62 protein-coding genes, 1 tRNA gene, 1 pseudogene and 1 riboswitch (1 of these 65 cut by a window edge) are annotated in these 56,761 nt (G+C 38.7%); of the genes and pseudogenes, 46 read left to right on the top strand and 18 right to left on the bottom strand.

The genetic code is table 11. The annotated features are described in order from the left end of the window. The 11 genes and pseudogenes from CFT42_RS04935 to CFT42_RS04885 form a co-directional block, all read left to right on the top strand. Positions 1 to 182: the end of a hydroxymethylglutaryl-CoA reductase, degradative gene (locus CFT42_RS04935; protein ID WP_088815546.1), read on the top strand. Its footprint begins 1,087 nt before the window's first position; only the last 182 of its 1,269 coding nucleotides appear in the window; its start codon lies off the left edge, out of view; its stop codon occupies positions 180 to 182. A gap of 363 nt (positions 183 to 545) precedes the next feature. After that, the gene (locus CFT42_RS04930) at positions 546 to 2,192 is read left to right on the top strand and encodes a retron Ec67 family RNA-directed DNA polymerase/endonuclease (RefSeq protein ID WP_088815545.1); all 1,647 of its coding nucleotides are present in this window, start codon (positions 546 to 548) and stop codon (positions 2,190 to 2,192) included. Between the two features lie 126 nt (positions 2,193 to 2,318). After that, positions 2,319 to 3,881 carry an LA2681 family HEPN domain-containing protein gene (locus CFT42_RS04925; protein WP_088815544.1) on the top strand — a complete coding sequence of 521 codons (1,563 nt, stop codon included), beginning with the start codon at positions 2,319 to 2,321 and terminating at the stop codon, positions 3,879 to 3,881. A 479-nt stretch (positions 3,882 to 4,360) separates the two neighbouring features. After that, positions 4,361 to 4,986: pseudogene (locus tag CFT42_RS04920) on the top strand (recombinase family protein). Positions 4,987 to 5,150: 164 nt separating this feature from the next. Further along, a complete protein-coding gene (locus CFT42_RS04915) occupies positions 5,151 to 5,447 on the top strand; it encodes a WXG100 family type VII secretion target (protein ID WP_088815543.1) in 297 nt (98 codons plus the stop codon). Positions 5,448 to 5,520: 73 nt separating this feature from the next. Beyond that, complete coding sequence (locus CFT42_RS04910) at positions 5,521 to 5,943, top strand: hypothetical protein (protein WP_088815542.1); 423 nt, start codon at positions 5,521 to 5,523, stop codon at positions 5,941 to 5,943. 17 nt (positions 5,944 to 5,960) lie between these two features. Beyond that, positions 5,961 to 6,257 (top strand): hypothetical protein, encoded by a 297-nt coding sequence (locus tag CFT42_RS04905; RefSeq protein WP_088815541.1) that lies wholly within the window; start codon positions 5,961 to 5,963, stop codon positions 6,255 to 6,257. A gap of 13 nt (positions 6,258 to 6,270) precedes the next feature. Further along, the gene (locus CFT42_RS04900; protein WP_088815540.1) at positions 6,271 to 6,555 is read left to right on the top strand and encodes a hypothetical protein; all 285 of its coding nucleotides are present in this window, start codon (positions 6,271 to 6,273) and stop codon (positions 6,553 to 6,555) included. Positions 6,556 to 6,557: 2 nt separating this feature from the next. Further along, a complete protein-coding gene (locus CFT42_RS04895; RefSeq protein WP_088815539.1) occupies positions 6,558 to 7,838 on the top strand; it encodes a hypothetical protein in 1,281 nt (426 codons plus the stop codon). 2 nt (positions 7,839 to 7,840) lie between these two features. Next, a complete protein-coding gene (locus tag CFT42_RS04890; protein WP_088815538.1) occupies positions 7,841 to 8,188 on the top strand; it encodes a DUF7674 family protein in 348 nt (115 codons plus the stop codon). Between the two features lie 20 nt (positions 8,189 to 8,208). Then, positions 8,209 to 8,526: a DUF4176 domain-containing protein gene (locus CFT42_RS04885; protein ID WP_244169931.1), complete on the top strand. Its 318-nt coding sequence runs from the start codon at positions 8,209 to 8,211 to the stop codon at positions 8,524 to 8,526. 182 nt (positions 8,527 to 8,708) lie between these two features. Here CFT42_RS04885 and CFT42_RS15105 read toward each other — a convergent pair whose 3' ends face one another. Together CFT42_RS15105 and CFT42_RS04875 are read right to left on the bottom strand one after the other, a co-directional pair. Then, entirely contained in the window at positions 8,709 to 8,987 is a 279-nt protein-coding gene (locus tag CFT42_RS15105; RefSeq protein ID WP_369821471.1) for an IS3 family transposase, read from the bottom strand. Positions 8,988 to 9,244: 257 nt separating this feature from the next. Beyond that, positions 9,245 to 9,436: a hypothetical protein gene (locus CFT42_RS04875; protein WP_088815537.1), complete on the bottom strand. Its 192-nt coding sequence runs from the start codon at positions 9,434 to 9,436 to the stop codon at positions 9,245 to 9,247. A gap of 87 nt (positions 9,437 to 9,523) precedes the next feature. Here CFT42_RS04875 and CFT42_RS04870 point away from each other — a divergent pair, with 87 nt between their 5' ends. Continuing rightward, positions 9,524 to 9,922: an HTH domain-containing protein gene (locus tag CFT42_RS04870; RefSeq protein WP_088815725.1), complete on the top strand. Its 399-nt coding sequence runs from the start codon at positions 9,524 to 9,526 to the stop codon at positions 9,920 to 9,922. Positions 9,923 to 10,218: 296 nt separating this feature from the next. On the opposite strand, the gene CFT42_RS04865 is transcribed toward CFT42_RS04870, so the two are convergent. Continuing rightward, positions 10,219 to 10,953: an endonuclease/exonuclease/phosphatase family protein gene (locus CFT42_RS04865; RefSeq protein ID WP_088815536.1), complete on the bottom strand. Its 735-nt coding sequence runs from the start codon at positions 10,951 to 10,953 to the stop codon at positions 10,219 to 10,221. Positions 10,954 to 11,776: 823 nt separating this feature from the next. Here CFT42_RS04865 and CFT42_RS04860 point away from each other — a divergent pair. Together CFT42_RS04860 and CFT42_RS04855 are read left to right on the top strand one after the other, a co-directional pair. Beyond that, positions 11,777 to 11,962: a hypothetical protein gene (locus tag CFT42_RS04860; RefSeq protein WP_088815535.1), complete on the top strand. Its 186-nt coding sequence runs from the start codon at positions 11,777 to 11,779 to the stop codon at positions 11,960 to 11,962. Positions 11,963 to 11,965: 3 nt separating this feature from the next. Beyond that, positions 11,966 to 12,577 carry a GNAT family acetyltransferase gene (locus CFT42_RS04855; RefSeq protein WP_088815534.1) on the top strand — a complete coding sequence of 204 codons (612 nt, stop codon included), beginning with the start codon at positions 11,966 to 11,968 and terminating at the stop codon, positions 12,575 to 12,577. 880 nt (positions 12,578 to 13,457) lie between these two features. Here CFT42_RS04855 and CFT42_RS04850 read toward each other — a convergent pair. Next, a tRNA-Leu gene (locus CFT42_RS04850) sits at positions 13,458 to 13,541 on the bottom strand. Between the two features lie 110 nt (positions 13,542 to 13,651). Beyond that, positions 13,652 to 13,712, top strand: a riboswitch (Fluoride riboswitch). A gap of 54 nt (positions 13,713 to 13,766) precedes the next feature. Between CFT42_RS04850 and CFT42_RS04845 the strand changes: the two genes are divergently transcribed. From CFT42_RS04845 to tsaD, 8 genes are all read left to right on the top strand, one after another. After that, positions 13,767 to 14,144, top strand: a complete 378-nt coding sequence (locus CFT42_RS04845) for a CrcB family protein (RefSeq protein WP_088810537.1) — start codon at positions 13,767 to 13,769, stop codon at positions 14,142 to 14,144. Beyond that, positions 14,137 to 14,493, top strand: coding sequence for a fluoride efflux transporter CrcB (gene crcB / locus CFT42_RS04840; RefSeq protein ID WP_088815533.1), 357 nt, complete (start codon positions 14,137 to 14,139; stop codon positions 14,491 to 14,493). Before CFT42_RS04845 ends, crcB begins: the two co-directional genes overlap by 8 nt. 86 nt (positions 14,494 to 14,579) lie before the next feature. Further along, positions 14,580 to 14,948: a hypothetical protein gene (locus CFT42_RS04835; protein WP_088810535.1), complete on the top strand. Its 369-nt coding sequence runs from the start codon at positions 14,580 to 14,582 to the stop codon at positions 14,946 to 14,948. 143 nt (positions 14,949 to 15,091) lie between these two features. Continuing rightward, complete coding sequence (locus CFT42_RS04830; RefSeq protein ID WP_088810534.1) at positions 15,092 to 16,195, top strand: Lmo2079 family surface lipoprotein; 1,104 nt, start codon at positions 15,092 to 15,094, stop codon at positions 16,193 to 16,195. 84 nt (positions 16,196 to 16,279) lie between these two features. Further along, positions 16,280 to 16,738, top strand: coding sequence for a tRNA (adenosine(37)-N6)-threonylcarbamoyltransferase complex ATPase subunit type 1 TsaE (gene tsaE, locus CFT42_RS04825; RefSeq protein ID WP_088810619.1), 459 nt, complete (start codon positions 16,280 to 16,282; stop codon positions 16,736 to 16,738). Continuing rightward, positions 16,735 to 17,424, top strand: coding sequence for a tRNA (adenosine(37)-N6)-threonylcarbamoyltransferase complex dimerization subunit type 1 TsaB (gene tsaB / locus CFT42_RS04820; RefSeq protein WP_088815532.1), 690 nt, complete (start codon positions 16,735 to 16,737; stop codon positions 17,422 to 17,424). The genes tsaE and tsaB overlap by 4 nt, the downstream gene beginning before the upstream one ends. Then, entirely contained in the window at positions 17,421 to 17,864 is a 444-nt protein-coding gene (gene rimI, locus CFT42_RS04815) for a ribosomal protein S18-alanine N-acetyltransferase (protein WP_088810532.1), read from the top strand. The genes tsaB and rimI overlap by 4 nt, the downstream gene beginning before the upstream one ends. Continuing rightward, positions 17,861 to 18,886: a tRNA (adenosine(37)-N6)-threonylcarbamoyltransferase complex transferase subunit TsaD gene (tsaD, locus tag CFT42_RS04810; protein ID WP_088810531.1), complete on the top strand. Its 1,026-nt coding sequence runs from the start codon at positions 17,861 to 17,863 to the stop codon at positions 18,884 to 18,886. Before rimI ends, tsaD begins: the two co-directional genes overlap by 4 nt. A gap of 34 nt (positions 18,887 to 18,920) precedes the next feature. Here the strand turns inward: tsaD and CFT42_RS04805 are convergent, their stop codons facing one another. Continuing rightward, on the bottom strand, positions 18,921 to 20,882 hold the full coding sequence (locus CFT42_RS04805; RefSeq protein ID WP_088810530.1) for an ABC-F family ATP-binding cassette domain-containing protein: 1,962 nt from the start codon (positions 20,880 to 20,882) through the stop codon (positions 18,921 to 18,923). A gap of 283 nt (positions 20,883 to 21,165) precedes the next feature. On the opposite strand from CFT42_RS04805, the gene CFT42_RS04800 reads away from it, so the two are divergent. After that, a complete protein-coding gene (locus CFT42_RS04800; protein ID WP_088815531.1) occupies positions 21,166 to 21,810 on the top strand; it encodes a redox-sensing transcriptional repressor Rex in 645 nt (214 codons plus the stop codon). A 103-nt stretch (positions 21,811 to 21,913) separates the two neighbouring features. After that, positions 21,914 to 22,639, top strand: coding sequence for a DUF2238 domain-containing protein (locus tag CFT42_RS04795; RefSeq protein ID WP_088810618.1), 726 nt, complete (start codon positions 21,914 to 21,916; stop codon positions 22,637 to 22,639). A 26-nt stretch (positions 22,640 to 22,665) separates the two neighbouring features. Here CFT42_RS04795 and CFT42_RS04790 read toward each other — a convergent pair whose 3' ends face one another. After that, the gene (locus CFT42_RS04790) at positions 22,666 to 24,489 is read right to left on the bottom strand and encodes an LTA synthase family protein (protein ID WP_088815530.1); all 1,824 of its coding nucleotides are present in this window, start codon (positions 24,487 to 24,489) and stop codon (positions 22,666 to 22,668) included. 185 nt (positions 24,490 to 24,674) lie between these two features. Between CFT42_RS04790 and bcaP the strand changes: the two genes are divergently transcribed. From bcaP to CFT42_RS04765, 5 genes are all read left to right on the top strand, one after another. Next, positions 24,675 to 26,078 carry a branched-chain amino acid transporter BcaP gene (gene bcaP / locus CFT42_RS04785; protein ID WP_088815529.1) on the top strand — a complete coding sequence of 468 codons (1,404 nt, stop codon included), beginning with the start codon at positions 24,675 to 24,677 and terminating at the stop codon, positions 26,076 to 26,078. A gap of 71 nt (positions 26,079 to 26,149) precedes the next feature. Next, complete coding sequence (locus CFT42_RS04780) at positions 26,150 to 26,992, top strand: VOC family protein (protein WP_088810526.1); 843 nt, start codon at positions 26,150 to 26,152, stop codon at positions 26,990 to 26,992. Positions 26,993 to 27,058: 66 nt separating this feature from the next. Then, positions 27,059 to 28,012, top strand: coding sequence for a magnesium transporter CorA family protein (locus CFT42_RS04775; protein ID WP_088815528.1), 954 nt, complete (start codon positions 27,059 to 27,061; stop codon positions 28,010 to 28,012). Positions 28,013 to 28,033: 21 nt separating this feature from the next. Then, on the top strand, positions 28,034 to 28,675 hold the full coding sequence (locus CFT42_RS04770; protein ID WP_088815527.1) for a GntR family transcriptional regulator: 642 nt from the start codon (positions 28,034 to 28,036) through the stop codon (positions 28,673 to 28,675). Positions 28,676 to 29,074: 399 nt separating this feature from the next. Beyond that, positions 29,075 to 29,728: a GntR family transcriptional regulator gene (locus CFT42_RS04765; RefSeq protein ID WP_088810523.1), complete on the top strand. Its 654-nt coding sequence runs from the start codon at positions 29,075 to 29,077 to the stop codon at positions 29,726 to 29,728. Between the two features lie 27 nt (positions 29,729 to 29,755). Here CFT42_RS04765 and CFT42_RS04760 read toward each other — a convergent pair whose 3' ends face one another. The 3 genes from CFT42_RS04760 to CFT42_RS04755 are packed head-to-tail and all read right to left on the bottom strand — an operon-like array spanning position 29,756 to position 31,110. Continuing rightward, positions 29,756 to 30,286 (bottom strand): GNAT family N-acetyltransferase, encoded by a 531-nt coding sequence (locus tag CFT42_RS04760; protein ID WP_088815526.1) that lies wholly within the window; start codon positions 30,284 to 30,286, stop codon positions 29,756 to 29,758. Then, the gene (locus CFT42_RS14945) at positions 30,273 to 30,431 is read right to left on the bottom strand and encodes a hypothetical protein (protein WP_244169930.1); all 159 of its coding nucleotides are present in this window, start codon (positions 30,429 to 30,431) and stop codon (positions 30,273 to 30,275) included. Before CFT42_RS14945 ends, CFT42_RS04760 begins: the two co-directional genes overlap by 14 nt. Next, a complete protein-coding gene (locus CFT42_RS04755; protein WP_244169929.1) occupies positions 30,400 to 31,110 on the bottom strand; it encodes a DUF975 family protein in 711 nt (236 codons plus the stop codon). Before CFT42_RS04755 ends, CFT42_RS14945 begins: the two co-directional genes overlap by 32 nt. Before the next feature lie 177 nt (positions 31,111 to 31,287). Between CFT42_RS04755 and CFT42_RS04750 the strand changes: the two genes are divergently transcribed. The 3 genes from CFT42_RS04750 (at position 31,288) to CFT42_RS04740 (ending at position 33,266) form a co-directional block, all read left to right on the top strand. Next, the gene (locus tag CFT42_RS04750; RefSeq protein WP_088810520.1) at positions 31,288 to 31,491 is read left to right on the top strand and encodes an Lmo0654 family protein; all 204 of its coding nucleotides are present in this window, start codon (positions 31,288 to 31,290) and stop codon (positions 31,489 to 31,491) included. Positions 31,492 to 31,556: 65 nt separating this feature from the next. Further along, positions 31,557 to 32,285 carry a metallophosphoesterase gene (locus CFT42_RS04745; protein ID WP_088810519.1) on the top strand — a complete coding sequence of 243 codons (729 nt, stop codon included), beginning with the start codon at positions 31,557 to 31,559 and terminating at the stop codon, positions 32,283 to 32,285. Between the two features lie 78 nt (positions 32,286 to 32,363). Further along, positions 32,364 to 33,266, top strand: coding sequence for an alpha/beta hydrolase (locus CFT42_RS04740; RefSeq protein WP_088810518.1), 903 nt, complete (start codon positions 32,364 to 32,366; stop codon positions 33,264 to 33,266). Between the two features lie 32 nt (positions 33,267 to 33,298). On the opposite strand, the gene CFT42_RS04735 is transcribed toward CFT42_RS04740, so the two are convergent. The 3 genes from CFT42_RS04735 to CFT42_RS04725 form a co-directional block, all read right to left on the bottom strand. Further along, the gene (locus CFT42_RS04735; RefSeq protein WP_088810517.1) at positions 33,299 to 33,862 is read right to left on the bottom strand and encodes a DUF420 domain-containing protein; all 564 of its coding nucleotides are present in this window, start codon (positions 33,860 to 33,862) and stop codon (positions 33,299 to 33,301) included. Positions 33,863 to 34,021: 159 nt separating this feature from the next. Next, positions 34,022 to 34,837, bottom strand: coding sequence for a pyridoxine/pyridoxal/pyridoxamine kinase (gene pdxK / locus CFT42_RS04730; RefSeq protein WP_088810516.1), 816 nt, complete (start codon positions 34,835 to 34,837; stop codon positions 34,022 to 34,024). A 17-nt stretch (positions 34,838 to 34,854) separates the two neighbouring features. Beyond that, the gene (locus CFT42_RS04725) at positions 34,855 to 35,721 is read right to left on the bottom strand and encodes a Cof-type HAD-IIB family hydrolase (RefSeq protein ID WP_088815525.1); all 867 of its coding nucleotides are present in this window, start codon (positions 35,719 to 35,721) and stop codon (positions 34,855 to 34,857) included. Positions 35,722 to 35,874: 153 nt separating this feature from the next. Between CFT42_RS04725 and CFT42_RS04720 the strand changes: the two genes are divergently transcribed. The 9 genes from CFT42_RS04720 to CFT42_RS04680 all read left to right on the top strand — a co-directional run bounded on the left by CFT42_RS04720 (position 35,875) and on the right by CFT42_RS04680 (position 44,229). After that, the gene (locus CFT42_RS04720; protein ID WP_088815524.1) at positions 35,875 to 36,432 is read left to right on the top strand and encodes a maltose acetyltransferase domain-containing protein; all 558 of its coding nucleotides are present in this window, start codon (positions 35,875 to 35,877) and stop codon (positions 36,430 to 36,432) included. After that, positions 36,433 to 36,708, top strand: a complete 276-nt coding sequence (locus CFT42_RS04715; protein ID WP_240310301.1) for a YwdI family protein — start codon at positions 36,433 to 36,435, stop codon at positions 36,706 to 36,708. Between the two features lie 12 nt (positions 36,709 to 36,720). After that, a complete protein-coding gene (locus CFT42_RS04710) occupies positions 36,721 to 37,104 on the top strand; it encodes a DUF423 domain-containing protein (protein ID WP_088815523.1) in 384 nt (127 codons plus the stop codon). Between the two features lie 667 nt (positions 37,105 to 37,771). Then, on the top strand, positions 37,772 to 38,173 hold the full coding sequence (locus CFT42_RS04705) for a DUF1310 family protein (RefSeq protein WP_088815522.1): 402 nt from the start codon (positions 37,772 to 37,774) through the stop codon (positions 38,171 to 38,173). Between the two features lies 1 nt (position 38,174). Beyond that, positions 38,175 to 39,440, top strand: a complete 1,266-nt coding sequence (locus CFT42_RS04700) for a hypothetical protein (RefSeq protein WP_088810511.1) — start codon at positions 38,175 to 38,177, stop codon at positions 39,438 to 39,440. A gap of 4 nt (positions 39,441 to 39,444) precedes the next feature. Then, entirely contained in the window at positions 39,445 to 39,813 is a 369-nt protein-coding gene (locus CFT42_RS04695) for a hypothetical protein (protein WP_088815521.1), read from the top strand. A gap of 310 nt (positions 39,814 to 40,123) precedes the next feature. After that, positions 40,124 to 40,516, top strand: a complete 393-nt coding sequence (locus CFT42_RS04690) for a MerR family transcriptional regulator (protein ID WP_088815520.1) — start codon at positions 40,124 to 40,126, stop codon at positions 40,514 to 40,516. A gap of 83 nt (positions 40,517 to 40,599) precedes the next feature. Further along, positions 40,600 to 41,595: an aldo/keto reductase gene (locus CFT42_RS04685; protein WP_088810507.1), complete on the top strand. Its 996-nt coding sequence runs from the start codon at positions 40,600 to 40,602 to the stop codon at positions 41,593 to 41,595. A 216-nt stretch (positions 41,596 to 41,811) separates the two neighbouring features. Next, complete coding sequence (locus CFT42_RS04680; RefSeq protein ID WP_159458146.1) at positions 41,812 to 44,229, top strand: lectin like domain-containing protein; 2,418 nt, start codon at positions 41,812 to 41,814, stop codon at positions 44,227 to 44,229. 84 nt (positions 44,230 to 44,313) lie between these two features. Here the strand turns inward: CFT42_RS04680 and hemQ are convergent, their stop codons facing one another. The 3 genes from hemQ to CFT42_RS04665 all read right to left on the bottom strand — a co-directional run bounded on the left by hemQ (position 44,314) and on the right by CFT42_RS04665 (position 46,926). After that, entirely contained in the window at positions 44,314 to 45,069 is a 756-nt protein-coding gene (hemQ, locus tag CFT42_RS04675; RefSeq protein WP_088815518.1) for a hydrogen peroxide-dependent heme synthase, read from the bottom strand. Positions 45,070 to 45,183: 114 nt separating this feature from the next. After that, positions 45,184 to 46,131 (bottom strand): mannose-6-phosphate isomerase, class I, encoded by a 948-nt coding sequence (gene manA, locus CFT42_RS04670; RefSeq protein ID WP_088815517.1) that lies wholly within the window; start codon positions 46,129 to 46,131, stop codon positions 45,184 to 45,186. A gap of 63 nt (positions 46,132 to 46,194) precedes the next feature. After that, on the bottom strand, positions 46,195 to 46,926 hold the full coding sequence (locus CFT42_RS04665) for an NADPH-dependent oxidoreductase (RefSeq protein WP_088810503.1): 732 nt from the start codon (positions 46,924 to 46,926) through the stop codon (positions 46,195 to 46,197). A 125-nt stretch (positions 46,927 to 47,051) separates the two neighbouring features. On the opposite strand from CFT42_RS04665, the gene CFT42_RS04660 reads away from it, so the two are divergent. The 3 genes from CFT42_RS04660 to CFT42_RS04650 are packed head-to-tail and all read left to right on the top strand — an operon-like array spanning position 47,052 to position 48,819. Further along, positions 47,052 to 47,288, top strand: a complete 237-nt coding sequence (locus CFT42_RS04660; protein ID WP_088810616.1) for a helix-turn-helix domain-containing protein — start codon at positions 47,052 to 47,054, stop codon at positions 47,286 to 47,288. A gap of 16 nt (positions 47,289 to 47,304) precedes the next feature. After that, positions 47,305 to 47,718 (top strand): VOC family protein, encoded by a 414-nt coding sequence (locus tag CFT42_RS04655; RefSeq protein ID WP_088810502.1) that lies wholly within the window; start codon positions 47,305 to 47,307, stop codon positions 47,716 to 47,718. Positions 47,719 to 47,745: 27 nt separating this feature from the next. After that, positions 47,746 to 48,819 carry a threonine aldolase family protein gene (locus CFT42_RS04650; RefSeq protein WP_088815516.1) on the top strand — a complete coding sequence of 358 codons (1,074 nt, stop codon included), beginning with the start codon at positions 47,746 to 47,748 and terminating at the stop codon, positions 48,817 to 48,819. 92 nt (positions 48,820 to 48,911) lie between these two features. Here the strand turns inward: CFT42_RS04650 and CFT42_RS14940 are convergent, their stop codons facing one another. The 3 genes from CFT42_RS14940 to CFT42_RS04635 are packed head-to-tail and all read right to left on the bottom strand — an operon-like array spanning position 48,912 to position 51,304. Beyond that, positions 48,912 to 49,073 (bottom strand): FeoB-associated Cys-rich membrane protein, encoded by a 162-nt coding sequence (locus tag CFT42_RS14940; RefSeq protein ID WP_088815722.1) that lies wholly within the window; start codon positions 49,071 to 49,073, stop codon positions 48,912 to 48,914. A 19-nt stretch (positions 49,074 to 49,092) separates the two neighbouring features. After that, a complete protein-coding gene (gene feoB / locus CFT42_RS04640; RefSeq protein ID WP_088815515.1) occupies positions 49,093 to 51,081 on the bottom strand; it encodes a ferrous iron transport protein B in 1,989 nt (662 codons plus the stop codon). Beyond that, a complete protein-coding gene (locus CFT42_RS04635) occupies positions 51,074 to 51,304 on the bottom strand; it encodes a FeoA family protein (protein WP_088810499.1) in 231 nt (76 codons plus the stop codon). Before CFT42_RS04635 ends, feoB begins: the two co-directional genes overlap by 8 nt. Before the next feature lie 285 nt (positions 51,305 to 51,589). Between CFT42_RS04635 and pta the strand changes: the two genes are divergently transcribed. Both pta and CFT42_RS04625 read left to right on the top strand, forming a co-directional pair. Beyond that, positions 51,590 to 52,567, top strand: coding sequence for a phosphate acetyltransferase (pta, locus tag CFT42_RS04630; RefSeq protein WP_088810498.1), 978 nt, complete (start codon positions 51,590 to 51,592; stop codon positions 52,565 to 52,567). Positions 52,568 to 52,920: 353 nt separating this feature from the next. Further along, on the top strand, positions 52,921 to 56,761 hold a 3,841-nt coding region (locus CFT42_RS04625; protein WP_244169937.1), incomplete at its 3' end, for an Ig-like domain-containing protein.

The raw sequence follows: 56,761 nt of genomic DNA, 5'->3' as shown, positions 1-56,761 counted from the left end.
TAAAAGCCTTAGTGACAGAAGGAATTCAGCGCGGCCACATGTCACTTCAAGCGAAATCAACGGCCATTTCTGCTGGCGCAACTGGCGCCGAAATTGACATGGTGGCTGAAAAAATGCTTGCGGCGGGGCAAATTAATTTAAGTTACGCGAAAAAAATAATCGAACAAAATGGTGGGACATAAATCTTAGCTGAATATGAAAACCAGGTAGAGAATCGAAAAAATGATTTTCTACCCGGTGGCGCCGATAGGGTATACTTTTTTTGCACTAAATATAGAAAAAACTACCTATCTGTAGAATTTATACAAGTAATGATGATACTATCAGCATTATAAAAATCATTTGACAGAAAAATATTATTTTAGTACGCTTAAAAAGCGTGTGGCTAGATTTTGTACTTGCGCTTCGCAAGTGTTGATTAAAAGGGTGGCAGTATTTGCAGCTTCTGCATCCCCTTCTCAAAATGATGTGCGGCCGTTGCATATGATTGTTCATTGCGTAATGAGTAGCCACACGCGATTAAATGACAGGAGATACATAGTGATATGAGCTTAGGAAAGATTAAAAATCGTAATGAATTAGCTAGATTACTAGAGGTACCTACAAAATTTTTAACTTATATTTTATATATAAAAAAAACAGATAATTTATACTCCAGAATTAATATATTAAAGAAAAATGGAGATGAGAGAATAATATATGCCCCCGAAAAGGAGCTTAAGAGTATTCAGAAAAAACTAGCTAGTATCTTATATCAGGAGCGCAAAGCCTATTTTGAAGGTAGAGGAATAACGCCGAATATTTCACATGGATTTGAACAAAAGAAAAGTATAATATCAAATGCACGTATACATTGTAATAAGCATGTTATTTTTAATCTGGATTTGGAAGATTTTTTTGGAAGCTTTCACTTTGGCAGGGTGAAAGGTTATTTTGAAAAAAATAACCAGTTTAAATTAGATAGTCAAATTGCTATTTTAATCGCTCAAATCGCTTGTTATAAAGGCTTCTTGCCCCAAGGTGCACCAACGTCTCCAATTATTACTAATATGATTTGTAGTATACTAGATTATCGATTGCTTAAGTTAGCCAAGCAGTTTAAGTTAGATTATACACGGTATGCGGATGATTTGACATTTTCAACCAATGATAAAAAATTTTTAGATAACAAAGATGTCTTCTATAAGAAAATAAATAGAGAAATTGAAAAAGCAGGATTTAAAATTAATTGTAAAAAGACAAGATTACAGTTTAAAGATTCTCATCAAGAGGTAACAGGGCTTACTGTGAACAAAAAAGTAAATGTGAAGAGGTTTTATTACAGACAAACTAGAGCGATGGCTCATCGCTTATATAAAACTGGAGAATTTGAAATTGATGGGAAAAGAGGGACTGTAGATCAATTAGAGGGACGTTTTTCATTTATGTATGAAGTTGCTTCTTATGGTTCTACTAAAAAGAACTATTGTTATAAAGAGTATAAGAAATTTATTTTCTATAAATATCTTTATATGAATGATAAGCCAGTAGTTATTACGGAAGGGAAGACAGATATCATATATTTAAAGGCAGCATTAAAGAACCTATATGAAGATTATCCAAGCCTAATTTCAAAACAAACAGATGGTACTTTTAAATTTAAAATAACATTTTTGAATCGAAAATCTGAACGACTCAAAAAATTACTAAACTTACAAAAAGATGGGGCAGATGGCATAAGGACGTTTATAAATGAACACTTTTTGTGCAAAAATCCTACAGCTAAATATTTTAAAAATATAGATGGTCCTTTATCCAAAAATGCTGTAATATGTATTTTCGATAATGAGATTGAAGATCAAGACAAACCGTTAAGGCACGTTTGGAATGGTTTTAAGAAGGATAGTAAAAGAAAGGAAGCATTAAAGAATAATCAAAATACTCATTGGGTGGATAATGTATATATTCTTACTAATCCATTAGTATCTGGGAAAAAGATATGTGAGATTGAAGATTTATTTGATGAGCAAACATTAAATCAACAAATAATGGGTAAGAAATTCGACAGAAGTGAAGAAAATCATAAGCATTTTTTTTCTATGTTTATTAACAAAAATTATAATGATATAGACTTCACCCAGTTTAAACCTATGTTAGATAATTTGGATAAAATAATTTATGATTACGGTAATTCAATGGATAAATGCCAATAAATTAGACACCCAAAGAAGAATTGTATAAAAAGCTTTTTTTCATCAAGTTAAGCAACAATTTATTTTATATTTTTCTATATTTAAGTTAATTTAAACTAACGGATTATGAAGATGGGAGCGGTTTGAATGGAGGAATGGTGGGAAAATTTAGAGTTGAGAGAGATGCAACAAAAATGTGACAATGCATTTGATAGTCAAGATGTTGAGCTATTAAGAAAAATGAGTAATAATTGTGTTGAAAAAGGACAAAATGATAAATTACATTCGTCAATAAGAGCAAGTTATTTATACTCTGGCGCAACAAGCCTATTGGGTATTTCTATTGAAGAATTACGAAAAGAAGATGAATTAGAAGAGATATATGAGCGATGTCTTTATTTAATGAGGACGGCCATAGATTTATGCAAAAAATCTTATAAAGACTTATTGGATAAAGATGAGGACGATCTTCAAAAAGCTTATTTAGATGGTTTGTTTTATCCTCTACATGTAAATTATGCTAATCTATTATCTCAAACAGGTAGATATGTTAAATCAATAAATACCCTTCAAAGTATTTCAAACGCTAAATTTCCCATGGCTGTTGGGAATTTAGCGCTAAAGATAGTTGATTATTCATATTTTGATAAGAGCCATCAAAAAATTATGTTATACGAAGCCTATCATTCTTTAAGTTTCGTTATCAAAAAAGATGTTAGTTTCCCTGAAAAAGAGTATGCTGGAAAAAATTTTGAGTTACTACACCAACGTATAGAGAATGATTTAGGATTAGACTATTTAAATAATAATTATGATTTAGATTCCTTTCTTGCTGTCGAAGAAGATACTTCGATAGACGAAACTAATTATAGAAAGTGGTTTAGTGACAATTGCTTAAGTTTAAATCAATTAAATGATATATACATGGAAAAAGAAGTGGCTTATGATCCCTTGCATTTACCATCTATGGTCACTAGTATTGAATTAGGATACATGCCTAAATATCATGGTATATTTAATCAAATTAAGCAAGAGTATGTTTCTGCACGTTTTTGGATTTATGAAGGATTAAATGAGAGTGAGACACATTATTCTGATAGACAAGTATATTTGATTAATACATTCGACTACCCGGTTTATGGAATCGGTATTGAAAAGATGAAAGCAGCGTATAGAGGAATTTACTCTATATTTGATAAAATAGCCTTTTTTCTAAATAAGTATCTTAATTTAGGAATCCCAGAACGCCAAATAAGTTTTCATACTCTTTGGTACCGAAAAGAAGGAAGAAAAGAGGTCAGAAGAGAGAATGTTGTTAAATTTATTGAAAAGAATTGGGGTTTAAATGGCCTATGGTGGATATATAAAGATTTAAAAAACAAAGTTGTGTATAAAGATAAGCATATTGATCCTGTTTTAAGAAAAATATCTAAGGTTAGAAATGCTATGGAACACAAATATCTTAAGATTTCTAATGATTTTTTTGACGTGCGTGAGTCAGATAGAGTCGATGATTTTGCTTATAATATAAGCTTTGATGATTTTGAAGATTTAACAATCGCTTTATTACAACTTACCAGAGAAGCAATCATCCAATTAACTATAATTGTACAACAAGAGGAAGATAATAAATATAATAATCGAGATCCTGATAAAACAATTGGGGAATTGTATTTATATTCATATGAAGATGAATGGAAACAAATTTGATAGTAAAGAACAAATTTCAAATTGGATTAATATCGAAAAGTAGGTACAAAAGAAGAATGGTTGTGCCATTCTTCTTTATCAAATTATAATTGCTAGCGGGCCATTAATAGAAAACCAGGACTCCAAAGAAAGTGCTAGTTGAGAATGCACAACTAAGGCTTGAAATTTCAGATGTTTTCAAATGGACATAAAAAACACCAATATGGGAAAGGGAGGAAACCATACTGGTGAAAAAGGGGGATAGAAAAACATCTATAAAAAGGGAGTGAAAATAGATATCTTTCATTTCATAAACTTAGTATATCGGCTGAACTTTAAAATAATCTAGGAATCCCATGAAAATAAAATAAGAGTATGAGATATCGTTTTAATTAGAAACTGTCAATTTAAGGTATACTCAAAATTTACATATGAAAGTGATGGCTTTTTGCCGTTTGTTTGTGTCAAATAAATGGTTTGGAAATTTGGAGGAAAAAGATATGATTATCGCCTATGTACGGGTAAGTTCATATGATCAAAATTTAGATCGGCAAATTGCTGAATTTAAAAAATTAGGTGCAGAGAAAATTTTCATTGAAAAGAAATCCGGCGCAGATTTCGTGAATCGGGTGGAATTTTAGAAAGCCCTGGATTTTGTCCGTGAAGGAGATCATTTTATGGTCGAAGATATTGATCGCCTTGGTAGGGATTACGACGAAATCTTAAAAACGGTTTCTCAATTGAAAGAAAAGTGGGATTACTTGTCACAAGTGTTCCTTTGCTAAGTGGACCACTCGGAGACCCCTTACTCGATCGTTTTGTCAAGGATTTAATTTTACAGCTCTTGGCCATGATAGCGGAAAGGGAACGTTTAGAAAGTAAACGACGCCAGGTGCAAGGCATTGCGATTGCGAAGGAAAAGGGAGTTTATAAAGGTCGGCCCGTTTTATATGCTGCCGATGCGAAGAATCCACAAAAACAGGCCGTGTATCATCAGATTGTACACATGTTAGAAGAAGGCTTGCCCATCCAACACATTGCGGAGAAAAATCGGGTCACAAGACCGACCATCTATCGAATTAAAGAAGACTTGGTCATGCTGCTTAGGGATGACCAGTCGAAATAACTTGCTTCAGAATAAAAGTAAGGCCACCATCCTTTAGATGGTGGCTATTAATTTGGTAATTGCATACCTTGTGCGAATCATTGTATACGTGTTCGAAAAACAGAAAATACTTTCTTTTGAACAGATATTCGTGTTATACTGAAGAAAAATGAGGAGATGAGAAAATGTCTGGACAAATTAGAATGAGCCCTACAGAATTACGGGATCGTGCAAAAACATATGGAACAAGCGCACGCGATATTGAACAGTTACTTCAACGTTTATCCCAAACGCAAGAACGGCTACGGAGTGAGTGGGAAGGACAAGCCTTTCAACGCTTTGACGATCAATTTAATCAGCTGAAACCAAAAGTGACGGAATTTGCGAACTTAATGGATCAAATTGAGCAACAATTATCACAAACTGCTAATGCTGTAGAAGAGAATGACGCAAATTTGTCACGTAATTTTGGTTTGAATTAAAAGCAAGGCTGTACAAGTTTTTCTCTTGCACAGCCTTTTTATCTAACTACTTCTTGATAGAAAGGAGAACTTCATGGAAAAAACAGATGAAATTTCATATAAAATACGTCAAAAGGAAGAACAAGTGGATATATACCAATCACAGATACAGCAATTAGAAGTAAAGTTAGAGAAATTATTTTATGCTAAAGATAAACAATTTAAAGTTTTAGATCGATTTTTAGAGTCTCAATATAAAAGAAAACGAAAATACCAAGAAGTATTGGAAATATCTAAGAATATACGATTTATGAGAAAACACTCCATGCGTGTATTAGATATAGTGCATGGTAATAGCGCACAACAAACAGAATGGAAGTTAGAGCAGTCTAAAAGGGAGATAGATGCTGAGATAAATCAAACACAGATAGAAATTGAACAAGCTCAATCAATGGTGGGACAACTCGAAGTTAACATTAATCAGCTGTATTATGAGCGTAGAAAATTGTCTATTTAGAAAGGTATGTGCCAATTATGACGTATAAGATAGGCTATGATATTGTTGTGAACGATGATAATTGTAGTGATGTTGGAAATGAATTCACAAAAATCGCTACAAGTTTTGAAGAAAAGTTGAAGAATTATTTAGATTCTTTAACTCGAGTTTTAGAGGGAGCTGTAAAATCCGGGGAGGTTGCTTCTAATTTGGAAGCGTTTCAATTGGAAGCTAAAACACTGGAAAATATTTTGGAAGGTATACATCAAGAAATAACAGAGACTTTAAAAACTTTTGTATCAGATATTGACACGGTGGATAATGACTTATATTAGAGGAGGGATAGGGATGGGTAATGCGATTGAAATAAATCCAACTGTACTTGAGGCTGAAATTACATATTTAAATTCTTTATTGACATCTAAGATTAAAATAACCCAAGAAGTATCTAGTAGTGGGCAAGCAGCTGACGGTGTCAAGTTATTACTAGACTACATAGCAACCTTAGAAAGTAGTTTAGATCATCTAATTAAAAATACAGCAGATTTTTTAGATAATGCGAAGGATTCATATATTGATGTAGATGAGGAAAGTGGTGCAATATTGAGCAAATTATTAGAAGGGACTAGCTAACCATGACAGGTATAATAAGAGATTTTTCTCAAACTTCTATTGATAAGATTGCTTCACTTGTCCAAAAAGAAGAGGATGATGGCCAATGGGGAATATGCGATTGGTTTGATGATACTTTCACTTCAGCGGGGGACATAAGAGATAGTTTAGATAATTTGGATAAATACCATCAAGAAGTAATTGATGATCAAAATATTGGGGTAGAAAAATTTGATGGTATACTTCAAGAGGTAGAGTCAGTAGATCAGAATTATGCAAGTAGATTTTATAATCTGCAAGATAAATTAGAAGGGTTTAATGATAAGCTAACGACTATTGCTAATATGATTACACCAGCTGTTATGACTACATCAGTACGAAACTTCACTCAAATTACAAATAGTGCAAATAAAGCATTTGATAGTATTTTAAAAGCTACAGATACTAATATTACTAATTTAGAGTCTTCTATAGAGGAAGTATTAGAGGAAGAGGCTGGTTTTTGGCAGAAACTCGGAAGCGGTGCTTTGGGAATAGGGGTATCGGTAGTACAAGATGTAGTTGGACCAGTATTAACAGTAGGAGAAGATGTGCTCCATGAATACGGCATTGGAGATGGACATTTTTGGGAAGATAACTTAGAATACTTGGATGAAGCGATATTAGAAAACTGGGGTTGGGTAGATGACAAATGGTACTATGGAGGGCGAGCGATAGGTGATGCGGTTTGCTTTGTAGCTGGAGCAATAGCTATTGTTGGTGGAGTCGTTACAATAATAGGAGGTTTCACAGTAACAGTTGCTGGTGTAGGGGTCTCTGCAACAGGTGTAGGGGCACTTGTAGGCGTACCAGCTATTGCAGTATCTTGGGCAGCGGTTGTAGAAGGAGCAGTGCTGGTAACAGCTGGTGCTGCAATGATGGGTTCTGCAAGCGGGAACATAGGTGATAATTGGAGTAAAATGCAGTCCTCAGAAGGGAATGGTTCCACAAGCCAGTCTGCTGGTCATGATGCAGCTAATAAAAGAGAATCCTTGCTTGATAGCGCTTCTAATGAAAAATTAAAAAATACAATAGATCAAATGTACCGACCAGGAGCTTCAACTGGGGACGGTGGTTTAGCTGATGCTGTCAGGCATGAACTATCTACAGGAGAGCTTGTCGGTGGGAAATCACATTTAACAAAAGCGACGGAGCGTATTAGGAATTTAGAGAACATCATAGCTAAACAGGATTTAGATGCTGATGACTTGAAATTAGCAACTGACTTATTGAATGACTTAAAGAATGCAGTGGGAGGAAATTAATTATGACAAGTGAAGAATTAAATAAACGTTTAATTGAGCAATTTCCAAAATTAGAAGGCGCTTATACGGAAGAAGTGAGCTGGCAGGAGGGAGATCATACAGGTTCTCATACTGTGTATGGGGATGTGTTTACTCCATATATTAGAAATAGTATTGAAAATAAAGAGTCTGGGGAAATTGCTACTGTTTTTTCTTATATAGAAGATACTTTAAATTTGGAAGACGACTATGCTGACGAAGTAATTTCATTTAGTGTTTTGGAAAGTATTGCAGAGTTGTTAAAAGATGAGCAATGGGTTGGAGAATTTGTCAAAGATAGAACAAAGAAAGTCTTAATTGAAATAGGATAAAATTTGAAGGAGATGAAAAAATGACTTTTATTAAAGGAATGGATGAGCAACTTAATAGTACCCCAGACATTAGTAAGACCTATCTACCACTAGGATCAGTAGTTTTGTTAAAGAATGGGCAGAAAGAATTGATGATTTATGGTAGGAAACAACGTGATACAAAAACAAATGAAATATATGATTACTCTGGCTGCTTACATCCAGAGGGTTATATTGGTAAAGAGTATACTATTGTTTTCAACCATAAAAGTATTGAGAAGGTTATTTTTGAAGGCTATAAAAATGATAATGATAAAAAATGGATAGAAATTATGAATAAGGACACTAATAATAGCTAGTTAGAAAATGTGATTCGATAACTGGAACGTATCATTCAAGCAATCCCAGAAGAATCCCAATTCATTGCACGAAAGGCAAACTATGCAAAAAAAAACGGATTTAACGCGATTATCGCCTTTTCAAGCTAGTCAAACGGCACGAGCCAATAACTTGCCCTGCCAGCAGCGTTTAAACGACAATACTAAGAATCCAGGGCAGATACATCCGTTATTGCCTTTGATATAGGTAAACTAAAGATAGAATAGCAAAGAGCCCTAGAAATGAATTCAAGGCTCTTTGTTAGATAAACGTCAATAAAGTAGACAGTAAAATAGCTAATATCATGAGGATGCATGGGAAAAATAGTGTTCCTTTTCGTCCGGTGTAAGCATGTCATTAAAACCTGTGGTCGTTTCGAATTATAAAATCCCTCAATATATTCAAAACAAGCTAACTGTACCTCCTCAAGTGTTTGAAAAATCCGTCGATTTAGCTCTTCAGTTCGAGAATGGTTTTCGAAGATATTAAGTACCAGTTAAGTGATAACAAAGCGGTGGCGGTTGAGGCACTGGACAAACAGGCGGATAAAGTTGTGGCCAATTTAGGTATTCTTATTGGCCAACTAAAACGAGGCAGCATCGAAGTATAGAAAGTACAAGCAAGGAGATTAAGTCTTCTCGGCTCCTATGTTAAGAATATGGAGGAAACATTGTAATTTTCCAATTAATTCTTTTAGGACTAGGTAGATATCCAAATATCTAATTTTCCAACTTGAGCGGCACGAGCTTGTCTTAGTGAACTATCTTCAGTCAGTGATATGCTCTCTGAAACGCTATGTACTTCTGTTACATTTAACTGTTCTTGATTGTTTGTTTCAGCATTGGCAAGAGGAAGAGCTAGAGTAAAGGTTAGTGTGCTTGCTAAAATCATTGTAAGTATTTTTCCCATACTATTGCATAATATTTAAAAGGATTATGTCAAATGTTGCATAAAAAATTTGAAAAATGGAGTATTTATATGATAGAAGTCAACTTTAAGAAAAATATTGAAGCGTTAAAAATGGACTACCACTTTACAGATAAAGACTTCTTAGAACATTTTGGATTAAGAGAGGATCAGTTACTACAAACAGATACTCAGGGAGCAAGTCCTGTTTTAGTAGATAAAAGTATCGATTTAACATACGCTTATAAACATATATTAGCTGATGAACGTTTGACTCACTTAATCGATATTTTAATTCAAGTGGCTCATTTCTCTACTAAAACTATTGCAGCATATGGTCACATTTCAGAAGATGAATTAAAAGCATACATAGAAGAACCTTCATCTTTAGATTCAGAAAAAAAATTTGTATGTTGTGCTTATTTATCATTGTTAGAGCGGACTATTTCTGAAAACTACCCTATTATTTAAAAAACTTAAATATCTGGTTCATCATGAAAAGAGTGGAGCAGAGGCGGCAAGAAAAGTAGAGAAAAATACTTATAAAAATGTAATTGCATAACCTATCTTAACGGAAGTAGCAAAAATAAAAAGCGGTCTTACTATACGGTAAGGCCGTTTTTTATACACTGGCTGAAAATGGACTTTTTTATTTTGACAAAAGTGCCTTTTTTGGCCGTCAAAGGTAGCTATTCTTCAACAAAAACCGGGCAGAAAATCATTTTTTCGATTGTCTGCCTGGCTTTCATGTTCAGTTAAGATTTGTCCTAGCGCTCTTGTAAAATTTCCGCAACGACGGGGTAGTGGTCGGACGCAAAAAGCCCGTCAAATGTTTTCGTCACAACATAAAATTGCCTAATACGAAATTGCTTTGTGAAAATAAAATCGATTTCTTCGTGAACTTTTTCATCGGTAGAAAAGCCATTAAATGTGGCCTGCGTATTATTTTCACCAGCATTTTGGAAGGATGCATTCAAAATTTGAAAGGCTTCAGATTCGCGGGTGGAGTTAAAATCGCCAAGCAAAACAAGTTGGGCATCTTGCGGTAACCGCTCTTGAAGCAGTTTGGCGGAATATGTACGCGCTTCTGCGGATATGTGATCAAAATGTGTGTTAAAAATATAAAAGCTGTCGCCTGTTTGTGTATCTAGTAATTTCACCCAAATGCAAGTGCGTTTAAAAGCGGCATCTTTATAAGCGGACGGAATTTGTTCGGTTTCAGATAGCCAAAAATGGCCCGTATCAAGCAAATCAAACCGCGCTTTCAAGTAGAAAATACTAATGGCCTCGCCCGTCTGCCCGCCGTCACGAAACAGGCTATAATGCGCATACGGCGACTCCACATTTAAATCCCGCAACTGATGCGGCACAAGTTCTTGCGCGCCAAAAACATCAAACGCTTCTTCGCGAATAATCTGCCGAATCAGTGGCAATCTAACGGACCAAGCAATATCCCCCGTTTTTTCAACATCACAACAAAGATTAAAACTGGCTACCTTCATACAACTCGCCTCCATAAATTGGTTTCGCTTTCATTGTATCGTTTTTTTTGAAAATAAAAAGTGTTTTGCTTAGCAAGAGGAAGAATATGTAAAAACGATCTATTTTCAATATCTTGTCACACCTAACCAGTTATAAACACATTATGATTATAAGAGCACTGCAAACTTTGCTCATTAGACCTCTTGCTTTGGAATACTCATAAATTCATTCTAATTATCATTTTTTTATAAAAATTCGGATGAAAAATTGTCATTCAATGATATGCTCAGAAAGCAATTTAACTTACATAATGGGGGACCGAGAAATGAAAAAATTTTTATTTATTTTACTTTTACTGCCTGTCTTATTAGTCAGTATAGTAAAAGTGAATGTAGTTGAAGCAGCGGATTGGACAAACATAATAAAAAATAGGAATTATATCTATGTATGCTGTTACACAGTACCCCGATAATAATAAACTTGGAATTCCCAATTATGCTTATGTTAATGCTGCTATAATATTAAGCATTTAAATCTTTATGAAATGGATTCAATGAATTTAGCTACAGGTGACTTTATGTATAAAGCACCTCAAAACCATCTAAATAACCAAGGCTATGAACATCTTGCAAAGATATGGCTTAAAAAGTGCGTAGTATCTATCAAGAGATAATACATTTTACACGACAACATATTTTGGGAAGTGATATTGTAGATAGAAATAAAAAAATATGGATAAAATGTTACAGTTTTAGTAAATAACTTTTCAAAAATAATAAAGTAGGGTATAGTAAAGTCAACGATAATAATTATATTAGTAATAATATATAGGAGTGTTGACGTATGGCTACAAAAAGTTTTTATACTGAATTTAAGTTAAATACGAAGGCCGGTAATAAACTTGCTAATGCTGTTGACCATTCTCGGAGAGTTAATGTTGACGTAAAGCAACCTGTGAAAATCGTTAAGGATAAGAGTGAATTAAATAATATAATGGACGAGTTTTTTTTTAAAACTAAGGGACAATAAAATATGGGGCTGAATTTAATCAATTTGTATGATTTATTAAGTACGCAAGAAGAAGAGAAAGTAAAAGAGTTACTTTCTTCTTTTTCTTGTAATAATCAATCAAAAGGTGCTAATGATGTTGAATATTTCCTACATAACAAAGCAATTGAATTCGAAAAGGTAGGTTTGTCAAAAACATACTTAGTAATGTCAACTTATAGGCAGGTTCCATTTATTGCAGGCTATTTTTCACTATCCTCAAAATCTTTGGTTATTCCGAAAAAGCATTATCAGAAGTTAAATATCTCTATGAAAAAAAGGTTGATGAGTTTTGGGGCTAAATCTGATTTAGAAAACTATCAGACTACAGGTTTTTTACTAGGGCAATTAGGTAAGAATTGCTCTACGATAGCTCAGAAGGCAGAATCGGTTACTGGAGAAGAATTATTAGCTTTAGTGTATAAGACTGTAAAGCAAATACATATGCTTGTTGGGGGCAGAATTTTGTACCTAGAATGTGAAAACAATCCGAAAATAATTCAATTTTATATCAAGAATGGTTTTGCATTACTAAATGAATATGAAACACCAAATGGATTATCTGTTTTTGTGAAAAAAATTGAACACATATTTTAAGCTAATGATTTAATCAATGGAAAACAATGCTCCGAAAAACTTATTATGAATAAATTTGGTTGACCTCTCATTTTATGAGTGGTCTTTATTTATTCGGGAAATAGACACATCTATACATATTTCTGAATAGTACATTAAGCGCAGAGGGGAGTTAAAATGAATCGAATTGATATGGGCGAGGTGTGTTATTTTCTCAAAATATTAAAACAAACGAACGCTAATGCACGAGCGATGAAATGTTTGAAAAATTTAATATACCAACATTGGATAAAGCGGTACTGGAAGAGTGAAAATATTTGAAGGGAAAACATGACTATGATGAATTAACAACAGAAGGAGATGTTTGAATTGCCAAAAAGTGAAGGATATGAAAATATTAAGAATGAGTTAAAGTTTAAGCTAAAGAATTACTTTGGAATAAAATAGAGGATTTTGTGATTTCGGGACAAACAGACATTCCGTACACTATGTTTCATATGGAATTTGAAATGTATAATTATTTTTATAGTGCCTTAAACTTTGACTGTGGGAGTTTTGGATGTCCATTGCTAATGGAGAGCTAGCCATAGGACTTGAGAATAGCCGGAAATGGTATGATAGAGCCGATTTAGATGTTTTGTGTCAAGAGCTTTAAGAAGATTTAGAGTCCCGAATACAAGATGAATTCTTGCGAAGAAAAGGCTGGCTATAATAATATGTCAGTATTCGTTGAATCATGTAATAAGGCATAAATTTGGAAGCTCCTGCTCTTTTTTGAGTGGGGGCTTCTTGTATAACACTGTATGATGTTTCAGACCTGAATCCAAATTTTCTACTCAAACAACAAAAAACGGGTTTCAGAAAAATTCTTCTAATCCTGAAACCCGTTCTAGTTTTATGATGCGGCCGAGAGGACTTGAACCTCCACGAGCTAATGCCCACTAGGCCCTCAACCTAGCGCGTCTGCCGATTCCGCCACGACCGCGTAATTTGTACCAACAAAAAGTATTATAGTATTCTTTTAGCGGTTTTGTCAACGATTATAAGTGATTTTGTATAAATATTTTTCTTGCAAAAAAAACGTTAAAAGCATATAGTAAAAGAGGCGATGGAGTTCGCTATTATTGCGTTTTGCGCTGATGACTCCTGTTGAAAGAAACATAGTTGGCTATGTTTTTTTCAACAGGAGTTTTTGATTGGAGGAATGAATATGTATTTTTTATATGTTGGCATCTTTAGCGCGCTAGGCGGCATGACGCGTTATGGGATTAGTTTACTTATAGGTGGAAATGCGTTTCCCGCCGCGACACTCACGGTGAATTTGGTGGGGTGTTTTCTGCTTGCGGTTGTGACGCAGGCGGTTGCGACGAATCCGAAAGTGCGGCCGGAGCTAGTAGCGGGGCTCGGAACTGGGTTTATCGGGGCGTTCACCACATTTTCAAGCTTTAGCGTGGAAAATATCCAGCTACTCCAGTCAGGGCACATAAGTATCGCTGCTCTCTACATCGGAATCAGCTTGCTCGGTGGCCTTGCCTTCGCGAAACTCGGTTACTTCTTTTCTGCAAAGTGGGTGGGACGACATGCTTAACTTTTTGCTTGTGGGCATTGGCGCGGCTTTTGGCGGGATGACACGTTACGGGATCTCGGTTTGGATGAAAAATAAGTGGAAAACCGATTTTCCGTGGGCAACCTTCCTCATCAATCTTTCAGGTTCTTTTCTGCTAGGCCTACTCATCTCGAGCCAGCTTTCTGATATGTGGCAGCTCCTTATCGGAACTGGATTTATGGGTGGCTATACAACATTTTCGACTTTTAAAGTGGAATGCACGGAGCTTCTCTTGCAAAAAAGAACGGGAATTTTATCGGCCTATATGATTTTATCGTACGCGTTAGGAATTTCATGTGCTGGATTAGGCTTTTTTGTAGGCAGTCTATAAGAATTGTTTAAGAAATCCGCTTGGACTTGTTAAAAAGGCTGTAGCCATGCTATGCTAAGGACAACAAGTAAGTGAAAGGATAGACAATGAAAAAATTTATTTCAATTTTGATGATGAGTCTTTTTCTTCTTACAGCATGTTCGAACAATGATGCTGTCAATTATTTAGTCCTAGATGGAAGTATAACAGATGCGAGTGAAATAACGAGTAGGAACCAAATTACGGCTTCGGGAATACTAACTTGGCAAGGTGCAGCGGAAAATGATTCGTCTAATGTTGTCTTTACTTTTAATAGTTCAACTTCTATTGTGAATGAGTCAGGCAAGACAATGGAATCTACTGACCTCCAAAAGGGCACTAAATTTCAAGCTGTCTTTCCAGAAGACGTTAAGTTAGTTGCTCCGTCTCCGGGAACAATATCTGCTCCAGCAACAAAAATAATCGTAAAAGACTAAACGGATTACGCAAAATCTAGTTATTAACAAATGATGAAAATTTTATTTGTTATTGACTAGATTTTTTTGTATTCGATTGTGTTAGTTATAAAATTGTGGTAGATTAAAATAGTACATAGTATACATACAGGAGGATTTTTTTTATGAAAAAAGGGTTAGTTTTATCAATTATGTTAGTTTTAATGTTAGTACTTACAGCTTGTGGGCAAACGCCGCAAGAGAAATTTGCTGACACGTATTCAAAAGCGCTTGACGTTCCAGATCAATATACTCAAAAAATGTCATTTAAAATTGATAATTTAGAGTCAGATGATATTTATGGTAGTGAAGCATCCACAATTGAAATGCTTAAGAAAATGCAGCTCGATGCAACAACATCTATCGATAAAAAAGCAGAAAAATCTTATGTGGCATTCAATCTTAGCTCAGATGGTGCGCTTAATTTTGACCTTGAAGTGGACGTTTTGATGAACGACAAAACAGGGGAAGCTTATATTCCATTAGATACAATCGTTAATCCAGACGATAATTTAAAGACGTTGCTTGATCAACAAACTGGCGGGGTTTTTTCTAAAATTAATCAAACTTATCCAGATTTGAAAAACAAATACATTAGTACATCTGAACTTTCTGAAACATTAGGGGAGACAGGTGACAAAACGACTAAATCGTCTGAATCAGTTACAAAAGCGATGGAAGATTTACAAAAGAAATTGAATAAAATTATCACAGACTACTTAAACGGTATGGACGAAAATCGTTTTACAGAAGATGATAATGGTAATATCACAACGACTTTAACTAAAAAAGATTTCGTTAACTTAATGAAGGACTTTGAAAAAGCACTTGGCGAAGATAGCGTGAAAAAAGATGTTAAAGCGATTGCTGAATCGCAAGGAAGTGTAACGGATTTTGACGAAGAATATGAAGATTTTCGTTTAGATTTAGCAGATACAATCAAAGATATGCAAAAAGAAAAAAATATTAAAGTTAGCCTGAAAATGTCGATGAAACCAGGTAAAGATGATAAATTTGAATCGATGACAATGAAAATTAATGCAGAAGATACAGAAAGCAACACGAAACTAGGCGGCACATTTAAAATCGAAAATGTTGCTTTCAAAAAGATTCCTGCATTCCCGAAAGATGATGAAATTGTAAGCACAGATGAGCTTCAAAAAATCATTCAAACCGTGATGATCCAAAGCATGTACGGCGACAAAGATTTATCAGATTCTAATTTTTAAAAGCGATAAAGAACAGCTGGGAAGCTGTTCTTTTTTGCGTTCTATGGTATGATAGGAACAGAAAACGATGGACAGGTGAAAAAAATGAAAGTCAAAAAGCACACGAAAAATGCCGAAGAGACAATCGCTCTGGCAAAAAAAATCGGTCAAAATGTAGATACTTCGTTCGTTATTTTGCTTGAAGGCGATTTAGGCGCTGGAAAGACTACCTTTACAAAAGGACTTGCTGAAGGGCTAGGTATTACACAGCTCGTGAAAAGTCCAACCTTTACTATAATTCGTGAATATACGAGCGGGCGCTTACCGCTTTATCATATGGATGTTTACCGTTTAGAAGAAGCATCGCCTGATGAACTTGGTTTTGACGAATATTTTTTAGGCGATGGTGTAAGCGTCGTTGAATGGGCGCACTATATCGCAGAAACCTTACCTAGCGAGTATTTGAAAATTACGATTTCACGGGTTTCAGATGATGAGCGAAACTTGGAATTTGAGGCAGTTGGTACACGTTACAAGACTTTCTTGACGGAGGTTTTAGAATGATATTAGGGATTGATACAGCGACAGATACGATGAGTATTGCACTTTTAGCAGAAGGGCAAATCATTGGGGAAATGACGACAAATTTGAAAAAGAATCATAGCGTAAGACTTCTTCCGGCCATTCAGGAGCTAATGCAAGAATGTGGCGTGGCGGTAAGCGATGTAACAAAAATTGCTGTTTCTAAAGGCCCGGGGTCTTATACAGGGCTTCGAATTGGGGTCACGGTAGCCAAGACGCTGGCATGGGATTTGAATATTCCTATCGTAGGCATTTCGTCTCTTCAAATTTTAGCCAAAAGTGGGATGTACTTCCCGGGGAAAATTGTGGCGCTGATGGATGCGCGGCGCGAGAACGTTTATGCGGGCGTCTACCGTCAAAGTGATGCGCTCGAAAATTTGCTCCCCGACCAGCATATTGCGCTAACCGAATTGCTCGCAAACTTTAGCGGGACGACTGAAAAAATTCTATTTATCGGTGCAATCCCGCCGAATTTGCAAGACCGAATTGCGGGCGAACTCGGGCAACATGCAGTGTTTGCTAGCGCCGACACAAATTTTGCGCGGGCAGCTAGTCTTGTCGCGCTCGCTCAACACGAAAGCGGCACGGAGGCAACGAATTTCACGCCTGACTATTTGAAACTTGCCGAAGCCGAAAGCAAGTGGCTCGAAGCGAGGAAGAAAGCATGATTTCTTTTGAAAAAGCAACGCAAGAAGATATCGAAGCGCTGCTCCAAATTGAGCATGCTGTATTCAGTTCCCCGTGGTCGCGTGAAGCCTTTTTAAATGAATTCACAATCAACCAATTTGCCCATTATTTACTAGCCGTTTTAGACGGGCGAATCATTGGCTACGGTGGCGTTTGGCTCGTACTTGACGAGGGGCATATTACGAATGTCGCTATTCATCCCGACTTCCAAGGGCAAAAATACGGCGAGGCGCTACTAAAAGCGCTGTTAGATTTAGCAAAGCAGAACGGTGTCATAAACATGACGCTTGAAGTGCGCGTATCCAATACGCGGGCGCAAAATTTATATCGGAAATTTAATTTTCAAAACGGCGCAATTCGCAAACGTTACTATCCAGATAACGACGAAGATGCGCTTGTAATGTGGGTGAATTTATCATGACGAAAAATGAAACGATTATTTTAGGCATTGAATCAAGCTGCGATGAAACGGCTGCTGCCATCGTAAAAGGCGGCACGGAAATTTTATCGAACGTCGTTGCCTCCCAAATTGAGAGCCATAAACGCTTTGGCGGCGTCGTACCTGAAATTGCCTCGAGGCACCACGTCGAACAAATTACCATTGTAATCGAAGAGGCGTTAAATCAGGCGAATGTCACGTTAGATGACGTAGACGGGATTGCCGTAACAGAAGGACCTGGTCTTGTGGGAGCGCTACTCATTGGGGTGAACGCCGCTAAAACGCTAGCTTTTTCGCACCAAAAACCGCTCATTCCCGTGCATCACATCGCCGGCCATATTTACGCGAACCGCTTTGAAACCGAGATGCAGTTTCCGCTGCTTGCGCTTGTCGTAAGCGGAGGACACACAGAGCTTGTTTTGATGAAAGAACATAATGATTTTGAGATTATCGGAGAAACGCGCGATGACGCAGCTGGTGAGGCATACGATAAAGTGGCGAGAACGCTTGGTTTGCCTTATCCTGGCGGAGTCCAGATCGACCATCTAGCGAGAGAAGGGGAAGACACATTCCACTTTCCACGTGCGATGATGGACGATGGCAGCTACGATTTTAGTTTCAGTGGCTTAAAATCTGCGTTTATTAATTTGCTCCATAATATGCGCCAAAAAAACTTAGAACCAAGTCCTGCTGATCTAGCAGCTAGCTTCCAGGCGAGCGTTGTCGACGTCTTAGTCACCAAAACAATTGCTGCTGCAAAAGAATACGGCGTTAAACAATTGCTTCTTGCAGGCGGTGTTGCGGCAAACCAAGGCTTACGCGAACGAATGATTCAAGAAGCAGAACTTGAAATTCCAGCCGTCCAATTGGTCATCCCGCCGCTTTCACTTTGCGGAGACAATGCCGCCATGATTGCAGCAGCAGGAACGGTAGCCTACGAAGAAGGCAAATTCGGCAACTTAGCCTTAAATGCCAAACCCGGTTTGTTATTTGAAGAAGTTTAAAAAAGCTAGGACGAATTTTCGTCCTAGCTTTTTTCTATGCATTCAATTCTTCAATTTCCTCACTCACGATTTCCCAGTCGGCCATTAAGGCTTCGGCAACTTGTTTAATGGCATCCAATTCTTCGGTAATCGCGTAACTTTTTTCGTGGTCGTTAAAAACCGTTGGAAGTGTCAACTCATGTTCGAGCGAAGCGATTTTCGCATCGCATTCTTCCATTTTTTCCTCAATCTCAGCAAGCTTTCGTGTTTTTTGCCGTAATAATTTTTGCGCTTCCTTGCTTTGCTGGTACGCCGCCTTGTTAGAAGGATTTTCCGCTTGTGCTGGCATTTCGCCTTTCCGAAGTTTCTCTTCCATTTCAAGACGCGCAATTTCTCTGTTTTCCGCAATTTTCTCCTGATAGTAGTCATAGTCGCCTAAATAGCGCGTCGCCCCAGTCGGACTAAGCTCAATAATATCTTGTGCGATGCGGTTAATGAAGTAGCGGTCATGCGAAACGAACAAAATCGTGCCTTCAAAATCAATGAGCGCCGCCTCCAAAACTTCCTTACTTTCAATATCCAAATGGTTGGTCGGCTCATCGAGAATAAGCACATTTGCCCCGAGTAGCGTCAGCTTTGAAAGCGCCAAGCGGGCCTTTTCGCCGCCACTAAGCGTATCCACAATTTTTAAAACATCATCTTCTGAAAAAAGGAAATTTCCAAGTGTGGTGCGGACCGCTTTCTCGTCTAGTTCAGGATATTCATCCCAAAGTTCTTGTAAAATCGTCTTTTTGGAAGAAAGCTTAGCTTGTTCTTGGTCGTAATACCCGATTTTAACGCCAGCGCCAAAACGAAAATCGCCCTTTAAAACAGGGATTTCACGAATGAGTGACTTTAAAAGGGTAGACTTGCCAATTCCGTTTGGCCCAACAAGTGCAATACTATCACCGCGCTTCATTTCAAACCGAACATTTTGCGCCACCAATTTGTCTTTCGAATAGCCAATTGCAACATCTTCGACAAATAAAATGTCATTTCCGGGCGTGCGGTCAAATTGAAAACCAAAATGGGCCGCTTTTTCATTTCCCGCCGGCCGATCTAATCGGTCCATTTTTTCCAGTTTCTTCCGCCGGCTTTGCGCCCGTTTCGTTGTCGATGCACGAACAATATTCCGAGCAACAAAGTCTTCCAATTTGGCAATTTCCGTCTGTTGTTTCTCGAATTCCTTCCAGTCTTTTTCAAGCTGCTCCTGTTTTAAAACAAGAAAACGACTGTAATTTCCAACATAGTGAGTGATTTTTGTCCGGGAAATCTCATAAACTTGGTTCACCACGCGGTCCAAAAAATAGCGGTCGTGCGAAACGATGAGCAGCGCGCCCGCATAATTTTGCAAATACCCCTCAAGCCACGAAAGCGTCGCAATATCCAAATGGTTGGTCGGCTCATCTAAAATCAAAAGATCTTGTTTGGATAAAAGTAGTTTCGCAAGTGCAAGCCTAGTTTTCTGCCCACCACTTAAAGCCGCGACTAATTTTTCATAATCCTCTTCAAAAAAATGGAGACCATGCAGCACCGAACGAATTTCCGCTTCATACGTATAGCCGCCGCGTTCCTTGAAAAGGTGTTGCAGTTCATCGTAACTATCCAAAGCCTGCCTTGCCGTCTCAGCATCCGCGTATATACCGCTGTCCGCCATTTTAAGCTCCATCTCGCGCAGCTCGCGTTCCATGTTACGCAAGTCTTCAAAAACAGTCAGCATTTCATTCCAAATCGTCTTGCTCGACTCAAGCCCCGTATTTTGCGCCAAGTAGCCAATCCGCACATTTTTCGGCTTCGAAATTTGCCCCGCATCATATGAAGTCTGCCCCGCAATGATTTTCAGAAGCGTTGATTTTCCCGCCCCGTTTCTGCCAACTAGCGCAATCCGGTCATTTGTTTTAATTTCTAATTTTATATTTTCTAAAATCGTTTCCGCACCAAAGTACTTCGCAATTTGTTGTACTTGCAAAAGAATCATATTTTTCTCCCCTATCTCTTTCTAGTTTAGCGTAAAGGTGAGCCCGTTGCAATCACACATTTGATTTTGTGAAATCATTAGCATTAATTGTGATTTTACGATACAATGAGAGCAGGTAAACAAAATAAATACTGATAAAATAAAGGTTTTCTAAATGTGTGAGCAAAAAGTTTGTGCATTTTATGTGAAATGTTTATAGTATATAAGCAAGCATGTGAAGGAAAGAGCAGTCATTTTGCTTGAAAACGAACCATATTTTATCAGGAAGAAGGGACTAATTGGCATGATGGATGAAACGACAAAAATTCCACAGGCGACAGCAAAACGCTTACCGTTATATCATCGCTATTTGAAATATCTACATGAATCAGGAAAAGAACGTGTATCTTCGGCAGAGTTAAGTGAAGCTGTAAAAGTGGATTCCGCAACAATTCGCCGCGATTTCTCATATTTCGGCGCACTCGGCAAGAAAGGATATGGTTATAATGTTTCTTATATTCTTGACTTTTTTGGAAAAACGCTCAGCCAAGATAAAGAAACGAACGTTGCCATTATCGGTGTAGGGAATCTTGGAACCGCACTACTTCATTATAACTTCATGAAAAACAATAATATTCGCGTTTGTGCTGCATTTGATGTAGATCCTGCAAAAGTAGGTACCGTCCAACAAGATATTCCAATTTATCATTTAAATGATATGGAAGAAATTTTAAAAGAAAATAATGTTGAAGTGGTCATTTTAACTGTACCATCTGATGAAGCTCAAACAACGGTGGATAAATTGATCGAAGCAGACGTGAAGGGGATTCTAAACTTTACGCCAGCACGTATTAGCGTGCCAAAACAAGTACGCGTCCATCATATTGATTTGACAACTGAATTACAAACATTAATTTACTTCCTAGAAAACTATCCATCTAAAAATTAAAACGCAGCTTAAGAAGCTCAAAAATAAAAGAACTTTGATGTAACTATCTGAACCAGCGCTTAAGAGTGCTGGTTTCTTATAAGAGGTGAAATGAATGAAACGACTGAAAAAATTAAATTGGACGCAGTGGGTTGCCCTTTTTATTTTTGTATCCATGGGGATTTCGATGATTGTGACCATCTTTGAAATTTTTACTGCCCCCGCGTCACAACCAGCAACAGGACCAAAAGTAACGCTCCGAAGTGATTATATTTTCTTACTGGTAGAAATCATTTTAGGGATTATTATTTTAGCTTTACCGTCCATTGTTTCTAGACGATTTAAATTTGAAATTCCGGGGCTTGTGTACCTCATGTTTATCGTTTTTCTATACGCCTCAATTTATCTTGGAACCATTCAACAATTTTATGCGAATGTACCTCACTGGGATAAAATATTGCATACGTTTAGTGGTGCGATGCTAGGCGCAATAGGCTTTTCTTTTGTGAGTTTACTCAATGCTAACGATAAAGTCGTCATGAACATGAAGCCTGGCTTTGTCGCGATATTTTCTTTCTGTTTCGCGGTAACGCTCGGCGCTTTCTGGGAAGTGTATGAGTATACATTCGATGCTCTTTTAGGTTTAAATATGCAGCGCTTCGAACTCTCTAACGGAACGCCACTCGTTGGGCGGGCTGCTCTCACGGATACCATGACAGACGTTATTGTCGACATCATTGGCGCATTAGTTATGGCCATTATCGGATACTGGGCGCTAAAAAAAGGTCGCCCGTGGATGAAACAATTTGAATTTAAACGGACAAATAAAAAAGATGAGCTCGGAAGATAATCCGAGCTCATCTTTTTTTATAGAAACTATTTTTCAACATCTTTTTGTTTCGGCAAATTGTCTACATAACTATCAGAATACTGGAGTAGTTTTCGACTTGCTTCAAAACGTTTTTTGATATCAGCAGAGAGTTCTTTATTTCCGCCATTATAATAAGTGGCTTTGCCCGTTTCAAAACTTTCGTCTGGTTCATACATATAATCATTTGCCATGTAGCTACCTTCTGGCATTGTGTAGCGTTCTGGCACAAAATTCGTTTGCGTATTTAAGATGTCCTCCCCAAACATAATCTGGTCAGTTGCTTTAATCCCAAGAAGATTGAGAACGGTTGGCATTACGTCAATTTCGCCGCCGATATTATCAATCTTGCCCGTCTTTTCAACGCCCGGAATATGGAGGTAGAACGGAATCCGGTAGTCGTCAGCAGGCTGCGCTTTTAGCTCACTAGAACGATTGACGTAACTTTTTTGGTCATCTGTAAGCTTTGTCGTATCAATGATATGGTGGTCACCGTACATCACAACGACAGAATCATCCCAAATACCATTTTTCTTCAATTTATTAATAAATGCACCAAGCTGTTTGTCCGCATAGTGCACTGCTTGGAAATAGTTCCCAAGCTCTGTGCCTTCCAAGTTTTTCGGAAGGTTAAGCGATTGCTTGCTCTCTGGAATATTAAATGGCATATGACTGCTAACCGAAATAAGTTGCGCATAGAAGTTTTCATCGTTTTGATAATGTTCTTCTAAAATTGGCATCGCCTTATTGTATAAAACCTCATCACTCGGCGAAAAGCCAATAACATCATCATCGCCAAAGAACGAGCGATCATAAAACTTATCAAACCCTACTGCAGGATAAAAATTGTCCCGATTATAGAAACTCGCGTCGTTCGTGTGGAAGGTTGCCGTCTGATAACCTTTCTTAGAAAGCGTCCGCGGTAATGATGGAATAACGCGGTCACCGTAAGTTTGCGTATTCGTATAGTAGCCGCTAGGGAAGGTGGAGGTATACACAGACCATTCCGCATCAGCCGTATTAGATTTTGAAACCGTTTGGAAAAACGAATCCGAGTAGAGCGTTTCGCCTTCCAATTTGTCGAGTGTTGGCGTGACGGATTGCCCGTTTAGTTTTACACCCGTCAAGTTGCGCTGGAAGGATTCTAACTGGATAATAATTAAGTTTTTCCCTTTTGCAATGCCGTAGTAGTCCGGATTCTTTTTAACTTCAACGCCTTTTATCGTACGGATATTATCTGCTGTAATATCAGCCGCCCGAACATCGGTCGTTCCAGTAAAAGCCGTAGCTACATTAAAGGTAAACACACCCATCTTTTCAGCGCGTTTCGTATCACTAATAATATTTTTATTCATCATATCATAAGTGAAAAATCCAATTAGAAGCAGAAGAACAGCAAGCGAGATGCCAAAAGTTCGTCTTTTTATTTGGAAAGTTTTAAAACGCACACCTTTTTTTAAGTCCAAATAAAGAACAACTGGTAACAAGAGAAGATTCGCAAAAAATAGCCAATCGTACCATTTCAATAAGCTAGTTGCGCTATCTTTGACAACGCCTACTTCACCAATTAAAGAAAGGCTGTGATAAGTTGGAATTTCATTGTAAAACCGTCCATAAAGAACGAAAACAAGCATCAATATTCCAAGAAAACATGTTAGACCCGCATAAACATAAACTTGCGCACGAGGACGTACAAAAGCATGTATGAGAAGCAGTAAAATAAGGACAAACGATAAATCGGCCATAAAGCTAAGCCAACTTGGATCTTGAAAAACTTGGAAATAGGCTAAGGCAAATTGACCAACAATTAAAATCAAATAAATAATTAACAAGATAAAAGCCTCTTTCTTTTAAAAAATAGGTTAAGTTTCCCCAATTATATCTATTTTAACGCACCCGATTTTGAAGTGCAAATATTGCGGAGAATTTTACAAGTTGGCACTTTAACACTATTGACCTTTAAAGTGCGAAAGGATATGATGAGAAAAAATAATTTTTTACATTAAGGGGATTTCAGATGTCTATTTTTAGAAAAAAATCAATTGAGGAATTATTACCAAATAAAGGAGGACATATTCGACTAAAACAAACGCTTGGCGCATTTGATTTAATGCTCCTTGGTGTCGGTGCCATCGTCGGGACTGGGATATTCATTTTACCAGGTACTGTTGCTGCAATGCATTCAGGACCTGCTATTGTCTTTTCATTTGTGATTGCCGCCGTTGTTTGCGCACTTGCTGCGCTTTGTTATTCAGAATTCGCATCCTCTGTGCCAGTTGCAGGCAGTGCCTACACATATGGCTACGTAATCTTCGGTGAATTTATCGCATGGGTACTCGGTTGGGCGCTCCTTCTTGAATATGGCCTAGCCGTCGCGTCTGTCGCAAGCGGTTGGTCCTCTTACTTAAATGCCTTTTTGAAAGGCTTTCATCTCGAAATTCCAACCGCCATTTCGGGACCATTTAATCCGGCCGAAGGGACATATGTCAACATTCCTGCAATTCTAATCATCTTCATCGTTGCTTTTCTGCTCACTAAAGGTATTCGCGAATCTACTCGTGTGAATACCGTCATGGTTATTTTAAAAGTGAGCGTCATTCTGCTTTTCATTATCGTCGGGGCATTTTATGTGAAACCAGCCAATTGGCAACCGTTCATGCCATTCGGTTTCAGTGGCGTCCTAAACGGAGCCGCGCTTGTTTTCTTTGCATATTTAGGATTTGATGCGGTTTCAAGTGCCGCAGAAGAAGTGAAAAATCCAAAACGCAATATGCCAATTGGAATTATAGGTTCACTTTTAATTTGCACAATTCTTTATATGCTTGTATCTGTTGTTTTAACGGGTATTGTACCTTATACAGAATTAAATGTAACAGACCCAGTTGCTTTTGCACTGCAAGTCATCAATCAAGACTGGATAGCAGGAATTATTTCTTTAGGGGCAGTTGTTGGAATGCTTACGGTCATTCTTGTTATGACATACGGCGGCACGCGTTTAGTCTATGCGCTAGGTCGAGATGGCCTACTGCCGAAGATGCTAGCTGAAATTAATCCAAAACATAGCACACCTGTTAAAAATACATGGATTTATGCATCAGTTGTCGCTATTTTGGCCGGACTTGTTCCGCTTGGGAAATTAGCAGAGCTTGTGAATATGGGGACTTTAATTGCGTTTATGATGGTTTCTCTCGGCATTTTATTTTTACGAAAAAATAAAGAAATTGCGCCTGGAAGCTTTAAAACGCCGTTCTATCCCGTGTTACCAATTGTGTCCTTCTTACTTTGTGGTTTCCTTATTACACGCCTAGCGACGCTTACTTGGATTGTATGTGGCATTTGGTTTGTTATTGGGGTTATTATTTATTTTGGATATGGGAAGAAACACAGCACACTAGAAAAACAAGGGGCTTACAAAAAGTAAGTTGAATCATTCGCATTTTTTCCTCCCATATGATGTAATAGAAGGAACTAATATTAAAGGAGAAATGTAGAATGAGCGACGAGTTTAAGTTAGGGGCAGTGGTTTTAAAGGTGGCAGATTTAGCCAAAATGGCGGCTTTTTATGCAGAGGTTATCGGTCTTGTTAAACAAGCGGAGTCAGAGGAAAAGGTGCTGTTTGGCGCGAAAAACGATGGCGACACACTTCTTGTTCTAGAAAAACTAACAAATGGAGTGCGCCCCAACATGCCGCGAACAGGTTTATTTCATACGGCTTTTTTAGTGCCCAATCGTGCGGCGCTTGGCGATATGCTGATTCATTTGATCAAATCGAAGTATCCGCTTAGTGGAGCGGGCGACCATGCATACAGTGAGGCCATTTATTTAGCTGATCCAGAAGGGAATGGCATCGAGATTTACCGCGATCGCCCCTTTGCCAAATGGCGCATTAACGAAGACGGCACGTATCCCGCAGTAACTGAAGAAGTCGATGCGGACGCAATTATTGATGCAGCTACGCGAGAAGAGTTCCACCAGATTCACCCAGAAACGAAAATCGGACACGTTCATTTGCAAGTGAGCGATATCGAAGCAACAGAAGAATTTTACGGAAATATTCTCGGTTTAAACATTCAAACCAAAATCCCGTCTGCCCGCTTTTTTGCAGAAGGTCGTTATCATCACCATATTGGCAGTAATATTTGGGCAGGAACAAACTTGCTGCCGCGCGCGGAAAATGAAACGGGCTTGGCCTATTTTACAATTGTAACGTCTAAATTCAAAGAATGGGAAACGCGTCTTGCGAAAGCCGGATTTAAAATGGAAAAACGTCATTTTGGTGTGCAAGTAAGCGATCCAAACGGAATTTTAATTATGTTGCAAGAACCCCAAATTTAGGAAAAGACAAATTGTCAAAAAGTTGATAGAATAAAGTTATCTTTTTGGATAAACGGGGGAAGCCAAATGATAGAATTCTATACAGCACACGACAAGCAAGAAATGAAAAAATTGGAAGCCGCTAAAAAGGGAAGTTGGATTAAAGTCGTTTCACCGTCCGCATCTGAGATTGAAGAACTGAGCGCTATGTATCACATACCTAAACATTATTTTCATGATGCGCTTGATGAGGAGGAACGGTCACGAATTGAATTGAAGCGTACGGAGGAAGAAAAACGCCATTCGCTTGTCATTGTTGACTGTCCTTACGCGACAAAAGATGAAATGGGCTACACCACATACGAAACGATGCCAATCGGAATTGTTTTAGCAGATGATATTTTTATGACGATTTCGATACGCGAAGTTCCTGTTTTAACATCGATTATTGAAACGCCAATCGATTATTATGATACGGCTAATCATACGCGGTTTTTACTACAAATTCTTTATGCGGTTTCTTATTTTTATTTAAAATATTTAGATAAACTGATTCATTTAATGAATGAACTTGAAGGGAAAATTAAGCAATCTATGAAAAATGAACAGCTGTACGCGTTTATGGCTGTTCAAAAGAGTCTGGTGTTTTTTGCTACAGCATTACAATCGAATAAAGCGATTTTAGATAAGATGCAAGATGTGGAGCATTTTATGCAAAATCAAGGCAACCATGATTTACTTCGCGATGTTGTGATTGAAAATAAACAAGCAATTGCGATGACGGATACATACACACAAATTATAAGCGGCATGTCAGATATTTTTTCATCCGTTATTTCAAATAATTTAAACATGGTGATGAAGTTTTTAACGTCTTTTACGATTATTTTATCTCTCCCAACGATTGTCGGAAGCATTTACGGGATGAATGTGAAGCTACCTTTCGCTCATGAGGCAAATGCTTTCTCAGGTATTATGCTATTTACAATTATTCTGACACTACTTGTAACAGTTATTTTTTGGCGGAAAAAATATTTCTAGTTTGACATAGGAGGAAACATAATGGAAAAACAAACATACGAAAAACTAGCTTATTACACGATAAAAGAGAAAATTTTGAGCGGAAATTTGCGAGTAGGAGACCGAGTTACCGAAACGGTTATTGCAGACGAACTGAAAATTAGCCGTACGCCCGTCCGAAAGGCCTTAGCAAGCTTGGAGAAGGAAGGATTAATCGAAGTTCGTACAAATCGCGGAGCTATTGTCATAGAAAGCAGCATGTCCGTTAATCGTTTTGTCGAGTTGTTAGAGATAACTGAAATCATGATAAATCAAACGTTGACTAAAGTAGAAAACAAACGAATTCAAATCGACATGGGATACTTCCAGAAAAAAGTTGAGCAATTGAAGATGCTTCATCAAAAAGGCGAGGAAGATCAGTTTATTGCGGAACTCTTCAATTGCTTTTTTGCATTCATTCGCTTGATGCAAAACACGTATGCGAATCGTTTCGTACAAATGATTGAAAGCGACTTTGACTCAAAAGCACAAAAAGAGATTAAAATTATTCCTTTTATTTTAGCCGAAAAAACGATTCGCTGTTTAGAGGTGACAATTCAAAATGTACAGGACAACGATTTTGTTGCTGCGCGAAAAGAAGTACAAACAATTATGAATCAATATATTGTGCAAACATTCCGTTAGTATTTAGTGAGGAGCATCTTATGCGCCTCACTTTTTTTGTACAAAAGGAGATAACTGGTTGAAATGCATAATTTTATTTTCATGTATAAATAGCAAGGAAAAGTAAAATAATCTGATATAGTTAAAAAGACCCATTTTTTAGTACACAAAAACACGTTTTAGCGAGAACAAAATTATTTACTGAAAAATCTTATATTGAAAAATTTAAAGAAATGGCTTTATATAGCAGTTTCACAAAGTGATTTCATAAAATAATCCACATTTCGAGTTTTTTTGTTTACTATTTATTTAGACAGATTCAAATAGGGAAGATGATGCATTCAAAAAAACTAGCTTTGTTTCGTGAGAGGCATATGATATAATATGAGAAAGTTCATCGGTTGAAGGAGCGTTAGAATTTTGAAAAGTAAACGAGAATACAAAACCCTTGATAAGGTTGTTTATTACAGTGTCATTGAAAAGATTAAAAATGGTGAATTGAAGCCTGACGAGCATCTTACAGAAGAACGATTATCAAAAGAATTAGGCGTCAGCCGGTCACCAATTCGTAAAGCGATTACTGCTTTAGTAGCAGAAGGTGTTTTAGATTACCGGACTTACAGTGGTGTTGTAGTCAAAGATTCAATTGTTGATTCCACACGTTATGTGCAACTTCTTGAAGTTATTGAATTGTTTGTGAAAGCAACATTCGATAGAATTGAACAATCAGAGGAAGAAATGGATATCGAAGAGCTAGAAAAGTGTGTACAATCAATGGACAGAGCATCATATTTGCGCGATTTAGATGAATACATTTTTAATGAACATCAATTTTTCTTACGATTAATCAATTATTCCGGAAACCCTTACTTTAAAGACATGGCTAAGAAAGTATTTTTCAATATCAAATACTTTTCTGCAGATGCAATTACGAATCACAACGAAGAAATGCGTGAACGCAACATCAAACAATTTGGTGTGATTATTTCATTTTTGAATAAGAAAGATTATGAAAATGCCTTTTTAGAAATTAAAAAATTATTTTTAAACTACGGCACATATGCGTTTCGTTAATACTAAAACTAAAAAAGTGTAACCCAGTTAACTGGGTTGCACTTTTTTTTGATACAAACTATAACCATCTTTACTATTTAAAAACGTAAATGTTTCGGCGTACAATTGGTTGAGAGCATTATTTGAGGCGAGGGTGTCTAGACGAATGAAAGGGATACGTGCTGATGCAGCTAGTTCTTCGGCGAATTGCAGCATTCGGGCTGAAAGTTGCAGACCTTTGTAAGGGCGAGCAATCATCAGGCGGTGGATGTAAAATGCTGGTTCTGTTGCCTGTTCTTCCCATAAATTTTCGTCCCAAGCACTCGGCGTTTTTCGCACAATCATTGTTCCAGCCGTTTGCTCTTTTTGGGTTAAAAGGAAAACTTCATTTTGATGGATGCGCTCACGGATTTGATGGACGTCTGTCCCATCTAAAATGTCATTCCACTGCGTAGAACCTGATTTTTTTAACCAAGTAGCGGTGTCGATCATTAATTTTTCAACTGCTTGGTAATCTTTTGAAGTAGCTTGGCGGATTTCAAAGTTCACGCCGTTTACTGCGAATTTACTTTGGTTCATCAGGTTTGTTTTCCTCCGTCTGTTCAAAGCTTGATTCGTTTTCTTTAGAAGAGAACGTTTCATTGAAGTATGGCGTTTCTTCTTCGAGTGGTGGTGCGATTGTGCCGAATAATTCATCGTGGAAAACAGCGAAAGTGGTCGTCATGTAAGGGAACAAATAGATGGAAATGGCTACGACTACGAGATACCCGAGCAGGAATAATCGCGCCTATTGAAATACCAAAGCCCATGGCGTCAATGACTGAGCCGTCACCGTTCATATCGTTATAATTGCCAGTGGCAGCACCAATGCCAAAGATAATCGCGGATGTAATAAAGATGGCGACAGGAATTAAATACCAAAGTAAGAAAGTTAGTGAAAGGCCAAATAATTTTCCTTTGTAGCCGTTCATCATATGACGACTTTGAGTAATCGCATCAAGTGCTGAAATTTGTGGATTATCTCTTAAAATAAAGAAAGTTTGTGAGTAAGAATAGCCTTTAATAATGCCTGGAATAATGAATAAGAGCGACCATAAAAATGTGAAAATAGAAACAAGTAGAAAAGCTAAGAAAGTTCGACCAAAATCTTTAAAAGCGCTAAACATATAGGCTACATCGGGCTCATCTTGTCGGCTAATCGCTAAGAAGAACCAAGTTACACCTATCGTAATTGGTCCGGTAATAAGCATGCCAGCTACCCAACCAATAACTGGAATCCAGCCTATCGCGGCTGATACTGCTGCAGTAATAATCATGCTAAGCAAATAAACACCAATTGATATTCCCCAATGTCCCTGTAATGCACTTTTTGCAGCACGCCGCATTTCTGCATTTGTTAACATAAAAAATCTCTCCTTTTTCTATTATTTATGTATTAAAAATAGCATATTCTACTAAGGAGTTACAGCAAAAGGCTAGCAAATTGAAATTTCTTCTAAATTATCGGAAAAATAGGATTGTTTTTCTTTTTTTAGGGAAAAGGAGAGTTAGTCTTTGATTTTTTGATGGAGGTGTCGTTTGTGAAAGAAGATGAACGTAAAGAATTAGAGGACCGCTTAATAGACCTTAGACATGAATATCAGAATCTAGTTGCAGATTCGCGTGATTTTGAAGATCCGCAGTTGCAAAACGGTCCAATGAATGCTGCAGAAGTAAGGCTTAGCAGCATCAGGCATGAAATTAAAAAAATTGAAAAACACTTAAAAAAAGATCCGATTGAATAAATAGGCAAAAAACGTCCTTTTTCTTTCTAATCGGACGTTTTTGTTTGAAACAGAGGTGAACATGAATGAAACCGATTTTTGTTGTTGGCGATGTGCATGGTGAAATAGGCTTGCTTGAGAAAATCCTTGAAAACTGGAATCGTGAAGAGGAACGCCTTTTATTTGTAGGGGATTTAATCGATCGCGGTGAAAACCCAGGTGCAGTCCTTAGGCTCGTTAAGCAATTATCAGAAGAACATGATGTTATCGTTTTAACTGGCAATCATGAAAAAATGCTACTTGATTGGTTGAAAGAACCAGCTGAAAAAATGGCGTATTACATTAGCCAAGGTGGTATGGAGACGATTCAATCACTGCTACGGGAAAATATCGAGGAAAAAATCACACCTGATGAGCTTAGCAAACGCGTCATGGAGGAGTCAGGCGAGCTAATCGCGTTTATTCAAGATCTCCCTTTATACCATGAGGAAAAGCAGTACGTTTTTGTTCATGCGGGGGTAGATTTAACGATTCCCGACTGGCATAAGACGGCAGAAAAACAGTTCTACTGGATTCGTGAACCGTTTTTATTTGGCGAGAACCGAACAGGAAAAGTATTTATTTTCGGACATACACCCGTTCAAAATTTACATAGTGATGGCTCGAGTAATATTTGGATTTCAAAAGATCAAACGCGCTTAGGAATTGATGGCGGAGCTGTGTTTGGCGGCAGTTTGAATGCTATCGTCGTGGAAGAACACGCCGTAACGAAATTATATCGAGTTGGAAAAAATGAGCCTTTTGAAACAAAATAAAGTGAATCGTTTGATGGATAGCGGTTTTCTATATATTTTGCTACAATAGGCTCATTCTAGTTAAAAGGAAGTGTCTTTATGCGGAAAGCAACCGTGATAAGTTTGCTGGCCGTGTTTTTTGTTTCTATAGTCGCCATTTTCGGCGTTATATATGTAAAAACACAACAAGAAGAAGCAAAAGTGAAGGAAACGATTATTCCAACAGTTTTTGTGCATGGCTATAAAGGAACGGCGAACTCATTTGGTCATTTATTAAATCGAATAGGAAGCGACTCTCGGACTAAACAAATCGCCATGCAAATCATGATTAAGCCAAACGGTCAATTAAAGGTAAGAGGTCATCTGGATAGCCAATATAAAAACGGCGATTCAGCGGTACAAATTTTATTTGAAGATAACCGGGCGAGCCTTTCCAAGCAAACGTTATGGCTCCAAAATGCGATGAAATACATTCGGGAAAAAGAGCATATTAAAACAGTCAATTTAGTCGGCCATTCCATGGGAGGGCTTGCCATTTTAAGCTATCTTGAAAATACGCCAGTAGATGCCGCGTACCCCGTGCCACAAAAGTTTATTGCGATTGCGACGCCTTTTAATGGCATAGATAGGGCGGACTACTTTAAGTTGCAAAAAGATCCAGCCGCCCATGATTTGAAAGCTGGATCAGATGCACTTAAAAACCTCGCAAAAAATAAAACGAGGATTCCTAAAACTATTCAAATGCTCGCCATTGCTGGAGATCAAAATCATACAGGAACAGACGGACTTGTACAAGTGGATAGTGTGTTTTATGCAAGAAACTTTTTTCCAAAAGCGAATTACCAAGAACGCCTAATTTCTGGAACAAATGTGACGCATAGCGGCTTACATGAAAGCTTTGAAGTAGACGCGTTGCTAAGTCAATTTTTATGGGATTTACCAGACGGAATGGAAAAAGATAACGGTTCAAACTTAGATACCGTTCCAAATGTTGAAAAATAAAAGGACGTAGCCAAGTGGCTACGTCCTTTATTTTAATAATAAGGCGCCATAAATAAGTACACTAAAACACCAGTTAAACTAACATACAACCAAATTGGCATCGTCCAACGAACAATTTTCTTATGCTTGTCAACTTGCATCGTCCAGCCCCAAACAAGCGCGAACAGCGCAAGTGGCACAACAACCGCAGCAAGAAAACTATGCGTAATAAGAATGAAGAAATAAATCGGGCGAACAAAGCCAGTCCCACCAAATGTACTCGTTTCAGCCGAAAGAAAATGGAATGTTAAATAGGAAACGAGGAAAAATAGCGTTGAAGTAAAAGCAGCTAAAATGAAGCCACGATGCAATTTAATATTTTTCTTCACAATGATTGCCCAAAGTGCAATAACTAAGAAGACAAAAGTGAAGCTATTAAAAATCGCATTCATTCTTGGGAAAATTGTTAAGTCAAAATGAACGGCACCTTGATAACCAATTGGTGAAAAGAAAAGTAATAAAATAATAATGACAGCCACAGCAGAAAAAATCATAATTGGCCAAAAATAATTTTTATCCGTTGCAGCAGGCGTTAATTTCTCTTTATTTTGCTCCATGTAAAATAAATCCCCCTTAAAATAAGTTCAAATTCATTATACATGATTACGTCAAATAAAAAAACAATAGACTGTTGATAAACGGCAATCTTCACCATTTGTCATCAGTCTATTTTGCTTGTTACGTTTCGTTTAGCTATAGAAATTAAGCCTTACAATTTAACGATTTTCCGCTTTATTATAAGCCCCATGCCAAACCGGGCCAATAAATTGGTTCAAAGCAAATCCGCCTTGAATAGCAGCAGTGACAAAATCTTTTGCCTTAGCAACCGCATCAGGAACAGACAAACCTTTCGCAAGACCAGCAGTAATCGCCGCCGCAAACGTACAACCAGCACCGTGGTTATAGTTTGTGTTAACTTTTTCCACTTCATAAATCGTAAAATCATTGCCGTCGTACATTAAATCAATCGCTTTATCGCTCTCAAGCGCTTTGCCACCTTTAATGACCACATATTTTACACCAAGTTCATGAATTTTTTTAGCCGCCGCCTTCATATCCTCAACCGTTTTCAGTTTTCCAAGACCAGAAAGCTGCCCCGCTTCAAATAAGTTTGGCGTTGTCACTGTCGCAACCGGCAGCAATAAATCACGAATCGCCGCCGCATTTTCCGGCTGAATAAGCTCGTCCTCGCCCTTACAAACCATCACCGGATCAATGACAATATTGGTTAAATCGTGTGCAAGAATGGCTTCGCGAGTCGCTTTAATAATGTCCACCGAGCCTAGCATCCCCGTTTTCATTGCATCAACAGGACCACCCGATAAAATCGTTTTGAGCTGCTCCCGCACAAGCTTAGCATCAATAGGTGTCACACCGTGTGACCAGTTGTTATCTGGATCCATCGTCACAATCGTTGTGAGTGCAGAAAATCCAAAAGTTCCATATTCTTCAAATGTCTTTAAATCAGCTTGGATACCAGCGCCGCCGCTAGAATCAGAACCAGCAATAGTTAAAGTTTTTTTAATCGTCATTTTAAATTCCTCCAAAATTAATCATTTGCTTCGAGCATTTTATAAATGGCTTCCGCAACCCCGTGCTCATCATTGGTGGTGGTTTCATATTTGGCGCGTTTCTTGACTTCCGGCTCTGCGTTGCCCATCGCCACACTGTAACCTGCCATTTTAATCATCGAAAGGTCGTTCATATTGTCGCCAATCGCAAATGTTTCTTCAAGCGAAACGCCGAGGCGCTCCACATAATATTGTAACGAAATGCCTTTTTGGGCCGCGCGATTCGTGATTTCAATGTTGTCAGAAAAAGAAGAAGTAATCGCAAGTTCATTCGACACACTTAGTTCTTTTTTTGCTCGAGTTAAAATATCAGGGTTTGGCGAGAACGAAATGAATTTCAAGATGTTCATCTCCTCGTTTTCAAAAACCCGATTGACATCCGTAATTTCATGAACGTCTTTCGCTTGAAAGCGCTCCTCAATTTGCTCGCTAATCGATTGAACGGGCTTGTCAGGATGCATTTTGCGATACATTTCAATCAAAAATTCTTTACCTTGCTCTTTGTTTGTCGAAATCGGCCCGATATCAGTAAACAATTCCGTGTACATTCCTAAATCAGAAAGAATTTGAAATGTTTTTCTCGAAATATCTTTGTCGAGCGTATGTTGCAACAAAATTTTACCGTGTTCATCGCGCACTTCTGCGCCGTTCATACAAATGGCCGGCGCGTACAAATTCGCTTTGTGAATAAGCGACATCGCATCATCGTACATCCGCCCCGTACATAAAACAAAGTGGATGCCTTTAGATCTTGCAAATTCAATCGCTTTTACGTTTTCCTCAGTAACACGTATGTCGGAATTTAGTAGCGTACCGTCCATATCAGAAGCAATAACTTTAATCATAAATAAGAATCCTCCTAGTGTTTTCACTTCCTCTAGCATAGCACTTTTTAAAGAAAAATGCAGTTGTCTTGTTTAAAAAGCGCCACATTTTGCGTCCCCCGTGAAAGTTAGCTATAATAAAGCGTGAAGTATAGTGGAAAGAGGTGCTAGAATTTGAAAAAAGAAGTTGAAAAAATGCTTGCGGGCGAATTGTATGATCCGTCCAACTATGAACTCGCGCATGGTCGCGCACGCGCACGCAAACTCATTCGCGAAATCAATGATACAATAGACGCAGCAGCGCGAACTGAACTTTTAAAACGCCTATTCGGCGGAACGGGTGAAAAAGTATTTTTAGAACCGACACTCCGCGTTGATTACGGCTCAAATATTTATCTTGGCGAAAATTTCTTCGCGAATTTTGATTGCGTCATGCTTGATGTGTGCGAAATACATATTGGTGATAATTGCATGCTCGCGCCTGGCGTGCACATTTATACCGCGACGCATCCTCTTGAACCGACCGAACGAAATAGTGGGCTCGAACTAGGTAAGCCCGTTAAAATCGGCAATAACGCCTGGATTGGCGGACGCGCGGTTATTAATCCCGGCGTGACACTTGGCAATAACGTCGTTGTCGCATCAGGCACCGTTGTCACAAAAAGTTTCGGCGACAATGTTGTCATCGGCGGCAACCCAGCGCGCATTATTAAAGAAGTCAAAGGAGTTTAAATGGTGAACGTTTCAGATCAGGCGTTATTTCAAAAAATGGAGGAAGAGCTACGTCAGGCGAAGGAGCTAAGCGGCGCTGAACAAAACGCGCATCTGCACACATTGAAAATTCTCACAGAACTGGCTCTTTCTGAAACTAAAACGGATGTCGCGCCCCAAAATGATGCGGCGCACATTCCGCACGAGAGTACACCAGCTGTCCCTCCGGCTTTAAACCAAGGAAAAAAACTCGATATGTCAGACGGTGCGAATGGTGATTCGCTGTTTGATTTTTAAAGGGGGAGAACGATGAAAAAAGGTCTTATAACGGGCGGCATTTTTGCGATGCTTGCCGTCATGATTGGCGCTTTCGGTGCGCACGCGCTAAAGGATATTTTAGGCAGCCACGTGGCCACGTATGAAACGGGCGTTCAATATCAAATGTTTCACGCTGTAGCGATTTTAATTTGCGGCGTCGTCCAAGAAAAACTAAACAGCCGTCTTATTAGCGCCGCGATAATACTATTTTCTGCAGGCATCATTTTATTTTCAGGTAGCCTTTACGTTTTGAGCATCACTAAAATCACGTTTTTAGGAGCCATCACACCAATTGGCGGCGTTTGTTTTATTTCCGGCTGGCTTTGTTTTATCATCGCAGCTGCAAAATCGCGTCCCGGTTACCATTCATTTTAAAAAGGAAACCAACATTTTATTTCAAAAAAAAGTCTTTCGTCATAAAATTTTAATATAAACATTTGGAAAAAGAGGATTATTTCTATTTTTGCGGGGTATTTAATTAGCATAAGCAACGATAACTTATTTACTTTTTCTCCCTTTTTAGTGATAAGTTATCCTTTCTTACCTTAAACTCCCTTTTTGTGGCGCTATGCGGCTTGTCTAAGCCTATGGCGTCTTTTTTTGCTGATTTTTTGAGGATGGAGTGGTTGTCCTAGAGTTGGTAGAAAAATAAGTGAGTACAATGAGCTATCAATAGCTTCTAAAAATAGTGTATGGTATATTGAAATAGTAAGAAAAATACATAATATTGGAGAGGGTTTTATTTTAGAAAAATCAGGATGACTCTTCGTAGAGCCCGAGATTCCGTGAAAACTTATGATACAAGTATGCAATACATTAACCAACAGAACTTTGGTTTTCAACTTTTATGCTGATTGTTTGAATTCGAAAAACGTCTCTTGTGGTTTAACAAGAGACGTTTTTATGAATGGAATCTAACTAAAGCGCTGTAGTTTCATTAAAATCATGTTCAATGCAAGTATTTATAATCGTTCACATGGTAGAATGAATAGGCTGTGGATTGTCCTTAGAGACTTTCTAGTCGAGTAAAAGGAGGGGTAGAATGAAAAAAACGTCAATAATTATTATAAGTATAGTACTATTAATCGCTATCGTAATCGGTATAAAAATGGGAGTTGATAAACATATGAATAACAACGAAGAAGTGGAAATGATGGAAATTGTACATAGTAAAGAAGCGGAAAAAGTTTATAAAAAAACAATAATGTATAATGATCCTAAAGCTTTTACAAGTGAAGGAGTTATATACACATACAAAATTGATGATAGTAGTATAGAAGAAAATCCTATGGGGGGGATAATGGTTAACTTAATCATTAACAACGACAGCGACTTAGTAATCGATATTATATTAAGCAAAGATAGTGATAGAGGTGAATTAAGCGATGATGCGGGTGGAACCTCTGAAAAACTAGAAAGGCTTTTAGAGAAAGAAGGGAATTGAAATGGCAACTATGCTCACAGAAAAGAACCGAGTTCAGATTGCAAAACAGCAGTATAATAAAAATATGGACGTTGGAAAGCCTATAAAAATCGACGGGGGAAGAAAAATAGGTACACTTTCAGAAAAAGTGAACAACAAAGCAACAGGCGAACAAACATACATAGTTACTAATGGGAAAAATAAAGTAACAGCCAATTCCTCGCTCTCAGAACGTGAGAAAGTTAAAGAAGTAACTGTTTTATACCGCGGCTCCACTGCCCCTAATGAACTATCGTGGGGCGCACCTGAAGTGAATAACGACTTTGCAGCGGATTGGTTGCAGAATGATGTTCCTGCAGCAGCAATGGTTTTAGTGGGAAAAGGGGGAGGTACCCCACAGTTAAAAAGTTCAGCGAATACTTTGAAAAAAACGCTTGAAACTTATCCGAATGCAAAAATTAATATATATGGACATTCACTTGGTGGAATGAACGGACAATACGCAGTCGCAAACCTAAGCAAGAAGCAACTTAAAAGAATAACAGGTGCATACCTTTATCAATGTCCTAATGTTTATAATCTTCTAAATGCCGACCAAAAGAAAATAGCAGACGCTTTCACAGCTTCTAACAAAGGATTCATCTATACCGATCAACTTGACTTGATTGCGCTAGGTTACGGGGAGAATAAACCTACAATAGGAAATGTGTTATTTGTAGATGGAAAAGATGTAGGGGATATGGGCAAGCAACATATGTGGGGTGGTTATCAATTTGACAAAAATGGAAATTTAAAACTAACCAAAGCAGGGAACAGAAAAAAAGCCGCAATACTTCAAGCGGAAGGTCTGAAAAATCTTGCAAAACTAAAGAAAAAATTAGGAGCTGGTGGCGACTTGTCATCATCAGAAGAAAAGTACCTTGAAGCATCAGAAGCGTTTATTCGTGTTGGAACAATGCAAATGGAAGCAAAGCAAATGTGTGAGGAACTGGAAAAACTATACAAAAAAGATATGGAAAACGCAAGTGAACTTTGGCAGAAAACGCACTCGGATGCCAGAAGCTTAGGGGACTCACTATCAGAAACTGAAATTATCGGCGCGCTTTCGGACGGTGGGGCAACAGAGGCAAAAATAAAGCTTAAGCCAATCGCAAAACGTACTAAAAAGCTAGGGAAACTCAAAGAAATCGAACAGGATTATAATGATATAATTAATCAAATTCAACAGGCAATTAATGAAGTGCTAGAAAAAGATCGAGAATTAGCGCGGAAAATCGCGGAGGGATGAGACTTTGGAATTATCAAAAAGGACAATCATGCAACGTATAGACGATATAGAAGACGATTACAAGCGACAAATGAGGCGATTAGAAGCAGTAGAAGAAGACCTGCGGCATGCTGGCAATCAATTTTTAAAAACGCTAGATGTAAAAGCCGAACGTTTACGTTTTATGATTTCAAACTATGCCCCCGAAACGATTCCCCCGCTTTCACACGGATACAATATGATAACCCGTACACATGATGAAGCTACTCATATGATGCGTGAGGAATTAGAGAAGATTGAGGCACAACGGGAAGATATAGAAGCACAGTATAGAAAAGATATAGGATGCTTTAAAGATAATTTAATGAAGATAGACAGAGAAAGCGAGGAATGACAACATGAGCAACTCAATCGGGGACATGTTAGGCGATGCGAGAAAGAAACGGAAAAAGAAAAGACGGAAACCTTTAAAAATAATGACAAGAAACATATAGAGAAACTTAAAAGTGCTATTAAAGGTAATTGGTTCAAAGCAGCACAAAAAGCACTAGAAAACACTAGAAATAAATGTAACGATATTTGAAGCGTTGGCGGGGAGCGACCGCTTTTTTTGTGTTAAAAATAACTTTTATAGGTATAATTGCTATCAGTTGACGAAACTGGTAGCAAATGCGATAAACTAAATGGGAGAAGGAGATGAGCCGATGAATATTAAGAAAGTAAGTGAAGTGACAGGTGTTTCAGCGGACACAATTCGGTACTACGAAAAAATTGGTTTGATTGCGCCGGTGAAGCGGAATGGGAATGGAATACGAGAATTTGACGAGGACGACATTCGTTGGATTGTCTTTAGTCGGCAGATGCGGAGAGCTGGTTTGTCGATTGAGTCATTGGTAGAGTATTTATTGTTATTCCGGCAAGGTGATTCGACGGTTGACGCGAGAATAGCTTTAATCCAAGAGCAAAAAGAAAAACTAGAAGCGAAAGCAGCGGAGCTTCAAGAGGCGATAAGCCGTTTGCAGTTTAAATTAGAAAATTATGGACATGTGCGAGCTGCGGAAAACAAATTGCGGAGCTTTGAAGTAAATAGGGTTTGAAATTTTGTTTATTTTTTTTACAAAAACGCTTGACTTAGAGTTCACTTCAAGCTTTATGATAGGGGAGTAAAGGAGGAGTCGAAATGGAGTATGTGAAATTTGGTAATACTGGTATGGACGTATCAAAAATTTGTCTAGGTACAATGGGCTTTGGTGATGCAGAGAAGTGGATTCACAAATGGGTGCTTGGTGAGACGGATAGCCGCCAAATCATCAAAAAAGCGCTCGACCTCGGCATCAACTTTTTTGATACGGCAAACATTTACTCTTTTGGGGAAAGCGAAAAAATTGTTGGGCGTGCACTGAAAGATTTTGCAAATCGCGACGATGTTGTTCTCGCGACAAAAGTGCATCAAACCATGCGCCCGGGGCAACCAAATAGTGGTGGACTTTCTCGCAAAGAAATCCTAACTGAAATCGACCATAGCCTAAAACGGCTAGAAACCGATTATGTCGATCTTTATATTATTCATCGTTTCGACCAATTTACGCCTGTCGAAGAAACGATGGAAGCTTTGCATGATGTCGTGAAGGCTGGAAAGGCCCGCTATATTGGCGCCAGTGCCATGTACGCATGGCAATTCCAAAAAGCACAACGCATCGCAGAAAGAAACGGCTGGACTAAATTTGTATCCATGCAAAATCATTACAATTTAATTTATCGTGAGGAAGAGCGGGAAATGATTCCATTTTGTGAAGATGAAAACATAGCGCTAACGCCGTATAGTCCGCTAGCATCTGGTCGCCTTACGCGTGATGTTTCCGAAAAAACGGAGCGTTCAGCGACTGATACGATTCAAAGTTCTAAATATGATGGCATGATGGAAGCGGACATCGGAATTATTGAGCGCGTCGCCGAACTGGCGAATAAATACGCGGTTTCGCGCGACCAAATTGCGTTAGCATGGTTGCTGAATAAACCAGAAATCACCGCACCAATTGTGGGCGCACAAAAAGAACGGCATTTAGAAAGTGCTGTTTTAGCGCTAGATTTAAAACTAACATCAGAAGATATGGCATTTTTAGAGGAACATTATATACCTCATCCAGTTGTTGGGGCGCTTCCAAATCAAAAATAGACAAATAATTTTATAAATAGTAATGATGCGAGGTTCAGTGTTTAGAATCTCGCATTTTTGCATAAAAATCAGACTTGTTTATAAAATAACTTTCAGAATTTTATTTTTTATATTATAATGTAAATTGACTGCTTGAAGTATTCTTTTGGCAGAATAATATGGAAAGGGAGAAAAAGAGACAGAAACAACATGGAAAATACAATTAAGGAGGAGACTATGAAAAAGTTTTTACGTTTGTTAGCGGGAATTAGTTTTATTTTTGCAAGTTTATTTTTGTTATTGCCAGGAAACCAAGTTGATGCGAGGGAATATCCAACAGGATCATTAAAAGATCCAATAGGGGTTTATGAGCAACCTAAACCAAAACAACTACTTAGGTCAACGCCTTTACCGACTAAGTATGATCCTCGTTTAACTGGAGGAGACACATCAGTTAAAGATCAGCAAACAAGAAACATTTGTTGGTCGTTCTCTTCAAATGCTTCTATTGAAACGGCTGCTTTAAAACAGTTTGGCGTACCCTATGACCTTTCTGAACTTTATACGGACTACTATTCGGCAAAAGATGCAGACGGAATAATTGGAAATAACCCAAAAGCATATAATCGTACTTTAGGCGGTGGAGGACTTGAGACTATGGCTCTCTACGAAGCGATGAATTGGGAGCTACCAGTTTCTGAAAATAAAATGCCATATAATACGAATGCATCGTATTTACCTTCTTTAAATGTTTTATCTGAAAAGCCACTTATTCATCAACAAGGAATAAATCTGATTGGAGGACTTTATGTAACAGCAAGTGTTGAAGAGCAAAATCAAAAGGTGAAAAGAATTAAAGAACATCTTGTGAAAAATGGTGGACTCACATACCAGTGGAAGGCAGATGGGCAATATCTTCAAGAGTATATAAATAGTACAACAAGCGCAGTATATGTACCTAAAAGTGACTATACTACCATTGATCATTCTACTTTAATTGTTGGATATGATGATAATTATAGTAAAGAAAATTTCAAGTCAAATGTTAGACCTCAAAATAATGGGGCCTTTATTGTTAGAAATAGCTGGGGAACCAATTGGGGGGATAAAGGTTACTACTATGTGTCTTATGAAGATGCTTATATCTTAACTTCTGTTATGTACGGTGCAAAACAAATGGAAACGAGCCAGAACTACGATAATATGGTTGCTATGGCAGAATTTGCACTGACCGGTTGGTATCCTTCAACAACGGATACGTACATTGCCAATGTTTTTGATGCACCTAATGATTCAAAAGAATCCATTGAAGCGATTGCGATTAATACACTTCAATATGATACACCGTACGAAATTTATATTAATCCAAACAGTTCGGATAAATCATTCACTAACTTAAAGCTTGTTGCAAGAGGAGTAAAGGCAGACGCTGGTTTTGAAACAATTAAATTAAGTGAACCTGTACCAATCACAAGTAATGATAAGTATGCGGTTGTGATTAAGTTTTCGCTACCAAGTGGAGTTTCAACATTGCCAATCCCGATGTCCAATCACGAAGAAGTAAGTTATCCGCGTAATTCTGTGAAATCTGGAACAAGTTTCTTCTCAATCTCCACTAATCAAGCGAGTATGCGCTGGTATGAAGCTTCTTCACCGATTATTTGGGATGACAAAATAGCTCGTAATTTTTACACAAACGTCTACACAACTACAAACAATACCCAAGAAAAAATTAAAGATGTCTTTTTAGATGCGGATTTAGCAAATGAAATTGCTCGGCAGTTGAATAAATCTGTAGAAGATAATTTTACTACGGAGGATGCTGGTAAAATTACGCAACTACGTGTAGATGGTAAAGTTTCCAATGCGACAGGGATTGAAAGATTAAATAATCTAACTCACTTAATCTTTTATGGGGGAACTGAAAAACTTGAAAAAATAGATCTCAGTAAGAATCTAAATTTAATCTATTTAGATTTGGGAAATAATAATTTTTCTACACTTGATTTAAGGCAGAATAAAAAATTAGTTCGAATTAATATGTATAAGAATCAATTGACAAACCTTGATTTAAGTCAGAACACAGCGCTTGATTATCTTGAATTAAGTTATAATAAGCTCCAACAGTTAGATGTTAGTAAGAATACGAACTTAACATATATTGTTGCTGGCGGAAATCAGTTAAGCAATCTAGACGTTAGTAAAAATACTAAATTGAGTAATCTTTGGATTCATAATAACAAGTTGACGACTATTAATGTGAGCAATAATACCGAATTAAGAGGGATTAGTATGGGAGGGAACCCAGTTTATTCACTGACGTTACCATACCTGCCTAAACTGGACTTCTTAGATGTGCAACGTACCCCTTCACTCAGCTCACTTGATTTATCAAGATTGCCTAATCTTAGGACGCTACATTTAAACAATGCCAATCTTTCTTCGATAAATCTTAGTCAAAATCTTAAATTGAAATTCCTATATCTAGAGTACAATAAGCTAACTAAAATTGATTTGCGGAATAATGTTGAACTCTATGAACTTTATTTGCATCGGAATCTTTTAACGGAACTAGATTTAAGCAAAAATGTAAAATTAAATCGTTATTTTTATGATTCTGATACAGTCACAAATTTTATCGCACCACAAAAATAAATAAATTATAATGAACAAAAAAAGAAGCAAAATCAGGTGATAACCATGGAAAATGGCTTGTTCACCTGATTTTTGCTTCTTTTATTAAATCATAAAAAATCTTTCAATCTCTTCATGTGGCAATAAATTCCCAATGAAGAATGCGCCAAACTCGCCGTAACGTGCACTTGTTTCGTCAAAACGCATTTCCGTGACAATTCGCTTAAAGTCAAGTGCATCGTCCGCAAACAAAGTGACGCCCCATTCGTAATCGTCAAGGCCGATGGATCCGCCAATAATTTGGCTCACTTTTCCAGCGTAACTGCGGCCAATCTGACCGTGATCGCGAATAAGTTGTTGGCGCTCGCTCATCGGGAGCATGTACCAATTATCCGCACCATCGCGTTTTTTATTCATCGGATAAAAGCAAATATGTTTTTTGTTCGGTAATTTTGGATAAAGCCGGGCGCGGACATGTTTGTTTTGATACGGATCCTCGTCACCCGCCATATGTGAGGCTAAATAATTGCTTAACTCCACAACTGAAATATAGGAATATGTAGGGACTAAATAATCCGCAATCGCGAGCTTATTGAATTCGTTTTCCACCGCATTTAATTCTTCTAAAGTTTCCCGAAGAACAAAAAATACAAAATCAGCTTTTTGCCCTAAAATCGTATACAGCGTTTGTTCGCCAGATCCAATGTTTTTTGTCACTTCTAAATTCGCTAAAAATGTGCTAAATTCCGTTAAAATCCGTTCGCGGTCAGCCGTAGAAGTTTCTCGCCAAGACGTCCAATCTACCGCCCTGAAATCATGTAAAGAGTACCAACCATCTAATGTTTTTACTGCTTCATTCATTAGGTTTCACACCTTTCTTATGTCACTAAAATAAGTGTATCATAGCCAAATTCGAAAGTCTTTTTTTCTGTTTTAGAAAAAAGCGGCTGGAATAAATTCCAGCCGCTTGAAGTGTTAAGGTGTCGATACAATTGCTGTGGCTGACCCAGTTAGCGCCCACGAATTGATTGCATTTGGCAAAATAAAGTGGTCGCCTTTTTTAACAGGCGTTTCAGCCCTGTCAATGGTAAGCGCAGCAGCGCCGTCTAAAATGCTTACAAGCGTATATGGCGCCGTCGCATCAAATCTCGCAGTGCCGTCAATTTCCCATTTGTAAACGCTGAAAAAGTCGTTTGACACAAAAGTCGTAACGGTTACTCCGTCTCGTTTTTCAACCTGAATATCAAGTAATGCATCGTGATGCGGAATTTTTGTGACGTCGATGGCTTTTTCTAGATGAAGCTCGCGCGTGTTGCCGTCCGCATCTTTACGATCATAATCGTACACACGGTAAGTTGTATCCGAACTTTGTTGCGTTTCAAGAACTAGCGTGCCAGTGCCAAGCGCGTGAATCGTCCCACTTGGAACATAGTAAAACTCGCCCGGCGCGATTTTCACCTTGCGTAGCAACTTGTCCCACTCGCCGTCCGCAACCAATTTCACAAATTCATCTTTAGACTTCGCATGGTGCCCGTAAATCAGCTCCGCGCCTTCCGCGCAATCAATAATATACCAACATTCCGTCTTTCCAAGCTCGCCGTTTTCATGCACTTTCGCATACGCGTCGTCCGGGTGAACTTGCACGGATAAATCCGAATTTGCATCCAAAATCTTTGTTAGTAGGGGGAAAACTGGGTCTTTCGGATTTCCAAAAAGTTCCGGATGTTCTGTCCATAGTTGGATGAGTGTTTTCCCAGCAAACTCGCCATTTTTGACAGTGGATGGACCATTCGGGTGCGCAGAAATAGCCCAGTCCTCGCCAGTCTTGTCAGACGGAATATCATATCCGAAGTAATCGTGCAGTTTTGTGCCGCCCCAAATGCGGTCTTGAAAAACAGGGTTTAAAAATAAAGCCTCTTTCATCGTGAACCTCCTCGGTTAAATATGTAATCTCTACAAAAGTATATACCAATTAAAAGTTAAATGCTACTTATTTCCGCCTAAAAATCCTTGTTTTTTCAACCCTTCTGGAATGCCGGTAAAATAAGGTTGCGCATAAAATTTAGCAATGCGTTCCGTATAGCCAATAGAACCTTCACGTTCGGAATAAGGAATAATCGTTACATCATATTTTTCAAGCAGCGGTAAAGTGTCTGTTTGGTAGGTTTCTTCAAAATAAACAGCTTCTTTAGGTAAACGAGGTCGGATTACGGATTCGGTATCCGGATAGCCCACACAAAGCCCAACAATTGGAATCACCATTTCAGGTAGCCCAAGAAATTCGGAGACCTCCGTAAACTCACGTCTAATTCCACCAATACAAACCGTCCCGTAGCCAAGACTTTCAGCCGCCGTTAGCGCGTTTTGACAAGCTAAACCAACGTCAGTTGCGGCAACAAGCAGTAAGTCTTCGTCGCTTTTCGCATTAAATGCCGTCTGATATTTCGCGCTCGCCAAATTGGCACGATGAAAATCCCCAACAAATACAAGAAAAATGGAGCATTCCGCCACATATGGATTTTTCGTCAGCTCCGCTAACTTTTGTTTACGTGCAGCGTCTTTTACCCCGACAATGGAATATTGTTGCCCATTAATCCAAGATGGTGCACTTTGAGCCGCGCGGATAATTAAATCTAAATCGGTCTCAGGAATACTTTTTCCAGGTATGTACTTGCGAATCGAACGGTGGCTTAACATTTGCTCAATGACTTTATTCAAATTAAATCCTCCTCCAAAATCAATTTCTTCTTCAAGTATAGCTTTCTTCAAGCGAAATGTTAACGCTATACTTGAAAAAAATGCCAATTTTTTCTACACTAGAAGAGAGAAAGGGTGTGAACGTCTTGGAAATAAGCAAACAAGAACAAGATCGGCTGTTTTTAGAAGAAACATTTTTAACTTCAGAAGAATCCGCTAAATTTTTAGGCGTAACGAAGCAAGCCATACAGTCTCTTGCGAAACGCAACATTATTCCGCACATTCGCAAAGGAAATGTCCTACTGTTCCACCGAATAGATATCGAAACTCGCTTGGCAAACCAGACCGAATTACGCAAAAAATATCGCCCGTATGAACATTAAAAAAGGGGATGAAACCATGGAAGATTGGAATAAATTTAAAGAAAGAGGGTTTGTAGTAAAGGAAACCGGTCCTGTTTACTACACCGCCAACATGGATGAAACCATCGCTTGGTTCACCAAAACACTCGGTTGGTACTGCGAAATTGATGAGCGCGACGAAAATGGAAGCGGCACATATGGCTGTGCGTTTGACCTCCCGCGTGAATTTGAAAGCCTACATATCGCACCATTTACTGGCTTCCATCTTTTATACGGCGAACCAAAAGGCGGTACCGTCGCTTTCATGAAAGTGCAAGGTATCGAAAAACTGCACGCTCACGTCATAAACAGTGGCTGGGAGAAAGTCACCTTACACGCTGCCGCCGATTTTGAAACAAAGCTCTGCCAAGTAGAAACAATTGATGGCTACACTTTGCAGTTTTTTGAATAAAATTGAATTTTAAAAGGAGGGCTGGAAGTGGAAAAACCAGATTATTTAAAAGAAACTTATCAGGAAACAACTTTTAAATTAGCGAATAATGGGCCACGCGACATCTCCGTTTTAAAAGAAGTCATCGCAAATGTGGACGGGGAAACTGCGAGCGATATTTACGGTACAGGTTCGTTGATTTCAAATTTTGAAGAAAAAATGGCAGGGGTTTTAGGTCTGGAACAAGCAGTTTTCTTCCCAAGCGGTACGATGGCACAGCAAATTGCGCTTAGAATTTGGGCGGATGAAAAAAACATACCGCGCGTTGCCTATCACCCGCTCGCTCATCTGGAAATCCATGAGGCAGACGGCTTGAAAAAGCTTCACAATATTGAAACCGCGCTACTTTGCGAACAAGACCGCGTACCAACACTTGAAGACATTCAAACTTTGGGTGAAAAAGTAGCCTGCGTTTTACTCGAGCTTCCTCAAAGGGAAATTGGCGGGCAACTACCAAGTTTTGAAGAACTCGTTCAAATTTCCGAATACTGCAAACAAAACGGCATTGCGTTACATTTAGATGGTGCACGCCTTTTTGAAGTATTGCCTTTTTACCAAAAAGAAGCGAGCGAAATTTGTGCGCTGTTTGATACCGTGTACATTTCCTTTTATAAGGGCATAGGCGGCATTGCCGGCGCAATTTTAGCTGGCCCAACTGATTTTCTCAAGCAAGCTAAAGCATGGAAACGGCGTTACGGTGGGGATTTAATCAGTTTGTACCCGTACATTTTATCGGCCGATTACTATTTTGAAAAACGCAAAACTAAAATGGCGCTGTATTTTGAAAAAGCGAAGGAGCTTGCCGCTCGTTTCAATGCGCTTACAGATGTGAAAACCATTCCAGAAATCCCTGTTTCAAACATGTTCCACGTGCAATTTGATGCGCCGCTAGCAGATGTGGCGAAGCGAATTGCGATTGCCCAGTCCAAAACCGATATTGGTGTGACCGGCTATTTGATTGAAAAAGGAAGTCACACATGCACGTTTGAAATCCCGATAGGTGACGCCTATTTGGAAATCCCAAATGACCAGCTGGACGAATTGTTTTCCGAACTTCGCTAATCATATTTTAAATTTTACAAAAAAAAGCAACCTTTCTCTCCAAGTTCAAAGGGGAAAAAGTGTTGCTTTTTAGCATTTTCTCATAGAAAAAATTATTTTAGATGTGTGGGTAGCTCATTTTCAGACTCGCATGTTTTCTCAAGCTCACAAGCTGCACATTTTCCTTGTCTGCTCTTTTTTGTGAAGCGAACAAGGGCAAAAATCGTATAACCGAATATAAGTCCACCAAGCAAAAGATTAACAAAAATAGCCATAGCACATTCAAGCCCTTTCTTAAATAAATAGATTTCCAATTTGATACACAAGAAGAACAATTACGTAGGCAGTTAATAGCGGATAGAGCGTTGCGAATGCAGTCCATTTCCATGACGCCGTTTCCTTCCGAATGGCCGCAACAGTCGCAAGGCAGGGGACATAAAGCAAGATGAACAACATGAAACAGTAGGCAGAAAGCGGAGTGTAAAATGCGCTAACAACGCTCCCAAGGCTGTCTTCTCCAACTGAATAAATAATCGCCATCGTTGAAACCACTACTTCTTTAGCTAAAAACCCCGGAATTAAAGTTGCGCCGGCTTGCCAAGTGCCAAAACCGAGGGGAACCAAAAGAGGCGCTAAAAAGCCGCCAATCATAGCGAGAAAGCTTTCGCCCATCGGAACATCAAACCCGCCTGGGCCAGCGTAATTGAGCAACCAAATGATGACCGAACCAGCAAAAATAAACGTGCCTGCTTTTTTCAAAAAACCTTTGCCTTTTTCCCATGTGCTGCGCCATAGCGTTTTGAATGAAGGGAAACGATACGGTGGCAGTTCAACGACAAAAACCGAATTATCGTTTTTAAGTAGCGTTTTGGATAAAATTTTAGTCATGAGAAGCGCCATCACAATGCCAATGACGTAAAGCGAGAGCACAACGAGCGCTTGATACTGCGCAAAGAAAACACCGACAAATAGCGCATAGACGGGAAGCCTCGCAGAGCACGACATAAATGGCGTAATCAAAATCGTCAATGTACGTTCTTTGGATTCTTCGATGGAGCGAGCCGCCATGATGCCTGGAACGTTGCAGCCAAAGCCAATGATCATCGGAATGAAGGCTTTGCCGTTTAGCCCAAACATTTCCATAATCCGGTCCATCACAACCGCAATCCGCGCCATATAGCCAGAATCTTCAAGCAGCGAAATAAAGAAGAAAATCACCAAAATTTGCGGAACGAACACGAGCACACCGCCAACACCCGCAATAATACCGTTTGTGATTAAATCAATTAAAAAATGACTTGTACCCAAGGACGCCAAAAATTGCGTGGTGAAATCTGTTAGTGGCCCGCTGAAAAACCCGTCAAGCAAATCAGAGAGCGGCACGCCAACCCATGTAAATGTAATTTGAAAAATCAGCCACATGATACCAAGGAAAATGGGAATGCCGAAAAAACGATGGGTCACAATTTGGTCAAGCTTATCTGAAAGTGGCACGTTAGTTCCCGTGTAGGTGACCGCTTCCACACAAATATCTTGGATAAAAGCACGTCTGGTTTCGAGTATCTCACTTTCAATGCTGCGTGTAAGTTTCATCGCCGTTTCCTCACGAATCTGTACGGCCGCCGAATAAAAAGGCTCATCTTGAATATGCTTTTCGGTCACAGGATTGGCAGTGAGAAATTGGAGCGCGAAAAAGCGCAAATGCTTACGCGGAGCCGTGTTTTCCAAAAGAGCAGAAAGGTCTTGAATGGCCCGTTCGATTGGTTTTGCGTAAGGTAGCTTTAGCGAATGATTTCGCGTGGCTTTTTCGTCGGTCAGTGTGGCAAGAATTTCTTCTGTCCCTTTGCCGGAGCGTGCGATGACGGGCAAAACCGGTATTTTGAGCGCCCTCGCCAGTTTCGGAATGTCAATTTTGATCCCACGGCCTAGCGCCACATCGACCATATTGAGTCCCATTACGACAGGCGCCCCAAATTCGAGCAATTCAATCGTTAAATTTAAATTCCGCTCAATTTGCGCTGCATCAACAATATTTAACATCGAATCAAATTTTTCTTCTATTAAAAAACGCGTTACAACAGTTTCGTCACGCGAGATAGGATGAATATCGTATATGCCCGGTAAATCAATGAGCTTACCTTTTTCCGCTTTTAATGTGCCGACTTTCTTTTCAACAGTCACGCCACTCCAATTGCCGACGTATTCGTATGAACCAGTCAGCGCATTAAAAAGCGATGTTTTACCAGTATTAGGGTTTCCGAGTAAACAATATGTATTAGCCATTTCGTTCCACCACGATTTCGCAAGCATCACAACTTCGAATACTAATGTACTGTCCTTTTGTTTCAATTGTGCAAGGACCGCCTAAAAAGCCTTTTTGTTTCATACATAGTTCGCAGCCTTCCATGCAACCAAGCGCCAGCAGACGTCTTTTGAGCATAGAGCTGGAAACATTTAAAGCAGAAATTTTACCGCGTTCGCCGGTTGAAAGTTCATTGAGTCGCATGCATCGTTCCTCCCATCGTTCAAAATGAGTTTGAGAATCATTATCAATTAAGTTCATTTTATCACAATATCTCAAAAAGTAAATGGTTGTTTAAAAAAAATATAAAGAAAGCGATATTTAGTGTAAAAATAACTCTCTAGAATTCATACAGTTTAGAAAAAATTGTAGTACAGATAAATGACGCAAAAATCCGTTTTTTTATGGCTTTTCCTGTTAACTTCATACATTTTATAGTATGATAAGAAAAGAAAATGAATTTGTGTGAAATTGGAGGAATAAAAGGAAATGAGCGATTTATTGAGAAGTATTAAAGAACAAGTTGCTGGAAAAGGAGTTCGTATTGTCCTTCCAGAAGGAAAAGATGAGCGAATTGTTGGAGCAGCAGCACGCCTTGCCGAAGAAGGTGCGATTACTCCTATTTTATTAGGCCAAAAAGCAGAAATTGAAAAAGCTGCAAAAAATGCTGGTGTTTCAGTCGACGGAATCGAAGTGAAAACACCAGAAACGGATCCATTATTTGATGAACTCGTGGCAGCCTTTGTCGAACGTCGTAAAGGAAAAGCAACAGAAGAAGACGCGCGTAAGTTGCTACAAGATCCAAACTATTTTGGAACGATGCTTGTATACACTGGAAATGCAGATGGTTTAGTAAGTGGTGCCATTCATTCAACAGGGGATACAGTTCGCCCGGCACTTCAAATTATTAAAACAAAACCTGGTATTTCGAAAGTAGCTGGTGCGATGATTATGGTGCGTGATGCGGAACGTTACCTATTTAGCGATGTCGCCATTAATATCGCACCAACAGCTGCTGACTTAGCAGAAAATGCCATTGTAAGTGCAGAAACTGCACAAATTTTTGGTATCAAGCCGCGCATTGCCATGCTCAGCTTTTCGACAAAAGGATCGGCAAAGTCTGAGGAAACTGAAAAAGTTGCAGAAGCAACTAAACTAGCGAAGGAAAATGCGCCAGAATTGACACTTGATGGTGAATTCCAATTTGATGCAGCGTTCGTACCATCGGTTGCTGCGCAAAAGGCTCCTGAATCCGTTATTAAAGGCGATGCCAATGTATTCATCTTTCCAAGTTTAGAAGCGGGAAATATTGGATATAAAATTGCGCAACGCTTAGGAAAATTTGAGGCAGTAGGTCCCGTTCTACAAGGACTAAATGCACCGGTGAACGACCTATCTCGTGGTTGTAACACACAAGATGTTTACAATCTTGCACTTATTACGGCAGCTCAAGCAGTTAGTAAATAAACATTAAGTCAAAATGAAAAAAAGAGAAGTAAAATTAATTAAAAGGTTCTATGCTTTGAAAATCAAGCATAGAACCTTTTTTTTGCAATCGTTTATTTTGTGGATTTGATACTAAACTTGCTCGTTTTTTGTAAATTGTCACAAAAATTACAAAAAACATAGAAAAAAAACAGTTTTTATATCCAACTTAACTATTTTTTAGGTGCTAATATGAATGAGTGCGAAACTGGAAGGAGGAAAACGAAATTTAAATTATGAATTTTGCAGAAAGACATATCGAGCATAGTGAAGTGTGCCTTTCTAGCTTTTGCATCAATAAAATATCATGAAAAAGGAGAATAAACAACGTGAACATGAAGAAATCTAAATTAAAAAAGATGACTATCAGCGCGATTACAGCAACTATGGTAGCTTCTACACTTGTAACAGCACTTCCGTTCAATGTAGTTGCTAGTGGCACTAGCACTGGATCAGAAGGAACAAAATTAACCAACCTAAAGTCAACATCTACAAACTTGTTGGGGGCTGCTGCTAACTTCGATAATAAAAACTACTGGACGCCAATTTATTGGACAGCGGCTAATACTATTAATGACACAAAATATGCTAGCTGGGATAGTTATCCTGGGGATAGCTGGGATTATTTTGGCGTGTATAGTATGAGTACTAAATTCGAAGGAAATGGTTCAGTACAACTTAGCTCACCACAAATGTTGAAATCTATGGGGATTGGACGTGCGTTTACCACAGTTCCAGGACATCGCTATAAAATCTCATATACTGCAACTAATGTAGATGGGAACAATAATGTTGCGGTAGTTGTCAATGATGGTTCTGCTGTACACCAAGCTTTATACAATCCATTACCTCTTTGGATGAATATACCGAACCCAGGTACTTGGGTTGGCGCATCTGGATCACAGCAAACAGGTGAATTTGTAGCAACATCTAATTCAACATCCGTTTCTTTGGAAACAACAACTGGTACAGTTCGAATTAGTAACCTTAGTATAGTTGACTTAAGTGACATAGAAAGAACAACTATTAATAGTTTAACTACAGACTCAACAAGTGTGAATGGAACCGCAGAACCGAATGCAGACATTGTTATTAAAGATCAAAATAACAATCAACTTGCTACAGGGAAAGTATCAGGGGATGGCACATATCAATTTGGCATTCCAAAACAAGCAGCTGGAACAGTTGTGACGGCATATGTAACAGCAAATGGTGTAAACGCAGATCCGGCATCAACAACGGTAACGCAAGGAAACCTAGCACCAACAACGATTGATAATCTAACAACAGATTCCGTGAAAGCCGAAGGAACAGCCGAGCCAAACGCGGATATGACGATTAAAGTTGGTCAAACAACGATTGCAACAGGAAAAGCAGATGCTAGCGGTCATTACAGCATTACGATTCCAAAACAAACAGTTGGAACAGTTGTCGAATCAACGGCAACAAAAAATGGCAAAACATCAAATACGGCAACCACAACAGTTACTCAAGGAGCGATTGCCGCAACGACAATTAACAGTCTAACAACCGATTCCGTGAAAGCAGAAGGAACGGCTGAACCAAACGCGGATATGACAATTAAAGTCGGTCAAACAACAATTGCAACAGGAAAAGCAGATGCTAGTGGTCATTACAGCATTACGATTCCAAAACAAGCAGTTGGAACAGTTGTGGAAGCAACGGCAACAAAAAATGGTACAACATCAAATACGGCATCAACAACGGTAACGCAAGGAAACCTTGCTCCAACAACAATTGGTGATTTAACAACCGATTCCGTGAAAGCCGAAGGAACAGCCGAGCCAAATGCGGACATGACGATTAAAGTCGGCCAAACAACGATTGCGACAGGGAGAACAGATGCTAGCGGTCACTACAGCATTACGATTCCAAAACAAGCCGTTGGAACAGTTGTCGAAGCAACGGCAACAAAAAATGGTGTAACATCAAATACGGCTACCACAACGGTGACTCAAGGAGAATTAGCACCGACAACGATTGGTGCTTTGACAACGGATTCTACGGTAGCTCAAGGGAATGCAGAACCAAATGCAACAATTGTGATTAAAGATCAAAATAATAATCAATTAGCAAGCGGTCGCGTAGGCTCAGATGGTACGTACCTGCTTTTAATTCCAAAACAAGAAGTTGGAACAGTTGTTACAGCTACGGCAACGAAAAATGGTAAATCATCCAGTGCGAGCACAACGGTGACTCAAGGAGAGCTAGCACCGACAACGATTGGTGATTTAACAACGGATTCCACAACGGCACGAGGAACAGCTGAACCGAATGCTAACATTGCGATTAAAGTCGGTCAAACGACAATTGCAACCGGACAAGTAGGTCCAGACGGAAATTACAGCTTAACGATTCCAAAACAAGCTGTCGGAACTATTGTGACTGCAACAGCAACGAAAGCAGATAAATCGGCTAGTGCGGACACAACGGTCACTCAAGGAGAAATTGAGCAAACAACGATTCAAGCGTTGACAACGGATTCCACAACGGCACAAGGAACGGCTGAACCGAATGCCGACATTGCAATTACAGTTGGTCAAACCACGATTGCGACAGGAAAAGTGGGCTCTGATGGAATTTATAGTTTAACAATTCCAAAACAACCAGCAAATGCTGTTGTAAGCGCGACTGCAACAGTTGGAACAAAAACATCGAGTGCAATGACCATTGTTAGTGATATGAATATTGCACAAACAACTATTGACGGACTGACAACAGATTCAACAAGTGTAACAGGTCATGCAGAACCCAATGCGATAATTGTCATTAAAGATCAAAATAATAATCAAATTGCCAGCGGCCTAGTAGGTTCTGATGGTATTTACAGCATGACAATTGCAAAACAAGCAGCTGGAACAGTTGTGACAGCAACTGCAAGTGCAAAAGGGAAAACATCGAGTGCATCTACACCTGTTATTGACATGAGTATTGCACAAACTACGATTAATTCATTGACAGCTGACTCCACAACGGCACAAGGAACAGCTGAGCCAAATGCGAGTCTTGTCATTAAAAATCAAGCAGGTGCAACAATTGGAACTGGTACAGTAGGTTCTGATGGTCGCTACACGATTACGATTCCAAAACAAGCAGAAGGCGAACGTGTGACAGCAACAGCGTCAGCAAAAGGGAAAACCTCAAGTGCTACAACTGTAGTAACAGCAGGGACACCTATTGCAGCAACGACCATTAATAATTTAACAACGGACTCTGTAAAGGCAGAAGGAACCGCAGAACCAAATTCTGATATTGTGATTAAAGTCGGTCAAACGACGATTGCAACAGGAAAAGTAGGATCAGACGGAAATTATAGCCTGACCATTCCAAAACAAGCAGTCGGAACCATTGTAACGGCAACGGCAACAGCAGATGGAAAAACTTCAAGTGCGAGTACAACGGTTACTCAAGGTAATATTGCACCAACAACAATTGGTAACTTAACAACGGATTCTGTGAAAGCAGAAGGAACCGCAGAACCAAATGCAAGTCTTGTGATTAAAGTCGGTCAAACGACGATTGCAACAGGGCAAGTAGGTCCAGACGGAAATTACAGCATTACGATTCCAAAACAAGCAGTCGGAACCATTGTGACAGCAACCGCAACGAAGAATGGTAAATCTTCAAGTGCGAATACAACCGTCACACAAGGTAATATTGCACCAACGACGATTAACTCACTTACAACGGATTCTGTGAAAGCAGAAGGAACCGCAGAACCAAATGCAAGTCTTGTCATTAAAGTAGGACAAAACACAATTGCAACAGGAACAGTAGCTTCTGATGGCACATACAGTGTGACTATTCCGAAACAAGCGGTTGGAACGGTCGTAACGGCAAGTGCAACAGCGAAAGGCAAAACAGAAAGTGCGAATACTACGGTTACACAAGGTAATATTGCGCCAACGACAATTAATGCCTTAGATTCTGATTCTACAAAAGCAGAAGGAACGGCAGAACCGAATGCAGATATGGTTATTAAAGTAGGTAATACTACGATTGCAACAGGAAAAGCAGATGCTAGTGGGCATTACAGCATTACCATTCCAAAACAAGCGGCAGGTACTGTTGTCATTGCAACCGCAACGAAAAATGGGAAATCAGCAAGTGCGAACACAACCGTTACACGAGCTTCAAATGGAACGGTGACGGTGA

Source organism: Listeria goaensis (assembly GCF_900186125.1).
Taxonomy (GTDB): domain Bacteria; phylum Bacillota; class Bacilli; order Lactobacillales; family Listeriaceae; genus Listeria; species Listeria goaensis.
Note: the sequence above shows the minus strand (reverse complement) of the source record. Positions and strands in the feature narration are given on the sequence as shown.

Excerpts from the sequence above, each read along its gene's own strand:
- CFT42_RS04930 (WP_088815545.1), top strand. The coding sequence starts at position 546 with ATGAGCTTAGGAAAGATTAAAAATCGTAATGAATTAGCTAGATTACTA.
- CFT42_RS04925 (WP_088815544.1), top strand. The coding sequence starts at position 2,319 with ATGGAGGAATGGTGGGAAAATTTAGAGTTGAGAGAGATGCAACAAAAA.
- CFT42_RS04915 (WP_088815543.1), top strand. The coding sequence starts at position 5,151 with ATGTCTGGACAAATTAGAATGAGCCCTACAGAATTACGGGATCGTGCA.
- CFT42_RS04910 (WP_088815542.1), top strand. The coding sequence starts at position 5,521 with ATGGAAAAAACAGATGAAATTTCATATAAAATACGTCAAAAGGAAGAA.
- CFT42_RS04905 (WP_088815541.1), top strand. The coding sequence starts at position 5,961 with ATGACGTATAAGATAGGCTATGATATTGTTGTGAACGATGATAATTGT.
- CFT42_RS04900 (WP_088815540.1), top strand. The coding sequence starts at position 6,271 with ATGGGTAATGCGATTGAAATAAATCCAACTGTACTTGAGGCTGAAATT.
- CFT42_RS04895 (WP_088815539.1), top strand. The coding sequence starts at position 6,558 with ATGACAGGTATAATAAGAGATTTTTCTCAAACTTCTATTGATAAGATT.
- CFT42_RS04890 (WP_088815538.1), top strand. The coding sequence starts at position 7,841 with ATGACAAGTGAAGAATTAAATAAACGTTTAATTGAGCAATTTCCAAAA.
- CFT42_RS04885 (WP_244169931.1), top strand. The coding sequence starts at position 8,209 with ATGACTTTTATTAAAGGAATGGATGAGCAACTTAATAGTACCCCAGAC.
- CFT42_RS04875 (WP_088815537.1), bottom strand. The coding sequence starts at position 9,436 with ATGATTTTAGCAAGCACACTAACCTTTACTCTAGCTCTTCCTCTTGCC.
- CFT42_RS04870 (WP_088815725.1), top strand. The coding sequence starts at position 9,524 with ATGATAGAAGTCAACTTTAAGAAAAATATTGAAGCGTTAAAAATGGAC.
- CFT42_RS04865 (WP_088815536.1), bottom strand. The coding sequence starts at position 10,953 with ATGAAGGTAGCCAGTTTTAATCTTTGTTGTGATGTTGAAAAAACGGGG.
- CFT42_RS04860 (WP_088815535.1), top strand. The coding sequence starts at position 11,777 with ATGGCTACAAAAAGTTTTTATACTGAATTTAAGTTAAATACGAAGGCC.
- CFT42_RS04855 (WP_088815534.1), top strand. The coding sequence starts at position 11,966 with ATGGGGCTGAATTTAATCAATTTGTATGATTTATTAAGTACGCAAGAA.
- CFT42_RS04845 (WP_088810537.1), top strand. The coding sequence starts at position 13,767 with ATGTATTTTTTATATGTTGGCATCTTTAGCGCGCTAGGCGGCATGACG.
- crcB (WP_088815533.1), top strand. The coding sequence starts at position 14,137 with ATGCTTAACTTTTTGCTTGTGGGCATTGGCGCGGCTTTTGGCGGGATG.
- CFT42_RS04835 (WP_088810535.1), top strand. The coding sequence starts at position 14,580 with ATGAAAAAATTTATTTCAATTTTGATGATGAGTCTTTTTCTTCTTACA.
- CFT42_RS04830 (WP_088810534.1), top strand. The coding sequence starts at position 15,092 with ATGAAAAAAGGGTTAGTTTTATCAATTATGTTAGTTTTAATGTTAGTA.
- tsaE (WP_088810619.1), top strand. The coding sequence starts at position 16,280 with ATGAAAGTCAAAAAGCACACGAAAAATGCCGAAGAGACAATCGCTCTG.
- tsaB (WP_088815532.1), top strand. The coding sequence starts at position 16,735 with ATGATATTAGGGATTGATACAGCGACAGATACGATGAGTATTGCACTT.
- rimI (WP_088810532.1), top strand. The coding sequence starts at position 17,421 with ATGATTTCTTTTGAAAAAGCAACGCAAGAAGATATCGAAGCGCTGCTC.
- tsaD (WP_088810531.1), top strand. The coding sequence starts at position 17,861 with ATGACGAAAAATGAAACGATTATTTTAGGCATTGAATCAAGCTGCGAT.
- CFT42_RS04805 (WP_088810530.1), bottom strand. The coding sequence starts at position 20,882 with ATGATTCTTTTGCAAGTACAACAAATTGCGAAGTACTTTGGTGCGGAA.
- CFT42_RS04800 (WP_088815531.1), top strand. The coding sequence starts at position 21,166 with ATGATGGATGAAACGACAAAAATTCCACAGGCGACAGCAAAACGCTTA.
- bcaP (WP_088815529.1), top strand. The coding sequence starts at position 24,675 with ATGTCTATTTTTAGAAAAAAATCAATTGAGGAATTATTACCAAATAAA.
- CFT42_RS04780 (WP_088810526.1), top strand. The coding sequence starts at position 26,150 with ATGAGCGACGAGTTTAAGTTAGGGGCAGTGGTTTTAAAGGTGGCAGAT.
- CFT42_RS04775 (WP_088815528.1), top strand. The coding sequence starts at position 27,059 with ATGATAGAATTCTATACAGCACACGACAAGCAAGAAATGAAAAAATTG.
- CFT42_RS04770 (WP_088815527.1), top strand. The coding sequence starts at position 28,034 with ATGGAAAAACAAACATACGAAAAACTAGCTTATTACACGATAAAAGAG.
- CFT42_RS04760 (WP_088815526.1), bottom strand. The coding sequence starts at position 30,286 with ATGAACCAAAGTAAATTCGCAGTAAACGGCGTGAACTTTGAAATCCGC.
- CFT42_RS14945 (WP_244169930.1), bottom strand. The coding sequence starts at position 30,431 with ATGACGACCACTTTCGCTGTTTTCCACGATGAATTATTCGGCACAATC.
- CFT42_RS04755 (WP_244169929.1), bottom strand. The coding sequence starts at position 31,110 with ATGTTAACAAATGCAGAAATGCGGCGTGCTGCAAAAAGTGCATTACAG.
- CFT42_RS04745 (WP_088810519.1), top strand. The coding sequence starts at position 31,557 with ATGAAACCGATTTTTGTTGTTGGCGATGTGCATGGTGAAATAGGCTTG.
- CFT42_RS04740 (WP_088810518.1), top strand. The coding sequence starts at position 32,364 with ATGCGGAAAGCAACCGTGATAAGTTTGCTGGCCGTGTTTTTTGTTTCT.
- CFT42_RS04735 (WP_088810517.1), bottom strand. The coding sequence starts at position 33,862 with ATGGAGCAAAATAAAGAGAAATTAACGCCTGCTGCAACGGATAAAAAT.
- pdxK (WP_088810516.1), bottom strand. The coding sequence starts at position 34,837 with ATGACGATTAAAAAAACTTTAACTATTGCTGGTTCTGATTCTAGCGGC.
- CFT42_RS04725 (WP_088815525.1), bottom strand. The coding sequence starts at position 35,721 with ATGATTAAAGTTATTGCTTCTGATATGGACGGTACGCTACTAAATTCC.
- CFT42_RS04715 (WP_240310301.1), top strand. The coding sequence starts at position 36,433 with ATGGTGAACGTTTCAGATCAGGCGTTATTTCAAAAAATGGAGGAAGAG.
- CFT42_RS04710 (WP_088815523.1), top strand. The coding sequence starts at position 36,721 with ATGAAAAAAGGTCTTATAACGGGCGGCATTTTTGCGATGCTTGCCGTC.
- CFT42_RS04705 (WP_088815522.1), top strand. The coding sequence starts at position 37,772 with ATGAAAAAAACGTCAATAATTATTATAAGTATAGTACTATTAATCGCT.
- CFT42_RS04700 (WP_088810511.1), top strand. The coding sequence starts at position 38,175 with ATGGCAACTATGCTCACAGAAAAGAACCGAGTTCAGATTGCAAAACAG.
- CFT42_RS04690 (WP_088815520.1), top strand. The coding sequence starts at position 40,124 with ATGAATATTAAGAAAGTAAGTGAAGTGACAGGTGTTTCAGCGGACACA.
- CFT42_RS04685 (WP_088810507.1), top strand. The coding sequence starts at position 40,600 with ATGGAGTATGTGAAATTTGGTAATACTGGTATGGACGTATCAAAAATT.
- CFT42_RS04680 (WP_159458146.1), top strand. The coding sequence starts at position 41,812 with ATGAAAAAGTTTTTACGTTTGTTAGCGGGAATTAGTTTTATTTTTGCA.
- hemQ (WP_088815518.1), bottom strand. The coding sequence starts at position 45,069 with ATGAATGAAGCAGTAAAAACATTAGATGGTTGGTACTCTTTACATGAT.
- manA (WP_088815517.1), bottom strand. The coding sequence starts at position 46,131 with ATGAAAGAGGCTTTATTTTTAAACCCTGTTTTTCAAGACCGCATTTGG.
- CFT42_RS04655 (WP_088810502.1), top strand. The coding sequence starts at position 47,305 with ATGGAAGATTGGAATAAATTTAAAGAAAGAGGGTTTGTAGTAAAGGAA.
- CFT42_RS14940 (WP_088815722.1), bottom strand. The coding sequence starts at position 49,073 with ATGGCTATTTTTGTTAATCTTTTGCTTGGTGGACTTATATTCGGTTAT.
- feoB (WP_088815515.1), bottom strand. The coding sequence starts at position 51,081 with ATGGCTAATACATATTGTTTACTCGGAAACCCTAATACTGGTAAAACA.
- CFT42_RS04635 (WP_088810499.1), bottom strand. The coding sequence starts at position 51,304 with ATGCGACTCAATGAACTTTCAACCGGCGAACGCGGTAAAATTTCTGCT.
- pta (WP_088810498.1), top strand. The coding sequence starts at position 51,590 with ATGAGCGATTTATTGAGAAGTATTAAAGAACAAGTTGCTGGAAAAGGA.